Source organism: Rhodoferax sp. LS1R11, assembly GCF_056521395.1.
This window is the reverse complement of record NZ_JBWMAW010000011.1, coordinates 115,002-159,514: the sequence shown is the minus strand read 5'-3', so window position 1 is coordinate 159,514 and position 44,513 is coordinate 115,002. Positions and strand designations below refer to the sequence as shown.

At 60.1% G+C, this 44,513-nt stretch carries 52 protein-coding genes (1 of these 52 only partly in view); 21 read left to right on the top strand and 31 right to left on the bottom strand.

Going from position 1 to position 44,513, the window contains the following annotated elements:
- Positions 1–305: 305 nt before the first annotated feature.
- The 5 genes from AC097N_RS14435 to AC097N_RS14415 form a co-directional block, all read right to left on the bottom strand.
- On the bottom strand, positions 306–785 hold the full coding sequence (locus tag AC097N_RS14435; protein ID WP_479582038.1) for a hypothetical protein: 480 nt from the start codon (positions 783–785) through the stop codon (positions 306–308).
- 164 nt (positions 786–949) lie between these two features.
- Entirely contained in the window at positions 950–1,834 is an 885-nt protein-coding gene (locus AC097N_RS14430) for an alpha/beta fold hydrolase (RefSeq protein WP_479582036.1), read from the bottom strand.
- Positions 1,835–1,874: 40 nt separating this feature from the next.
- Positions 1,875–2,513 (bottom strand): 3-isopropylmalate dehydratase small subunit, encoded by a 639-nt coding sequence (leuD, locus tag AC097N_RS14425; RefSeq protein WP_479582034.1) that lies wholly within the window; start codon positions 2,511–2,513, stop codon positions 1,875–1,877.
- Position 2,514: 1 nt separating this feature from the next.
- Positions 2,515–3,942, bottom strand: coding sequence for a 3-isopropylmalate dehydratase large subunit (gene leuC, locus AC097N_RS14420; RefSeq protein WP_479582032.1), 1,428 nt, complete (start codon positions 3,940–3,942; stop codon positions 2,515–2,517).
- On the bottom strand, positions 3,939–4,139 hold the full coding sequence (locus tag AC097N_RS14415; protein WP_479582030.1) for a hypothetical protein: 201 nt from the start codon (positions 4,137–4,139) through the stop codon (positions 3,939–3,941). The genes leuC and AC097N_RS14415 overlap by 4 nt, the downstream gene beginning before the upstream one ends.
- Positions 4,140–4,231: 92 nt before the next feature.
- On the opposite strand from AC097N_RS14415, the gene AC097N_RS14410 reads away from it, so the two are divergent.
- Complete coding sequence (locus tag AC097N_RS14410; protein ID WP_479582029.1) at positions 4,232–5,155, top strand: LysR family transcriptional regulator; 924 nt, start codon at positions 4,232–4,234, stop codon at positions 5,153–5,155.
- Here AC097N_RS14410 and AC097N_RS14405 read toward each other — a convergent pair whose 3' ends face one another.
- Both AC097N_RS14405 and ctlX read right to left on the bottom strand, forming a co-directional pair.
- Entirely contained in the window at positions 5,156–6,376 is a 1,221-nt protein-coding gene (locus AC097N_RS14405; protein ID WP_479582027.1) for a 6-phosphofructokinase, read from the bottom strand.
- Positions 6,377–6,436: 60 nt separating this feature from the next.
- Entirely contained in the window at positions 6,437–7,369 is a 933-nt protein-coding gene (gene ctlX / locus AC097N_RS14400; RefSeq protein ID WP_479582026.1) for a citrulline utilization hydrolase CtlX, read from the bottom strand.
- Positions 7,370–7,530: 161 nt separating this feature from the next.
- On the opposite strand from ctlX, the gene AC097N_RS14395 reads away from it, so the two are divergent.
- The 4 genes from AC097N_RS14395 to AC097N_RS14380 all read left to right on the top strand — a co-directional run bounded on the left by AC097N_RS14395 (position 7,531) and on the right by AC097N_RS14380 (position 10,392).
- Complete coding sequence (locus tag AC097N_RS14395) at positions 7,531–7,953, top strand: Lrp/AsnC family transcriptional regulator (RefSeq protein ID WP_479582024.1); 423 nt, start codon at positions 7,531–7,533, stop codon at positions 7,951–7,953.
- Positions 7,954–8,059: 106 nt separating this feature from the next.
- A complete protein-coding gene (locus AC097N_RS14390) occupies positions 8,060–8,314 on the top strand; it encodes a hypothetical protein (protein WP_479582023.1) in 255 nt (84 codons plus the stop codon).
- A 67-nt stretch (positions 8,315–8,381) separates the two neighbouring features.
- A complete protein-coding gene (locus tag AC097N_RS14385; protein ID WP_479582021.1) occupies positions 8,382–9,506 on the top strand; it encodes an ATP-binding protein in 1,125 nt (374 codons plus the stop codon).
- Positions 9,507–9,612: 106 nt separating this feature from the next.
- The gene (locus AC097N_RS14380; RefSeq protein WP_479582019.1) at positions 9,613–10,392 is read left to right on the top strand and encodes a C40 family peptidase; all 780 of its coding nucleotides are present in this window, start codon (positions 9,613–9,615) and stop codon (positions 10,390–10,392) included.
- A gap of 86 nt (positions 10,393–10,478) precedes the next feature.
- On the opposite strand, the gene AC097N_RS14375 is transcribed toward AC097N_RS14380, so the two are convergent.
- The 3 genes from AC097N_RS14375 to AC097N_RS14365 all read right to left on the bottom strand — a co-directional run bounded on the left by AC097N_RS14375 (position 10,479) and on the right by AC097N_RS14365 (position 13,321).
- The gene (locus tag AC097N_RS14375; protein ID WP_479582018.1) at positions 10,479–10,961 is read right to left on the bottom strand and encodes a hypothetical protein; all 483 of its coding nucleotides are present in this window, start codon (positions 10,959–10,961) and stop codon (positions 10,479–10,481) included.
- Positions 10,962–11,108: 147 nt separating this feature from the next.
- Positions 11,109–13,031 (bottom strand): MFS transporter, encoded by a 1,923-nt coding sequence (locus AC097N_RS14370; protein ID WP_479582016.1) that lies wholly within the window; start codon positions 13,029–13,031, stop codon positions 11,109–11,111.
- A 5-nt stretch (positions 13,032–13,036) separates the two neighbouring features.
- A complete protein-coding gene (locus AC097N_RS14365) occupies positions 13,037–13,321 on the bottom strand; it encodes a hypothetical protein (RefSeq protein WP_479582014.1) in 285 nt (94 codons plus the stop codon).
- Between AC097N_RS14365 and AC097N_RS14360 the strand changes: the two genes are divergently transcribed.
- Complete coding sequence (locus tag AC097N_RS14360; protein WP_479582012.1) at positions 13,320–14,051, top strand: helix-turn-helix domain-containing protein; 732 nt, start codon at positions 13,320–13,322, stop codon at positions 14,049–14,051. The two genes, AC097N_RS14365 and AC097N_RS14360, sit on opposite strands and share 2 nt — an antisense overlap.
- Positions 14,052–14,068: 17 nt before the next feature.
- Here the strand turns inward: AC097N_RS14360 and fghA are convergent, their stop codons facing one another.
- Genes fghA through AC097N_RS14345 form a run of 3 tightly spaced genes read right to left on the bottom strand, consistent with a single transcriptional unit; the run spans position 14,069 to position 17,062 of the window.
- Complete coding sequence (gene fghA, locus AC097N_RS14355; RefSeq protein WP_479582010.1) at positions 14,069–14,917, bottom strand: S-formylglutathione hydrolase; 849 nt, start codon at positions 14,915–14,917, stop codon at positions 14,069–14,071.
- Entirely contained in the window at positions 14,917–16,023 is a 1,107-nt protein-coding gene (locus tag AC097N_RS14350) for an S-(hydroxymethyl)glutathione dehydrogenase/class III alcohol dehydrogenase (RefSeq protein WP_479582008.1), read from the bottom strand. The genes fghA and AC097N_RS14350 overlap by 1 nt, the downstream gene beginning before the upstream one ends.
- 37 nt (positions 16,024–16,060) lie before the next feature.
- Positions 16,061–17,062, bottom strand: a complete 1,002-nt coding sequence (locus AC097N_RS14345) for a tRNA dihydrouridine synthase (RefSeq protein ID WP_479582006.1) — start codon at positions 17,060–17,062, stop codon at positions 16,061–16,063.
- Between the two features lie 117 nt (positions 17,063–17,179).
- Here AC097N_RS14345 and AC097N_RS14340 point away from each other — a divergent pair, with 117 nt between their 5' ends.
- The 3 genes from AC097N_RS14340 to AC097N_RS14330 are packed head-to-tail and all read left to right on the top strand — an operon-like array spanning position 17,180 to position 18,659.
- On the top strand, positions 17,180–17,572 hold the full coding sequence (locus tag AC097N_RS14340) for a translational machinery protein (protein WP_479582004.1): 393 nt from the start codon (positions 17,180–17,182) through the stop codon (positions 17,570–17,572).
- A 52-nt stretch (positions 17,573–17,624) separates the two neighbouring features.
- Positions 17,625–18,146, top strand: a complete 522-nt coding sequence (locus tag AC097N_RS14335) for a 3'-5' exonuclease (protein ID WP_479582002.1) — start codon at positions 17,625–17,627, stop codon at positions 18,144–18,146.
- A gap of 42 nt (positions 18,147–18,188) precedes the next feature.
- The gene (locus AC097N_RS14330) at positions 18,189–18,659 is read left to right on the top strand and encodes an SRPBCC family protein (protein ID WP_479582001.1); all 471 of its coding nucleotides are present in this window, start codon (positions 18,189–18,191) and stop codon (positions 18,657–18,659) included.
- A gap of 34 nt (positions 18,660–18,693) precedes the next feature.
- Here AC097N_RS14330 and AC097N_RS14325 read toward each other — a convergent pair whose 3' ends face one another.
- Both AC097N_RS14325 and AC097N_RS14320 read right to left on the bottom strand, forming a co-directional pair.
- Complete coding sequence (locus AC097N_RS14325; protein ID WP_479581999.1) at positions 18,694–19,845, bottom strand: HD-GYP domain-containing protein; 1,152 nt, start codon at positions 19,843–19,845, stop codon at positions 18,694–18,696.
- Between the two features lie 148 nt (positions 19,846–19,993).
- On the bottom strand, positions 19,994–20,917 hold the full coding sequence (locus AC097N_RS14320) for a DUF808 domain-containing protein (protein ID WP_479581997.1): 924 nt from the start codon (positions 20,915–20,917) through the stop codon (positions 19,994–19,996).
- A 149-nt stretch (positions 20,918–21,066) separates the two neighbouring features.
- Between AC097N_RS14320 and AC097N_RS14315 the strand changes: the two genes are divergently transcribed.
- On the top strand, positions 21,067–22,185 hold the full coding sequence (locus tag AC097N_RS14315) for a beta-ketoacyl-ACP synthase III (RefSeq protein ID WP_479581995.1): 1,119 nt from the start codon (positions 21,067–21,069) through the stop codon (positions 22,183–22,185).
- Positions 22,186–22,200: 15 nt separating this feature from the next.
- Here the strand turns inward: AC097N_RS14315 and AC097N_RS14310 are convergent, their stop codons facing one another.
- Entirely contained in the window at positions 22,201–22,728 is a 528-nt protein-coding gene (locus AC097N_RS14310; RefSeq protein WP_479581993.1) for an N-acetyltransferase family protein, read from the bottom strand.
- A gap of 88 nt (positions 22,729–22,816) precedes the next feature.
- Between AC097N_RS14310 and AC097N_RS14305 the strand changes: the two genes are divergently transcribed.
- Entirely contained in the window at positions 22,817–23,110 is a 294-nt protein-coding gene (locus AC097N_RS14305) for a 2Fe-2S iron-sulfur cluster-binding protein (protein ID WP_479581991.1), read from the top strand.
- A gap of 35 nt (positions 23,111–23,145) precedes the next feature.
- On the opposite strand, the gene ylqF is transcribed toward AC097N_RS14305, so the two are convergent.
- Complete coding sequence (gene ylqF, locus AC097N_RS14300; RefSeq protein ID WP_479581989.1) at positions 23,146–24,105, bottom strand: ribosome biogenesis GTPase YlqF; 960 nt, start codon at positions 24,103–24,105, stop codon at positions 23,146–23,148.
- 180 nt (positions 24,106–24,285) lie between these two features.
- Between ylqF and ypfH the strand changes: the two genes are divergently transcribed.
- Complete coding sequence (gene ypfH / locus AC097N_RS14295; protein WP_479581987.1) at positions 24,286–24,960, top strand: esterase; 675 nt, start codon at positions 24,286–24,288, stop codon at positions 24,958–24,960.
- Between the two features lie 17 nt (positions 24,961–24,977).
- Here the strand turns inward: ypfH and AC097N_RS14290 are convergent, their stop codons facing one another.
- The 12 genes from AC097N_RS14290 to AC097N_RS14235 form a co-directional block, all read right to left on the bottom strand.
- Positions 24,978–25,568 carry an NAD(P)H-dependent oxidoreductase gene (locus tag AC097N_RS14290; protein WP_479581985.1) on the bottom strand — a complete coding sequence of 197 codons (591 nt, stop codon included), beginning with the start codon at positions 25,566–25,568 and terminating at the stop codon, positions 24,978–24,980.
- Between the two features lie 84 nt (positions 25,569–25,652).
- Complete coding sequence (gene arfB, locus AC097N_RS14285) at positions 25,653–26,072, bottom strand: alternative ribosome rescue aminoacyl-tRNA hydrolase ArfB (protein WP_479581983.1); 420 nt, start codon at positions 26,070–26,072, stop codon at positions 25,653–25,655.
- A 29-nt stretch (positions 26,073–26,101) separates the two neighbouring features.
- Positions 26,102–26,944, bottom strand: a complete 843-nt coding sequence (locus tag AC097N_RS14280; RefSeq protein ID WP_479581981.1) for a shikimate dehydrogenase — start codon at positions 26,942–26,944, stop codon at positions 26,102–26,104.
- Between the two features lie 84 nt (positions 26,945–27,028).
- Positions 27,029–28,234: a 3-carboxy-cis,cis-muconate cycloisomerase gene (gene pcaB / locus AC097N_RS14275; RefSeq protein ID WP_479581979.1), complete on the bottom strand. Its 1,206-nt coding sequence runs from the start codon at positions 28,232–28,234 to the stop codon at positions 27,029–27,031.
- Between the two features lie 15 nt (positions 28,235–28,249).
- Positions 28,250–29,155: a sugar phosphate isomerase/epimerase family protein gene (locus tag AC097N_RS14270; protein WP_479581978.1), complete on the bottom strand. Its 906-nt coding sequence runs from the start codon at positions 29,153–29,155 to the stop codon at positions 28,250–28,252.
- Positions 29,156–29,160: 5 nt separating this feature from the next.
- Entirely contained in the window at positions 29,161–30,054 is an 894-nt protein-coding gene (locus AC097N_RS14265; RefSeq protein WP_479581976.1) for a 4-hydroxyphenylpyruvate dioxygenase, read from the bottom strand.
- 29 nt (positions 30,055–30,083) lie between these two features.
- On the bottom strand, positions 30,084–30,842 hold the full coding sequence (locus AC097N_RS14260) for an ABC transporter ATP-binding protein (protein ID WP_479581973.1): 759 nt from the start codon (positions 30,840–30,842) through the stop codon (positions 30,084–30,086).
- Between the two features lie 3 nt (positions 30,843–30,845).
- A complete protein-coding gene (locus AC097N_RS14255) occupies positions 30,846–31,604 on the bottom strand; it encodes an ABC transporter ATP-binding protein (protein ID WP_479581972.1) in 759 nt (252 codons plus the stop codon).
- On the bottom strand, positions 31,601–32,596 hold the full coding sequence (locus tag AC097N_RS14250) for a branched-chain amino acid ABC transporter permease (protein WP_479581970.1): 996 nt from the start codon (positions 32,594–32,596) through the stop codon (positions 31,601–31,603). Before AC097N_RS14250 ends, AC097N_RS14255 begins: the two co-directional genes overlap by 4 nt.
- 1 nt (position 32,597) lies before the next feature.
- On the bottom strand, positions 32,598–33,473 hold the full coding sequence (locus tag AC097N_RS14245) for a branched-chain amino acid ABC transporter permease (RefSeq protein ID WP_479581967.1): 876 nt from the start codon (positions 33,471–33,473) through the stop codon (positions 32,598–32,600).
- 39 nt (positions 33,474–33,512) lie between these two features.
- On the bottom strand, positions 33,513–34,682 hold the full coding sequence (locus AC097N_RS14240) for an ABC transporter substrate-binding protein (RefSeq protein ID WP_479581965.1): 1,170 nt from the start codon (positions 34,680–34,682) through the stop codon (positions 33,513–33,515).
- Positions 34,683–34,708: 26 nt separating this feature from the next.
- Positions 34,709–35,689, bottom strand: coding sequence for a shikimate dehydrogenase family protein (locus AC097N_RS14235; RefSeq protein WP_479581963.1), 981 nt, complete (start codon positions 35,687–35,689; stop codon positions 34,709–34,711).
- Between the two features lie 158 nt (positions 35,690–35,847).
- Here AC097N_RS14235 and AC097N_RS14230 point away from each other — a divergent pair, with 158 nt between their 5' ends.
- Positions 35,848–36,660 (top strand): IclR family transcriptional regulator domain-containing protein, encoded by an 813-nt coding sequence (locus AC097N_RS14230; RefSeq protein WP_479581962.1) that lies wholly within the window; start codon positions 35,848–35,850, stop codon positions 36,658–36,660.
- Positions 36,661–36,995: 335 nt separating this feature from the next.
- Here AC097N_RS14230 and AC097N_RS14225 read toward each other — a convergent pair whose 3' ends face one another.
- Complete coding sequence (locus AC097N_RS14225) at positions 36,996–37,934, bottom strand: ice-binding family protein (RefSeq protein ID WP_479581960.1); 939 nt, start codon at positions 37,932–37,934, stop codon at positions 36,996–36,998.
- A 153-nt stretch (positions 37,935–38,087) separates the two neighbouring features.
- Between AC097N_RS14225 and AC097N_RS14220 the strand changes: the two genes are divergently transcribed.
- The 8 genes from AC097N_RS14220 (at position 38,088) to AC097N_RS14185 (ending at position 43,979) form a co-directional block, all read left to right on the top strand.
- A complete protein-coding gene (locus tag AC097N_RS14220; protein WP_479581958.1) occupies positions 38,088–38,366 on the top strand; it encodes a hypothetical protein in 279 nt (92 codons plus the stop codon).
- A gap of 720 nt (positions 38,367–39,086) precedes the next feature.
- Positions 39,087–39,266 carry a hypothetical protein gene (locus AC097N_RS14215; protein WP_479581957.1) on the top strand — a complete coding sequence of 60 codons (180 nt, stop codon included), beginning with the start codon at positions 39,087–39,089 and terminating at the stop codon, positions 39,264–39,266.
- A 19-nt stretch (positions 39,267–39,285) separates the two neighbouring features.
- A complete protein-coding gene (locus AC097N_RS14210) occupies positions 39,286–39,507 on the top strand; it encodes an AbrB/MazE/SpoVT family DNA-binding domain-containing protein (protein ID WP_479581954.1) in 222 nt (73 codons plus the stop codon).
- Positions 39,508–39,634: 127 nt separating this feature from the next.
- Positions 39,635–40,003 carry a helix-turn-helix domain-containing protein gene (locus AC097N_RS14205; RefSeq protein WP_479581952.1) on the top strand — a complete coding sequence of 123 codons (369 nt, stop codon included), beginning with the start codon at positions 39,635–39,637 and terminating at the stop codon, positions 40,001–40,003.
- Positions 40,000–41,370, top strand: a complete 1,371-nt coding sequence (locus AC097N_RS14200; protein WP_479581951.1) for a HipA domain-containing protein — start codon at positions 40,000–40,002, stop codon at positions 41,368–41,370. The genes AC097N_RS14205 and AC097N_RS14200 overlap by 4 nt, the downstream gene beginning before the upstream one ends.
- A gap of 101 nt (positions 41,371–41,471) precedes the next feature.
- Positions 41,472–41,741 (top strand): MoaD/ThiS family protein, encoded by a 270-nt coding sequence (locus AC097N_RS14195; RefSeq protein ID WP_479582051.1) that lies wholly within the window; start codon positions 41,472–41,474, stop codon positions 41,739–41,741.
- Positions 41,742–41,781: 40 nt separating this feature from the next.
- Positions 41,782–42,882 carry a WD40/YVTN/BNR-like repeat-containing protein gene (locus tag AC097N_RS14190; RefSeq protein ID WP_479582049.1) on the top strand — a complete coding sequence of 367 codons (1,101 nt, stop codon included), beginning with the start codon at positions 41,782–41,784 and terminating at the stop codon, positions 42,880–42,882.
- A gap of 506 nt (positions 42,883–43,388) precedes the next feature.
- Positions 43,389–43,979: a hypothetical protein gene (locus tag AC097N_RS14185; RefSeq protein ID WP_479581949.1), complete on the top strand. Its 591-nt coding sequence runs from the start codon at positions 43,389–43,391 to the stop codon at positions 43,977–43,979.
- Positions 43,980–44,138: 159 nt separating this feature from the next.
- Here the strand turns inward: AC097N_RS14185 and AC097N_RS14180 are convergent, their stop codons facing one another.
- Positions 44,139–44,513 carry the end of a two-component system response regulator gene (locus tag AC097N_RS14180; protein WP_479581946.1) on the bottom strand. It continues 1,755 nt past the right edge of the window, so 375 of the gene's 2,130 nt are visible here — the last part of the coding sequence; its start codon lies beyond the right edge, outside the window; its stop codon occupies positions 44,139–44,141.

The following is a 44,513-nucleotide window of genomic DNA, read 5'->3' as shown; positions in this document are numbered from 1 at the left end:
TGAGTCGAATAGGTCGCAATGTTTAATTCTTTGAGCATGGTGTGCACGATTGGTTACGTGCACACGATCTTGCGATATGTGAGAAGTCAGTTCAAGGCGAGTTCACCGCGTGCTTACGCCCGTTTTTCGGGGCCATTCAGTGCGCCAGATACTCTGTCCGGCAGCGCAGCGACTTGCCTCCGGATATCACCTTTGATAGAACTGAGAAATCAGAGGCAATGCCACATTGGTGGTGCTAAGTGACAGCTGCCCGAGTCTATCGGTCAGGCCGCTTTGTCGTTGGCCGTAGCGATTTGTTGTATTTCTTATTCGTCGTCATCAGGCAATTCGTCGCGCAAGCAATCCTTCAGCTCTTTGAGTGCCTCACTCAATCCGGTGGCAGATGCCAAGCTGCCCAAGAAATTGTTAATGATATCTATCCATTTCTTGAACGGCTTGTTCCACAGTTGGCGAACTCCCCCGGTTAGGCGCTCGCGCAAGGTGGCATTCGCTCTCGAGACCTGGCGCTCTTTGACACTCAGTTGGGCGCCATAAAACCCGGCTCGCTGGAAGTTCTGTCGCGGCGTCTGGTAGATCAACGTCTCGGGATGCGTCTCTCCTGAAGCCCCTGTATTGCGCAGAAAATCGTTGAGGTACTCGTTGATTGCGGCTCGCACGTCCGGTGTTCTATCACCATAGATGGCCTCCGCGTTCCTCTCGATTATTTCGAACGTAGCAATTGTGTCCATGAACATCCGGAGCACGCGATTCTGGACGTCCCGAAGATCATTGTCTGATAGCGGCATGGTTACTTCCCTTATGAAATACAAATCTGATATGTCCCACAAAACTGCGGAATCACATGGCGATTTGCTGGACGAAAGTGCACTCCATAGCAACCGATTAAATTCAGTAATAAAAGACTACGAATTGAGAAAACGCAAAGACCGACCGAATGAACGCCTCACCTTTATTTCAAAAAAACACTGACATGTTGAAGCAATAAGTCAGGCGCTTCCTCTGCAATGTAGTGCCCGCATGGCAGTGGTTCACCTGAGACGGCGTCTGCTATTTTTTTCCACTCATATAGCGGTTTGAAGCATTTGTGGACCACGCCTTGTTCACCCCACAACACCAACAGGGGCTGTGTCAGACGAAGCCCGGCGTTTAAATCGATACGGTCATGGTCCAAGTCGATACTTGCAGACGCGCGATAGTCCTCGCATATGCCATGCGCTGTACCGGGTAGTTCGAGGCAACGAACGTATTCTGCCAAAGCACGTGAATCAAACGGGGCCAATCCAGCGCTACGGCGTCCCATGACATCACGCACATAAGCAGCTGGATCGGACTCAATCAAACGCTCTGGCAGTGGCGCCGCCTGAATTAGAAAAAACCAGTGCCAATAGGCGCGCGCAAAAGCATCGGTCGTTTGTGCATACATCGCCAACGTCGGCGCTATATCCAGCAAAACCAGACGTTGAACTGCTTTTGTGTGATCCATCGCCAAGCGATGGGCTACTCGCGCACCGCGGTCATGCGCCAGGACGTCAAACTGCTCAAAACCAAAATGACGCATAACTTCCACCTGGTCCAAAGCCATCGTGCGTTTGGAGTAATTGCTGTGATCAGCCATACCCTTCGGCTTGGATGAGTCGCCATAGCCCCGCAAGTCCGTCATCACCACGGTGTGTGACTCTGCAAGTCGTGGCGCTACACGATGCCAAATAGCGTGGGTTTGCGGATGACCATGCAACAAGAGCATGGGAGGGCCTGAGCCACCAATGCGGGCCATGATTTGTACACCATTGACCTCGATGAGATGGGGTTCGAATTGGGGAAACAAGCTGTTCATGGCGGAGCGAATCGGTGGGGGTTTATTTTTCGTGTTGAGTTTAAACACGGGCTTTCATGCGAGCAGCAACATCCTTGAGCCATGGCTGCTGATTCCAATGCGTTTTTGCAAATGCATTGATCTCGTCCATGTAGCTCAAAGACATACCAACAACGTCAACGCCCTGAAGGAACATCTCTTGATGTCGCTTTGAAATCTCGAAGTTCATCGCGCGAAGACCCTCACATTTGACGTCAAGGTTTTCCACATCAATGACGATTTCAGGCGAGTCAGGCTTTTCTGCCAACTGCATCAGACCCTCAACGTGATCGGCGGGAAGGCTCACCAACAGCAATTGGTTGCCCATTGCATTCGAGTAGAAAATTTCGGCAAAACTCGGAGCGATGATGGCTTTGATGCCAAATTGAAGGAGTCCCCACACCGCATGTTCACGGCTTGAGCCGCAACCGAAATTCGAGCCCGCCAGGAGCACGCTGGATTTCGCGTATTGGGCCTGGTTCAGGACGAAGTCGGGTTTGATGCGGCCCTGGCTGTCGTAACGCAGGTCATACAGCAAGCCCTCCACCAGCCCGGATTTGTCGATACCCCGCAAAAACTGCTTGGGCATGATTTGGTCGGTATCGAGGTTGTCGATGCGGACTGGCGCAGCGTGTCCCCGGATGGTTTGAATGGTTGGCATATCAGCTCCCAAGGCGACGAACGTCGGTGATCTTTCCGGTCACAGCCGCCGCAGCAGCCATGGCAGGACTCATGAGGTGGGTGATGGCTCCGCGCCCCTGTCGGCCTTCAAAGTTTCGGTTGGTGGTGGAGGCGCAGCGCGTGCCTTCCGTCAACACGTCGTCATTCATGGCGAGGCACATGGAGCAACCGGGCTTGCGCCATTCAAATCCGGCAGAGATGAAGATTTGATCCAGGCCTTCTTTTTCGGCTTGTTGTTTCACAGCACCGGACCCCGGCACCACCATCGCCCGAACACCTGGGGCCACTCGCTGCCCGGAAACAACTTGCGCAGCCGCCCTGAGGTCTTCAATACGCGCATTGGTGCACGAACCAATGAAGACGTGTTGAATCGGCGTTCCTTCAATGGGCGCACCGGCTTGCAGCTTGGTATAGGCCAGCGCTTGTTCGGTACTGCGCTTGTTTTCCGGTGCTACCTCATTCGGCGCCGGGATGCGTCCAGAAATAGCCAGCACTTGGTCCGGACTGGTGCCCCAGGTGACATGCGGCTCAACATGCGTCGCATCGAATGTGTATTCGACTTCAAACCTGGCGTCCTTGTCGCTGTAAAGGTGCGTCCACTGCGCTAGCGCCTGCTCGCGGGTTTCACCCACGATGTCGGGGCACTTGGCCAACACGTAGTCAATTGAAACCGCATCCGGGGCAATCAGCGCACCACGGGCACCCGCTTCAACCGTCATGTTGCAAAGGGTGAAGCGGGCTTCAACGGACAAGGCCTGAATTGCCGATCCGCTGTACTCCACGACGAATCCGCGTGCGCCTTGGGCGCCGATCTGGCCAATGATCATCAAGATCAAATCTTTACTCGTTGTGCCGTGGGGTAGTAATCCATCCACGCGAATTCGCATGTTTTTAGCGGTCCGATACACCAGGGTCTGGGTCGCCAGAACATGCTCGACTTCGGAGGTACCGATGCCAAAACCCAGCGCCCCCAAGGCGCCATAGGTGGTGGTGTGGCTGTCGCCGCAAATCACCACCATGCCAGGGCGAATCATCCCGTGCTCGGGAGCCACCACGTGTTCGATACCCTGCATGGCATCGTTGGTGTCAAACAGGGGAATGCCATGCGTGGTGCAGTTTTTCGCGAGGTTCGTGGCTTGACGTGCTGACGCTGTGTCATGAATCACACGAATTGCCACCGAATGGGTTGGAATGATGTGACTGACAATAGCCACGTTTTGTCCTGGCATCGGCACGTTGCAATTGCGCTCATCCAGCCCCGTGAAGGCCTGCGGGCTGGTGTATTCATTCATCAAATGCAGGTCACAAAACAGAAGGATATTCTGCTCATCAATGACCCGTACCGTGTGGGCGTCAACCAGCTTTTGATAAAGCGTTTTAGCTTCGTTTTTATGGTTCAGTGCGCTCATTCTGAGGTGATCCCGCGTTCTTTCACGAGTTTTTTCCATACTGGCAATTCTTTTTCCAAACCGGCTGCAATATCGACGCTGCCACCCGGTGCATAGGGCACAACCAGCTTGATGGGTTTTTCAGGGTATTTGTTTTGAGCGAGCAGCGAGCCAGAGGCGATTAACAGGCTTGAAGCTAAAAAAATGTGTCGTTTCATCAGTGTCTCCTTTGCAGGTAGATTGATGCTAACAATAAACCCCTGTTTAATAATTTAATTAAAATCCATTCTTTATTTCTTAAAAATAAATAATGGATGCTTTTTCAGACATCGCGCTGTTTGCCCTCATCGTCAAGCTCGGCAACATGGCCGCTGCCGCCCAGGAGCTGGGAGTGACTCCGCCTGTGGTTACGCGCCGCTTGGCAAATCTTGAGAAGCGGTTGGGGGTTCGATTGATGAACCGAACGACACGCAAGATCAGTCTGACGCCAGAAGGCGAGGAATACTTGATGGAAGGGGTTCGGATTCTTGAAGAAATGAATGCACTCGAAGGCCGGGTTGGCGGAGGTAGCAAACAACCTCAAGGCACGGTTCGAATAGCGGCAACCTTGGGATTTGGGAGAACCCACATAGCGCCAGCGCTGTCGAAATTTATTAAACAGTACCCTCAGATTGATGTCCAGCTGCACCTGAGTGATCGTCCGGTCAATCTGGTCGATCAAGGATTTGATTTGATGATCAGGTTTGGCGACCTCACGGACAGCCGATTAACCGCACGTCTGCTGGCGAAAAACAGTCGCATACTTTGCGCGGCCCCGTCCTACCTGGCGGACAAAGGGGTGCCCTCTCATCCCAGAGATTTGGGCAAGCACAGCTGCATATTCATTCGGGAAGGTGACGAGACTTTTGGCACTTGGCACCTGCGCAACGGGTCTGAAATTGAGTCGATCAAAGTGCGTTCAAATCTCAGCACAAATGATGGAACCTCAGCGCTAGGCTGGGCGCTGGACGGACACGGAATCCTGATCCGCTCGCAGTGGGAGATAGCTAAAAGTCTGCGAGCCTTACAACTTGTTCCTGTGCTCCCCGAATGGAGCCACCCCTCGGCTGATATTTCTCTGATTTTCCAAGCTACCAAACAAACTCCAGCAAAGGTGAGAGTGCTGGTGGACTGGCTGCTCGATGAGTTCAAAATTCACAGAACGCCATCCAGAAATTTGTACGGAACCTGGTAGTCACCGCCCCCGATTCAACACCTTCGCCACCGGGTGATGCCGCAGCCTGAACGCATCGGGCATGCCTGAGCCCAGCAGGGGGCGCAGGTACATGCGAAAGGCATCGGTCACGTCGGTGCCGTTGAGGGTGATGAATTCGTCTTCCATCGTGCGGGTTTTGCCGGCCACGGCGTCCAGCGGCAGCAGTTCGTAGTCCACCGAATAGAAGCCGGTGCGCTTGATGGCCACCGAGCCATCGCGCGAGCCCCACATGGCGAACTGCACCGCCTTCTCGCCCACCTCACGCGCCTCGCGCTGGTCCACGTCCGACACGCAGCCAATGAAGGAGCGCTGCAGGTAGCCGAAGGTGTCGCCGCGCACGCGTTTGATGTTGAGTTTGGACTTGATCTCTTCACACAGCAAATCAGCCAGCGCGCCGTTGCCTGAGAGTTGCACGTTGCCGTGCGCGTCGTGCTCCAGGTCTTTGGCCAACAGCGCGGCAATGGGCGCACCGGATGCGTCGTGAATGCCTTCGGACACGGCAATCACACAGCGGCCATAACGCTCGTAGGTGGCTTTCACATCGGCCAAAAACTTCTCCAGCACAAAGGTGCGCTCGGGCAGGTAAATGAGGTGCGGGCCGTCATCGGGAAACTTCTTGCCCAGGGCGGATGCAGCGGTCAAAAAGCCGGCATGCCGCCCCATGACCACGCCCACGTACACGCCGGGCAAGGCCGCGTTGTCCAGGTTCGCCCCGGCAAAGGCCTGCGCCACAAAGCGTGCGGCGGACGGAAAGCCCGGCGTGTGGTCGTTGCCCACCAGGTCGTTGTCAATCGTTTTGGGAATGTGAATGCAGCGCAGCGGGTAGCCCGCCTTTTGCGCCTCCAGGCTGACGATGCGCACGGTGTCGGATGAGTCGTTGCCGCCGATGTAGAAAAAGTGCCCGATCTCGTGCGCCTGCAGCACCTTGAAGATTTCCTGGCAGTAGGCCACGTCGGGCTTGTCACGCGTGGAGCCGAGCGCGCTCGACGGTGTGTTGGCCACGGCCTCCAGGTTGTGGCTGGTCTCCTGCGTGAGGTCCACAAAGTCTTCATTCACGATGCCGCGCACGCCGTGGCGCGCGCCGTAGATGTGTTCTACCTGCGTGAAGCGCCGCGCCTCCAACGCCACGCCCACCAGCGACTGGTTGATGACGGCGGTCGGGCCGCCGCCCTGGGCGACAAGAATTTTTCCGGAAGACATGCATGGACTCCTTGGCTGTGAATGGCTGGTTGAATCGTCGCCGCCATTGTGCCCAGGTTGTCAGCGCCTGGCGAGGTGAATACCTGCCAGCATGCAGCGCACGGAGCCGCCTGCGAGTTCAATGATCGGCACCGCCAGTTCAAGCACGCGGGCGCTGCGCTCGATCACGGCCACCTGCGCCGGGGTCAGGCTGGCCCGGGCGCGCGAGGACATGGCCAACAGGCGACCGTCGCGGCCCGTCAGCTCCAGCGCGTTGCCTGCAAACTCGGCAATCTGCGCATTGCTGAGCGCGATGACGTCGCGCCCCGAGGCTGTGAGCCGGGCATGGATTTCAGCGCGACGCGCGGGGTCTTGCATCAGCTCAATCCCCACCATCGCAAAGTCGGTGGCCACACACATGAGCACATTGGTGTGGTAGACCGCCTGGCCTGCTTCGTTGGCGGCGTCAAACACCATGGGCTCAAAATTGAAGTGCGTGGCAAACCGCTCCAGCGCCACCGCGTGCGCCCGGTTGGAGCGCGAGGTGTAGGCAATGCGCTCCACGTGGTCCAGCACCATGGCGCCCGTGCCTTCCAAAAACAGGCCATCCGCCTCCAGACCGGAATAGTCGATGACGTCCTGCACCCGGTAGTCGGCCTTGAGCATCTCGATGACATCGTGGCGGCGCTCACGGCGCCGGTTGGCCGAGTACATCGGGTACAGCGCCACATGGCCACCGGCGTGGGTACTGAACCAATTGTTGGGGAATACCGAGTCGGGTGTGTCGCGCTCGCCAGTGTCCTCAAACAGGTGGACGCGAACACCATGGTGCTCCAGCATGGCTGCGGCGGTGGTGACCTCGTCATGGGCCAGCGCCGCCAGCGCGGGCGCCTCGCCCTGCGGGTGGGCGCGCTGAAAACTGTTGTCGGCCGCGGTCTGCGGGTTGGGGGTGAAGGCGTGCGGGCGAATCATGACCACGGCGGACGGGGCCTGAACAGAACGGATGGAGGGCATGGGGTTTTCCAGTGTGGGATTGAACAGCCCCGGGTGGGTTCGGGGTGGTTTCAATTTTTCTTCAAGGTGATGCCAAACAAAAGAGCAGCTATTGACACTTGTTGCCCATTTTTTATTCACAATGCAACATCCGAGATAGCAATTTGAAAGACCTGAACCCCATGGATGACACCGACCGTGAACTCATTGGCCTGCTGCGCGACAACGCCCGCACCCCCGTGGTGTCGCTGGCCCAGAAGCTGCGCGTGGCCCGCGCCACCGTGCAAAACCGGCTGGCGCGCCTGGAGAAAGACGGCACGATTCTGGGCTACACCCTGCGGCTCAAGCCCGCTGCCGAGGGACCGCGCGTGCGCGCCCTGATGACCGTGGCGGTGGAGGGCAACCGCGCGGCGGAGGTGATCCAGACGCTGCGGGGGCACCCCAATGTCAGCGCGCTGCACACCACCAATGGGCGCTGGGACATCGTGGCCGAGTTGCGGACCGACACGCTGGAGGAGTTTGACCGCGTGCTCAACGCGATTCGCCGCATCAGCGGCATCGCCACCACCGAGACCAGCATTCTGCTGTCAACCCACAAGGTGTAACACCGGGCTTGCGAAGGTGGCGCCGTCAAAAAAACGTGCATTTTTGCAAGCGCACATCGGGCTGATTGGTTAACCTATCCTCCAGTCCACTTGAACCGGAGCGGTCATGAAAACCAAAGACTTGATACTGGCAGCCCATGTGCGCGATCTGGCCGCCGAGTTGCGCCAGCAGCACGCGTACAGCACCAAAAAAGAGATGGATGCCCGCTTGCCCGTCGACCAGCACGAGACGCTTGAAGACTTTCTGGAGAAGTACCGGGCCGCCCACCCGATCACCAAGTTTGTGCCCGAAGCCATGCAGAAGCTGGAGAAGGTGTCTGAGGTCATCAAAGCCTACCGACATACGCACCCCAAGGGGTAAGGCCCGTCCAACCGACAACTTTCGACAGGCTATTGTCAATTGACAAAAGTTTGTCAAAATCGGTCACATGAGCGATTTGACAGACCCCTGGCACTTTTCCCGGCCCGACCTGGCGCAGGCCTACCTGCAGGGCTTTGACCTCGGGCTGACCTCGGCACGCGGGCTGTTTGCGCGGCGGCGCATGGGCAAGAGCGAGTTTTTGAAACACGACCTGCTGCCCGCCGCCTTGCATGCGGGTTACCTGGCAGCCTACGTCAACCTGTGGGACGACACCGAACACCCCGGCCAAGCGCTGGCCACCGCCATTCTGCTGGCGACCCAGCCCACCGGTCTGGGCAAGTTCTGGGAAGACCTGAACACCCCCATTCGCAAACTCAAAGGCGGCGGCAAACTGCCGCTGGGCATTGAGGGCTCGCTGGAACTGGACCTGGCGGACAAAGAAAAAGCGGCGGTGCCCGCCATCCAGGCCGCGCTGCAGGCGGCCGACAAAGCCAAGAAACGCCTGCTGCTGGTCATTGACGAGGCCCAGGTGCTGGCTGCGCCCGAACACAAGGCCGTGGCCCACTCGCTGCGTGCGGGGCTGGACATCCGCAAGGCGGGGATCAAGGTGCTGTTTGCGGGCTCGTCCGAGGCGGCCTTGCGCGAGATGTTTTCCCGCTCAGCGGCGCCGTTTTACAACTGGGCGCCACTGGAGCCCTTTCCCCTGCTGGGATGCGAGTTTGTGCAGGCCATGGTGCGCCAGCTCAGCCTGGTGGCCAAAAATCCCCTGGGCCTGGAAGACGCCCTGCACGCTTTTAACGCGCTGAAGGAAAACCCCGAATTTTTCCGCTGGTACATCGAGCGCTACCTGATGTACCAGCAGCACGGGCCGGAACAGGCACTGCAGTACACGCTGGCACGGGTGCATGACGACACGGGCTACGCCAGGGTGTGGAAGGAACTCAGCCGCGCCGACCGCGCCGTGCTGCTGCTGGCCGCACGCGGTGTGCAAGACCTGTACAGCGCACAGGCACTCAAGCAACTACAGGACCTGCTGGAACTGCCCGATGTCACCACCAGCGCGCCCCGCACCTCCATTCGGCGGCTCACCGGCATCAAGCTGCAATTGATGGCGCGCGTGGACCACGGGGCCTACCGCTTTGAAGACCCCGAGTTCCAGACTTGGGTCACTGCGCGGCGAACGATTGACTGAACCGGTCATCCATATTGCTATATTATTGATAGCTACTATCGCACGATACACCTGGGCTACAGCCCGATTTCTTATAAATTTTCTGTTTTTTGATCCGAACCGACCCATGAAGCACACACGACACCTCGGCGCCCTCCTCCTGACGCTGCTGCTGGGCGCTTGCGCCACCGCCATCAAGACCAGCGAGACCACCGGTGAGCAGTCGCTGGCGTTTCAAAGCATGGCCTTGCACCCGGCCAACGGCGGGCAACTGGTCAACCTGGACGCGCTGCAGCCCGGGGACATCATCCTCACGGCCGACAACGGTTTGAACTCGGCGGGCATCCGTCTGGTCACGCTCTCGCCGGTCAGCCATGCGGCCGTTTACCTGGCCAATGGGCAGGTGGCCGAGGCCGTGGGCTCGGGCATTCGCATGCGCTCCATGCGCGAACTGGTGTCTGATGAAGTGACGGTCGTGGCGTTTCGGCATCCGGGCATCACGGCCACGCATGTGGACCGCATGGACACCTTTGTGGCACAGCATGTGGGGCAAAAATACAACTACGTCGGGGTCATGCTGCAGGCGCCTTTTGCCCTGGAACGGCGGGCCTGCGAGTTGCCCCTGGTGCCCGCGCTGGTGCGCGACTTTTGCATTCGGGGCGTGGCGGCCGTGCAGTTGGGCTTGGGCCGCAACGACCAGTTCTTTTGCTCCCAGTTCATTCTGGAGGCCTACCGCAGCGCCGGTTTGCCGCTGACCGATGCCGACCCGCGCCTGATCAACCCCGGGGACCTGCTGCACATGCGCGAGGGCGATGTGCCCTCGGTCCGCATCCACCAAGCGCTGCAGTATGTGGGGCACCTGAAATCGCCGCCCCCCATCTTCGCTTTGAACCAAACAGGCCTGTAGCCCAGGTGGTCCGTGCGGGAGTAGCTATTAATAATATAGCAACTGGGTTGGACATAACCTGCTGACCAACCCGGTCGGCAACTCCGTTAATTACCGAGATGCATGGTGAACTTCGCCCCATTGGACAACTGGCACTGCCCGGTGCCTAGCGTGGCCGAGTTCATCTGGTAGCGGCAGTTGATAAAACTGCCCCGGTTACCCGCCCCGTTGGCCAGACCGTCGCGTGACGAACCGGCCACCCGGGTCGCTTCACCCGTGAAGTTTTCACCGTTGATGGCCGTGCTGAAAGTGCCCCGCCCATTGAGGTCATTGGTGACCACCGCGCTTACCATGCCGTAGGCCGACGCCATCTCATTGGCCGGGTACAGCCGCGCGGCGAAGGTCATGGGTGCCGGTGGCGCCATGGGCACGTAAACCACGGGTGCGGCAGCTTGCGTGGGGTGAATCGGCACCACGTAGCAGCCGGTTAACAAGGCGACCACCGAGGCCATGGCACCGATCACAGTGGCACCACGAACCAGGCGTAACACGCGGGGAGCGCGGGGGCTGGCGTTGATCAAAGACTTCATATATTTCCAGGTGACCCAAGCACATGCTTGTAGGTGCACTTTGCGCGAGGGGCGCTGAAAAGTCTCTTAATTCAACGCAAGTATATTGACCAACGACTTAACGTATCAAAATTCAATACCATCAGACGACTGACGCGGTGGAGAAATTCAACGGTTCAACAATTCAGCCACGCGCAGGCGCAGGGTCTCGGTTTGTACGTCGCCAGCACGGATGGGCGTGCCCACGTTCAGCCCCACACGGCTGAACGCGCCGCGACGAAACGGCCGCACCATCGCGCCACCCTGTTCGATGCGGCTGAAGAAAGACCCCCAGAGATTGGTCAGCGCCATCGGGATCACGGGCACCGATTGGCGTTCCAGAATCTTCATGATGCCGAGCCGAAACTCCTGCAGCGTGCCATCCTTGGTGATGCCGCCTTCGGGAAAGATCGCGAGCAGATCACCATCTTTCAGCATCTGGGCTGCAGCTTCAAACGCCGCCTCGTAGGCTACCGGGTCTTCAGCACGCGGTGCAATCGGAATGGCCTTGGCCAGGCGGAACAACCAGCCCAGCACCGGCACCCGAAAAATGCGGTGGTCCATCAGAAAGTAAATCGGGCGCGGGCTGGCCGCCATCAACAACACGGCGTCGATAAAACTCACGTGGTTGCAGGCCAGAATGGCCGCGCCCTGGGTCGGAATGTTCTCATCGCCCGTCACCTTGAAGCGGTAGATAAAGTGCGACAGCACCCAGGCCACGAAGCGCAGCAAATACTCGGGCACCAGCATGAAGATGTAGAACGCCACCACCGCATTGGCCAGGCCGGTGAACAAGAATATTTGCGGAATGGTGAAGCCGCTTTTGAGCAACATGCCAGCTATCAGCGAGCTGGCAATCATGAACAAGGCATTCAGAATATTGTTGGCCGCGATGATGCGGGCCCGGTGCGTGGGCTGGCTGCGCAGCTGGATGAGTGCATACATGGGCACGCTGTACAAACCGGCAAACAGGCTGAGCAAGGCCAGGTCAGCCATCACGCGCCAGTGGGCGGGCTGGGCCAGAAAGGCACCCAGGCTCATCACGTCCGAGGGCGGCAGCCCGCGCGCGGCAAAGTACAAATCCACCGCGAACACACTCATGCCGATGGCTCCCAGCGGCACCAGGCCAATCTCCACATGGCGGCGGCTGAACACCTCGCACAACAAAGAGCCGGTGCCAATGCCGATGGAGAAAACCACCAGCAAGAGTGAGGCGACCTGCTCGTTGCCATGCAGCACTTCTTTGGCAAAACTGGGGAACTGGCTCAAAAACACAGCGCCAAAAAACCACATCCAGCTGATGCCCAGCAGCGAGCGAAACACCACCGGGTTGCCATGCGCCAACTGGAGGTTGCGCCAGGTCTCGGTGACCGGGTTCCAGTTGATTTTGAGCCCCGGGTCGGTGGCCGGTGCGGCGGGAATGTAGCCCGCCACCCAGCGCCCCAGCAGGGCCAGTACCACGCAGCCGATCGCCACGTCACGGTGGCCGGTGCCCGGAATGGCGACCAGCAGGCCGCCCGCAATGTTGCCCAGCAGAATGGCCACAAAGGTGCCCATCTCCACCATGCCGTTGCCCCCCGTGAGTTCCCGCTCGGACAGCACTTGCGGCAGGTAGGCAAACTTCACCGGGCCAAACAGGGTGGAGTGCAAGCCCATCAAAAAGGTGCAGCCCAGCAGAATGAACACGTTGTCCGTCATGAAGCCCCACGCGGCCAACAGCATGATGGCGACCTCCAGGTTTTTGACAAAGCGGATCATGGACGTCTTGTCGTACTTGTCGGTGAGCTGGCCGCTGGTGGCGCTGAACAACAAAAACGGCAGGATGAACAAGGCACCAATCACCAGACCCGCCATGGCAGGCGGCAACCAGCCCACGCTGAGCTGGTAGGTCACCATCACCGTGAAGGCGAACTTGAACAGGTTGTCGTTGGCCGCGCCGGAGAACTGTGTCCAGAAAAACGGTGCGAAGCGGCGTTGGCCAAGCAGCGTGAACTGGTTGGGGTGGGCGTGGGTTTCAGAGGTCACAAAATCTCCCGTTTCGTTGTTATTCATGGGGGTCACACCTGCACGCCAGAGGGGAGTGATGGCAAAGACCGCGCGCTATTGTGCACGGCGTCAATGACGGACAAATTGAAAGCCGCAAAGGCGCGATGCAAGAGATGCCAGGCCGATGGAATTGCAGTCAGCAGCAAGCGGGTCTCCAAACGGGTCAGCGGATTGATCACAACGGTGTCCTTGAAAAATGGGTTGATCGCAGTGTGTTTCTGCAGGCGCCTGAAAAGGACCGGATTCAGAGCAAGAATTTTAAAATTAGACAAAAGGTATCGATAATCGATACCCATGAGCACCACCGCCGACCTCGTCATCGCCCTCAAGAAGGAACTCAAAGCGGCGCAGATGACCTATGCCGACCTGGCCCAGGCCTTGGGCATGGCGGAGTCCAGCGTGAAGCGCATGTTGAGTCAGGGCGACATGTCGCTGTCGCGCATCGACGCCATCTGCCGTGCGCTGAAACTCGACTTTGCCGACCTGGCGCGCCGTGTTGCCGACGCCCAGCCCCTGTTGGCCGAGTTGACCCAGGAGCAGGAACGCGCCGTGGTGGCCGACAAAAAACTGTTGCTGGTGGCCATTTGCGTGCTGAGCCAGTGGACGCTGGAGCAAATGGTGACCAGCTACCGGCTCAGCGAGGCCGAGGGCATCAAGTACCTGGCGCAGCTGGACCGTATCAACATCATTGAATTGCGTCCCATGAACCGTTACCGGCTCAAGCTGGCCAAGGCCTTTCGCTGGCGGCCGCAGGGGCCGGTCATGAACTACTTTCGCGAGAACGCCCTGCTCGACTATTTTTCTGGCGGCTTTGACGGCGCCGGTGAAGGCCTGCTGCTGGTTCACGGTTCGGTCAGCCGCAGCCTGGCACCCTCGTTCATGGAGCGGCTGCAGCGTGTGGCCCAGGATTTCTCGCAGCAGCACCTGGCAGACCAGAAGCTGGCCGAGAAGGACCGCCAGGGTTACACCTTGCTGTTGGGCATGCGCAGCTGGGAGCTGGAAGCGTTTGCCCAGCTGCGCCGCTGAGCTGCACGGGTTGGGGGCTACAGAACCCGGGCGTGATGCAACAAATGGTCCGCCATGAAGGTGGCGATGAAGTAGTACCCATGGTCATACCCCGCATGGCGACGCAGCGTCAGGGACTGCCCGGCCTTCGCACAGGCGGCTTCAAACAAATGCGGGTGCAATTGCGTGGGCAAAAACTTGTCCGCCAGCCCCTGGTCGATCAGGATGCCGCCCGGAAACGGCGCCGAACTGCGCGCGCTCATCAAGGCACTGGCATCGTGCGCCGCCCAGCTTGCGACGTCAGCCCCCAGGTAACCCGCCAACGCTTTCTCGCCCCACGGACACTGCGCAGGCGCGCAAATGGGCGCAAAGGCCGAGACCGACTTGAACAGCGCCGGGTGCTTCAAGGCCAATGTCAGGGCCCCATGCCCGCCCATGGAGTGGCCAAAAATGCCCACGCGTCCGCCATCGACTGGCAGCGCCTGCGTCACCAGCGGCAGCAGCTCGGCGGTGATGTAGCTTTCCATGCGGTAGTGCTGTGACCACGGCGCCTGGGTGGCGTCCAGGTAAAACCCGGCGCCCACGCCAAAGTCCCAGCTGTCGGCCTCGCCGGGCACACCCGCGCCGCGCGGACTGGTGTCCGGGCAAATGAGGGCCAGCCCCAGTTCGGCCGCCATGCGCTGGGCACCGGCTTTGACCATGAAGGTTTCTTCCGTGCAGGTGAGCCCGGCCAGGTAGACCAGCGCAGGCACCTTGGCATGCGCTGCCTGGGGCGGCAGGTACACCGAGAAGCGCATGGACAAGCCAATCTCCCGTGAGGCGTGCTGGTAAAAGCGCTGCACACCGCCAAAGCAGGCGTGCTCGCTGACCAACTCCAGGGCCGCCATCAGAACAGCACCACGCCGCGAATCGACTCACCACTCTTCATCAACTCAAAGCCTTTGTTGATGTCTTCCAGCGGCATGGTGTGGGTAATCAGGTCGTCAATGTTGATCTTGCCTTCCATGTACCAGTCCACGATCTTGGGCACGTCGGTGCGGCCACGGGCGCCGCCAAAGGCTGAGCCTTCCCACTTGCGGCCCGTGACCAACTGGAACGGCCGGGTACTGATTTCAGCCCCCGCTTCAGCCACGCCGATGATGATGCTGCGGCCCCAGCCCTTGTGCGTGCATTCCAGCGCCTGACGCATCACCTGGGTGTTGCCGATGCACTCAAAGCTGTAGTCGGCCCCGCCGTCAGTCAACTGAACAATGGCATCCACCACGTTGTCGACTTCCTTGGGATTGATAAAATGCGTCATGCCGAACTTGCGCGCCATCTCCTGGCGCGCCGGGTTGATGTCGACGCCGATGATCTTGTCGGCGCCCACCATCTTCGCGCCCTGGATCACATTCAGACCAATGCCACCCAGGCCGAACACGACCACGTTGGCGCCCGCCTCCACCTTGGCAGTGAACAGCACCGCACCAATGCCGGTGGTGACGCCGCAGCCGATATAGCAGACCTTGTCAAACGGCGCGTCTTCACGAATCTTGGCCAGCGAGATCTCGGGCGCCACGGTGTAGTTGCTGAAAGTGCTGGTGCCCATGTAATGAAAGATGGGTTCGCCGTTCAGGCTGAAGCGGCTGGTGGCATCGGGCATCAGGCCCTTGCCCTGCGTGCCGCGAATGAGCTGGCACAGGTTGGTCTTGCGCGAGAGGCAGAACTTGCACTGGCGGCACTCGGGGGTGTAGAGCGGAATGACGTGGTCCCCCTTCTTGAGGGTGGTGACACCGGGGCCGACATCCACCACAATGCCCGCGCCTTCATGGCCCAGGATGGCCGGAAAGATGCCTTCGGGGTCGGCACCGGAGAGCGTGTAGTAGTCGGTGTGGCAAATGCCGGTGGCTTTGATCTCAACCAGCACTTCACCAAACTTGGGGCCTTGCAGGTCCACGGTTTCGATGGTCAGGGGTTGGCCTGCTTTCCAGGCAACGGCGGCTTTCGTTTTCATGGGAATGGTTCTCTTGGTGGGTTAAGCAAATGGGACGTCAATCAACGTGGGCCAGCAATTCGGCGTGCATCACGGGGTAATCATGGGCGGTGAGCCACTGGGTGACCTGGGCCGGGTCGTGCATGGTACGCAAAGCCATATAGGCCAGTTCAGCCTCGGGGAATCGGCGTCGCATAAAGTTAAGCCACTGCTTGAGCCGCCCGGCTTGCTGGCGAACTTCCAGGCGGCTGCACACCAGGTACCAAAATTCGGCAATCAGGGGAATGAGTGATCCCCAAGCCACCGTTGCAGGCCCCGGCGTGTCGCTGGCGTCCGTGGCCCCATGAGCCCGAATGGCCAGGGCCAGCCCGGGGTCGGTGACGATGCCGCGGCCCAGCATCAGCATGTCGCAGCCGGACAACTCGCGACACCGCAGGGCATCCTGAACATTCCATATTTCTCCATTGGCCACCACCGGCAGGTGCACGGCAGCCCGTATGTCGGCAATGCGTTCCCAGTAGGCGGGGGGACGGTAGGCATCGGCCTTGGTGCGGGCGTGGACCACCAGCTCGCTGGCGCCACCCGCCTGGATAGCCAGCGCACACTCTTCGGCCCGTGAGTCGTCATTGAAACCCAGGCGCATCTTGGCCGAAACCGGCAGGTGGGCAGGCACAGCGCGCCGGACGGCGGAGACGATACGCATCAGCAACTCGGGATCCTCCAGCAGCGCCGCGCCGCCGCCGTGGCGGTTCACCACCTTGGCCGGGCAGCCAAAATTCAGGTCAATGCCATGCGGGCCGAGAGACGCCAGACTGGCCGCGTTTTCTGCCAGGCAAACGGGATCTGAGCCCAGCAACTGCGCCCGCACCGGCACGCCCGCCAAAGTCCGGCCGCCATGGAGCAGTTCGGGAACAACCCGAATGAAAACGCGCTCTGGCAACAAGGTGTTGGTGACCCGGATGAACTCCGACACGCAACGGTCCACCCCGCCGACACGGGTCAGGATATCGCGAAGCACAAAGTCGAGCAGGCCCTCCATGGGGGCAAGGAGAATGGTCATGGGAGGTCAGTGACGCAGGACGGCAACGCAATAAGGGTCATGCTTGACCTTGATCAATGTGGGCTGCATGCAAAGGCATAAGCTGAAGTCTTATCAAACAAGCAAAGAAGGAAATTCATGTCGCACTATCACGCCGTGGTCTGGCTCGATCATTCTGAAGCCCATGTCATGCACATCAGCCCCGACGACGTCGAAAAGTCAGTGGTTCACCCCAGCAAACCGCACCATCATTTGCACGCCAAAAGTGGCACCGTCGGGGCGGGGCGCGAGGCCGAAGACCACACCTATTATCACGCCATCGTCGAGGCGCTGAAGGGGGCCACGGAGATTCTGGTGGTGGGCCCGGCCCAGGCCAAGTTGCACCTCATCAAGCACATCCACACCCATGACCGCGACATGAGCGACAAGGTGCTGGGTGTTGAAACCGTGGACCACCCGAGTGATGGCCAGCTGGTCGCCTATGCCCGCAAATACTTTGTGGCCCGGGACCGGATGCTGACACAGCCCTGAACTGACACCGGCTCGTGGTCGGCGCGGGCAGGGGTCCGCATATGATGCGGAGATGAGTCATGCACAAAATAACAATGCCGATGTGCCCGCTATTCTGGACGTGGAGGCGTCCGGCTTTGGAGGTAAAAGTTACCCCATAGAAGTTGGGCTGGTCCTGCCCAATGGGCACTCGTTCTGCAGCCTGATCCTGCCTGAGCCCGAATGGACACACTGGGACGCCCAGGCAGAATCTGTTCACCACATTTCCCGCAGTCTGCTCCTTGAAAAAGGTCGCCCGGCCCTTGAAGTGGCCCGCATGCTGAACGACCATTTGAAGGGTCAAACGGTTTACTCGGACGGCTGGGTCAACGACTACAGCTGGATCGGGGCCTTGTTTGACGTGGCGGGTCTGTACCCCCGCTTCCGGCTGGAGAATCTGCGCGCCCTCCTGGACGAGGAAGAGGCCGATCACTGGCATGAAGTGAAGGCGGAAGTGGCCAGCGAACGCGGCGCCCAACGTCACCGCGCCAGCGCCGACGCCCGCCTGCTGCAATTGACGCTGCAGCGCATTCGGCTTCGGACCAGCCAGAATTGACACCCGTCACACCCCATTCGACTTACAACAAAGGAGCCTTTCATGACCATCCACGTGAACATCGATCTGGGTTACGAATTTGAAGTCAGGGCCAGCGCCAAGGACGTGTTTGACGTCCTGTCGGACGTGCCCACCTCGGCCAGCTTCTTTCCCAAAGTCGACAAGCTGGTTGATCTGGGGGATGGCGCTTACCGCTGGGAAATGGCCAAAATCGGCATTGGACAAGCCAATTTGCAAACCGTCTATGCGTCGAAGTACGTCTCCAACCGGGCCAAAGGTTCGGTGGTGTGGACACCGGTCAAGGATGAAGGCAATGCCTTGGTGTCGGGCCACTGGAAAATCACCGACAAGAAAAAATCCACCCATCTCCTGCTCCAGATCAATGGCGACCTGACGCTGCCCTTGCCGGGTCTCATGAAAATGGTGGTGGCCCCGGTCGTTGAGGGCGAGTTCGAGAAACTGGTGGAGCAGTACATCGACAACCTGACCAAAAAATTCGGCGGCGAGGCCTGACAGGCCCACTCCGCTGGCAGGCACCAGAGTCCGCTCAGGGTGCTTTGACCACCGGTGGCGCCACGGAAAAACCGTAAAGACGCTCAGGCGGCAAGCGCATGAGCATCGTCTTGTCCGTGACATTGGCCACAATCGCAAAGCCTGCCTGCCCCGTGTCATGGCGCGGCGAGCGCGCAATCGGTCGACCGGCGGTGTCCGTGATGCAGGCCACGATCGGCGCACGGACGTTGCCCGTCCGCTGAACCACGATGCCCAGTTCGCCCGAGGCCAGTTTGACAAAGTCACCGGGAGGATAAATACCGAATTCCTTGATGATGGCCGTCGAAATGGGACCGCCCTTGTCTTCGCGGTAAAGCTGCCGGGCCGCGTCCTGCGATGACAAGGCGGCCCGCATGGCGCGCGGGCTGATCTTGGCCATGTAGACGTCGGCCACACGCAACGCAACCGCCATTTCGCAAACGTCTTCCTGACCCAGCGGATACCCGCTGCCATCAGGCCGCTCGTGGTGCTGGGCCACGGCCGCCAGCCAGTCGGGGTCGGTCACACCGGCTTTGCCAAGAAGGTCCACGCACTGAGCTGGGTGAGCGTGAATGGCAGCGCGCTGCTTGTCCTTCATGGGCACATCCTGCGCGGCCATTTCTCCCTGCAAATCCAGAATCGTCATGTTCATGGTGAGCGCGGCCTTGACCAGACTCATCATCCGCCCCTGGGGCCATTTAAGGTGGCGCGACATCAGGATACACAGCAGCGCCGTGTGCACTGAATGGCTGTAGCCATAATAAAAATCGTGGGACTGGTCCTGTCGGATGCAGCGGTAAATGCCGATGTCTGCATTGATATCGACCAGTTCCACAATATGAAGCGCAAAGGCGTCGACGCGCCCGGGAAAGTCAGGCTCCAGCCCGGGTTGGATGAGCAGCTTTTTCAAGCCCTCGGCGGTCAGGTCCCACAGGCTGAACAGATTGGGCGGCGCCACGGCGGCCTTGACCTGCTCAGGCTCGGCCGCCCGATCCACCGCCCGCACCTCCTCGACATCCACAAAGGCGCCTCGCTCCAATATCTGGTCCAGCTGATGCTCGCTAGCCACCACGTGCCCTCGGGACAGCAACAGTTGGCCCTGCTCATCACGCACATTCCAAGGCAAGGGAGCGCCGATCTGGACTTTGGCTCGCGGCAGTCTCAACATTTTCACAATCAATCTACCTCAGGTTGGTTTCGTTTGTACCTATGAGTCTTCAAAAATGCAAGCTAGGTACGGATCGCAGTCTTGATACGAATGCTATATTTTTAGTAGCTACTTGCGCACATTCTGCCTGGGCTAGAGCCCCAAAAGGCTAAAACCATCGCCTGAGCCGGCCCATCGTGTTGACACCTGCCAACACCAGGGCACCGGCCAGCACACCGGCGACCCCATCCACAAGCAGCGAAAGCAAGCCCTGAACGGCGGGCCCCGCCCCACCCATGAGGTGTTCGATCCAGCCATGTGCGCCGGGTATTCCGTGGGTCAAAATGCCACCCCCCACCAGAAACATCGCCGCCGTCCCCACCACCGACAAGGCCTTCATGAGGTAGGGCGCGGTCTTCAGGACAGCCAGTCCAATCCGGCGCCCCAAGCGCACGCCAACGCCCTCGCCCCTGCGCTGACTCAGATACAGCCCGGCGTCGTCCAGCTTGACAATGCAGGCCACCAAACCGTACACACCAACCGTCATGACCACGGCAATGCCACTGAGCACGGCCACCTGCGTCACCAGTGGACTGGCCTGCACGGTCCCCAGGGTGATGGCAATGATCTCGGCTGACAGGATGAAGTCTGTCCGGACAGCCCCCTTGATTTTGTCTTTCTCCAGCGCCACCAGGTCCACAGAGGGGTCCCCCAGCGCCTTCAGCAGGACGGCGCGGCTCGCGGCATCGTCAGCCTCGCTGTGCAGGTACTTGTGGGCCAGCTTCTCGAACCCCTCAAAACACAAAAAGGCGCCGCCCACCATCAGGAGCGGCGTCACGGCCCAGGGCACAAAAGCACTGATGGCAATGGCTGCAGGCACCAGAATGGCCTTGTTGACAAACGAGCCCTTGCACACGGCCCAGACCACCGGCAGCTCGCGGTCGGCCTTGACACCCGCCACCTGCTGCGCATTCAGGGCCAAATCGTCGCCCAACACACCCGCAGTTTTTTTGGCCGCGACCTGGGTCAACACCGACACATCATCCAGAACGCTGGCAATATCGTCAATCAATGCAAGCAGACTGCTGGCCATAGTGGTTCACTTTCAGAACGCCAGAGCAATCCGGCAAATGAGGCGATTGTCGCCGCAGCGCCAGGCGTGGCCTCACCAGCCCAGGTATCCCGACTGATAATCGCGCCTGTCGGACCTTTCCAAACAAGAACTTTTTCGGGACAAGCACCATGCATCGTGTCGCCATCAGCAGCACCGGACTCTACATTCCACCGCACGTCATTTCGAACCAGGAGTTGGTAACCGCCTTCAACAGCTTTGCCGAACTGGAAAACGCCAGGTACTCGACCGACATTGCGGCCGGCACACGCTCGCCCATCCCCCTGTCCAGCGTGGAGTTCATCGAAAAGGCATCCGGCATCAAGCAGCGCTATGTGATGGAGAAAACCGGCGTGCTGGACCCGCTACGTATGCGCCCGCGCCTGCAGGCCCGCCCCGATACCGAGATGTCGCTGATGGCAGAAATTGGTGTGGCCGCGGCCCGCGATGCCTTGGCACGCGCTGGCAAACAAGCACAGGACATTGATGGCGTCATCTGCGCCGCAGCCAACATGCAGCGCGCCTACCCCGCCATGGCGATCGAAATTCAGACCGCCCTGGGCATCAACGGCTTCGGGTTTGACATGAATGTGGCCTGTTCTTCGGCCACGTTTGCCATTGACATGGCCGTCAATGCCGTCAAAAGCGGCTCGGCACGCGCCATCCTGGTGGTGGACCCGGAGATCACCTCGCCCCACCTGGCCTGGAAAGACCGGGACTGTCACTTTATCTTTGGTGACGTCTGCACCGCCATCCTGGTTGAGCGGCTTGACACCGCCCCAGCTGGCGCGTTTGAGGTCATTGGCACGCGCCTGCTCACCACGTTTTCCAACAGCATCCGCAACAACGCCGGGTACATGTCACGCAGCGAGGACCGCAACCCGGAAGACCGGGACCAGCTCTTTTATCAGGAGGGACGCAAAGTCTTCAAAGAGGTGTGCCCGATGGCCGCAGAGCACATCACCAGGCACCTCGCGGAGCATGGTCTGGCGCCTGCCGGGGTGCGCCGTTTCTGGCTGCACCAGGCCAACCTGGCCATGAACCAGCTGATCAGCCGCAAACTGCTGGGGCGCGATGCCACGGCGGAAGATGCACCGGTGATCCTGGACGAATTTGCCAACACGGCCTCGGCCGGGTCAATCATCGCCTTTCACCGCCACCACGACGACATCAAGACCGGCGAAGTAGGGGTGATCTGCTCGTTTGGAGCGGGCTATTCCATTGGCAGCGTGGTGGTGCGCCGCACCTGAGCCGCCACAACCGGGTCAGCTCAGGTCGCGCTTCATCCGGATTTCCTCGACCTTGACCGAGCCCATGGGCACGGTCTTGATGGTGGTCATCTCGCGTTTGAAACCGGCCAGGTCGTGAAAACGCAGGGCGCGCTCGTTGCCCAGCGGTACCCAGATCGAGACCTTGGTGCACCCCTCTTCCACCAAGCCATCGCGCGCGGCGTCCCACAGGGCCAAACCAGCGCCTTGTCCCCAGTAAGAAGGGTCCAGGTAGATCGCCCAGATTTCACCCATGGTGTTGGGTGTTCCCTTGTCGCGTGAGCGGTCAAAGCCGACAAACCCGACCACTTTCTCTCCGTCAACCGCCACATACACCTGCGGCTCGGCAAATTCAATCGCATCGCGCCAATAAGCAAGCCCCTTGTCGGCAGAAACCACGGGCGCCTGTTCGCCTGGAAAAAGGGCTTTGAAGGCGGCCTGGCTGGAAGTGGCGTGAATTTCGGCAATCGCCTTGGCATCGCGCACGGTGGCGGGACGAACTTCAATGTTGGACGTACTGGACATGAAAGTAGCTTGGAGGACCAAACGAATAATAAAAATTGGAGTTGGATTGTCGCCGCAATTGGCTTTTGCAGCTCAATACAATCCCTGCATGCCCGTACCCGACACCCCTCTTTTTTACACTGCCATCGTTGAGCCTGACGCGCAACAAGTGGACGCCTGGACCCACCAGCCACTGCTCATGTCCCTGGAACAGGGCGGTGTTGACTGGCCCAGTTCATGCCGCAACGGCACCTGCCGCACCTGCATTGCGCAGCTGGTAGAGGGCGAAGTGCGTTACGAGATCGACTGGCCAGGGCTGAGCGCCGAGGAAAAGAACGAAGGCTACGCCCTGCCCTGCGTTGCCTTTCCATGTTCAGACCTGGTGCTGGTCAGCGGCGCCTGAACCTGAACCAAAACTTGCGGCCAGGCCCAAAGCGCTCAGTCGTCTGACCGCTTGTCGGGGCGTGGAATTTTCTTGAAACGGATCTTGCGATCCAGTTCGATCGCATCTTTCTTGACCTGGCGTTGCGCATCCAGGATCTGCCCGGCGGCCAGCCATTGCGCAAACTCTTCGGGCGTTTCCAGGGTGATGCGGCCCATCACCGCCGCCCGAAAATCATAAATGGCAATCTCGGCCGCTTTTTGCAGGTTGATCCGCTTGCCGCCCTGCAGGGCGCCGCGTTTGCGCCCGATGGCCTCCAGCAGCTCCTCGTCCGTCATCGCCGCCACGCCTTCCAGCTTGAAACGGGCCTCCACCAAGGGCGCGTAATGGGTTTTCAGATAGTCCAGCAGTTCCAGCGCCACTTCTTCTTCATTGAAGGCATTGCGGCCAATGGCGCCGCTGGCCGCCAGGTTGTAACCGCTTTTGGCCACGATGATGCGCGGCCACAGCACGCCCGGCGTGTCATACAGGTAGAAATCATCCGCCAGCGAAATACGCTGCTCCAGCTTGGTGATCCCCGCCTCGTCACCCGTTTTGGCGGCCCGTTTTCCCGTCAGCGTATTGATGAGGGTGGACTTGCCCACATTGGGAATGCCGCAAATCAGCACCCGCATGGGCTTGACCATGCCGCCGCGGGTCGGTGCGAGCGCAAAACAGGCCTGGGCCAGTGCCTTGGCCGGTGCCGTCACGCTGGCGTCAAGCCCCAGCGCGCGCGTGCCGGGCAAGGCGTTGTAATGCGCCAGCCACTGCACTGTGCGCGCCGGGTCAGCCAGGTCCTGCTTGTTCAGCACCTTGAGCGCCGGTTTGCCCGCCGTGAGTTCGGCCAGCATGGGGTTCGCGCTCGACCCTGGCAGGCGCGCGTCCAGCAACTCCACCACCACATCGATGTTCTTGATGCGGTCCTGAATGGCTTTTTTGGTCAAATGCATGTGACCCGGAAACCATTGAATAGCCATGTTGTGTGTGCTCCTGTTGCCGTCAATCTGTTGTTGACCAACCCGCTGCCCCCAGCTTGCCCCTGCAAACCTGACATTAAGTTGGTAACCTGCCCTATTGTCCCTCGCCATGGCGCGCGCCCAAGGCTGCGCCTTTCATAAAATGAGGTCAACTTGCTGCCCACACCACCGGAGACTTCAATGACTCAAAACGCCCACATCATCCAGCGCCCTGCCTACCCTGCCGCCCAACTCATCCTGCTTTTTCATGGCGTCGGCTCCAATGCCCAGTCCATGAAACCCCTGGGTGAGCGGCTGGCAGCCGAGTTTCCACAAGCCATGGTGGTCGCGGTCGCGGCCTACCAGCCGTCGGCCAACGGCACGGGTTTTCAGTGGTTTTCGGTCGCCGGCATCACGGAAGACAACCGCCTGCCGCGGATTGCAGAAGCCATGCCGGCGTTTGAAGCCTGCATCGCCCATTGGCAACACGAAGCGGGCGTGAAGGCCTCCGCCACTGCATTGATCGGATTTTCGCAAGGGGCCATCATGGCGCTCGAATCCACCAAACGACCGACGCCCATGGCCTCACGGGTGTTCTCCATCAGTGGCCGCTTCGCCACCTTGCCCGAGGCAGCCCCCGAAGAAATCACCATTCACTTCCTGCACGGCAAAACCGATGAAATCATTCCCTACGGTTACGCCGTCGAGGCCGCCCATCACCTGCTGGGCCTGGGGGCGGACATTACTGCCGAAGTGCTGCCCTTCATCGGCCATGAAATTCACACGGACTTTGCGGACCTGGTGGTGAGCAAGCTCAGCTCGCACCTGCCCAAACGGCTGTGGACCGAAGCACTCAAAGCCAATACACCCAGCTGACGCGGCCCTCGGTCGCCCTATTGGGCGTTCGCCCCCATTTTGCGCAGCTTGTCCTCCCACTTTTTGACGCCCTCATCGCCCAATTTGTCCACCATGCCAATCAGGGTCTCGTTAACCGGCGATATGCCGACGAAACCCAATATGTTGCGCTCCAGCGACTTGACACTGTGGGCGCGAAAATACCAGCGGTACAACAGTGCGGGCATGCCCATGGTCACCACCACCCGGGCCGATCGCCCCAGCAGCCCTTTTTGGCCAAAGGGGTTGCCCCCCTCCGGCTTGAAAGCAAAACCAGGCCGGGCCACCTGCTCCAGAAAACCTTTCAACAAGGCAGGCATGTCGCCCAGCCACAGCGGGAACAACAACACCATATGCTGGGCCCATTCAATGTCGGTCTGCGCCTGCACCAGAGTTTCGGGCAAACTGCCCTCTTCCCAGGCGTGCTGGCTGCGCAACAGGGGGAAGTCCAGCTTCGCCACATCGATCCGGCGTACCGCGTGACCCGCGGCTTGGGCCCCCTGGGCATACGCATCTTCCAGCGCATGCCCCAGATGGCGGGTGACGGCATCAGGATGCCCCTGAATGAGAACAATGCGTTGAAAAGACATGGCGGGCTCCTTGGGTCCACCTGAACCCTACCCAAACCACCGGCAAGTTGCTTTGACGCGGCTCAATGATCGCGTCAATTCGGCTCACTCATTCACCCGGCCCCGCAAAGCCTTGGTTTCTGAGCGCTGGCTTTTGGCCACCCGGAGTCTTTGCTTTGAACCATAGCTGGGCTTGGTGGCGCGGCGGGTCTTGGGCGGTGTCGCCACACTGTTAACCAGTTCGTGCAGGCGCACCAGCGCATCCAGCCGGTTCATCTCCTGCGTACGGTGTTGCTGCGCCTTGATGACCAGCACACCCGCCTTGGTGATGCGGCTGTCATGCAGCGCCAGCAGCCGCTCCTTGACATCGTCGGGCAACGAGGAGGCAGCGATGTCAAAGCGCAAATGAATCGCGCTGGAGACCTTGTTGACGTTTTGCCCGCCCGCCCCTTGCGCACGGATGGCCGTGATCTCGACCTCGTCCTCACTGATCGCCAGTGCAGGGAGTGTTGCAGACTCAGCCATCAGAATGCGCCGGGGCGGTCCGAATCAGCTCAGAACGTGGCTTCCACCACGCGCCGGAATTCAGGGGTGATGTCCGGCATCACGCCAAACCACGCCTTGAATGCGGGCCTGGCCTGGTTCAGCAACATGCCCAATCCATTGACTGTCGGATTGCCACGCTGGCGGGCAGCCACCAGCAAAGGTGTTTCCATCGGAACGTAAATCACGTCGGATACCAGCGCATGCAAAGGCAACTTATTCAGTGAAATATCGAGCGGACTTTGACCCGCCATGCCCTGGTTGGTGGTGTTGACGAGCAAGGCCACGTCGGCCAGCGCGTCATGCCGGTCTTCCCAGGGGACGGCCCGCACCGGTGCGCCAAACTCCAGGGCCAGACCTTGCGCTTTGTCAAAAGAACGATTGCAAACCCTGATTTCCTTCGCCCCTCGCTCCGCCAGGCTGACGATCACGGCACGCGCCGCGCCGCCAGCCCCCAGTACAGTGACCGGTCCGGCATCGGCGCGCCAATCGGGTTGAACGTCCAGCAGGCTCTGGATGTAGCCAAAACCGTCGGTATTGGTGCCGCTCAGCGACCCGTCTGCCTCGACCACGAGGGTGTTGATGGCACCGATGCGTCGCGCCACCGGATCAACCCGGTCAACCCACTGCATGGCCGCCACCTTGTGCGGAATGGTGAGGTTACAGCCGGCAAAACCCAGGGCACTCAGGCCCTTGAGTGCCGCGGGCAAATTGGCGGGATCTACCGGCAGCAAAACGTAGGCGCCAGTCAGCCCGTATTGCTTGATCCAGTGGTTGTGAATCGTGGGGGAACGGGAATGGGACACGGGCCAACCCATGACACCAGCGAGTCCAAATTTAGTGTGCTTGCTCATATTCTTGATGTGGAGGCAGCCAAGCGCTGCGTCTGATAAAACGGGCGTCCGGCCAGGTACCGGGCGGCATTGTTTATACCTTAGTCAGGCAGGGGCCGGCCGGTCGCCGTGCAAGGCCGCGAGTTGGAGCCGCGTCAGGCGTGCGGCATGCTGCGCCAGCTCAGGGTTGAACCATTCTTCTGCGGCGGCCTTGGACAGGCTGGCCCGCACGGCGTCCAGATTGCTGCGCATGCGGTGGGGGTTGACCTGCAGTCCCGGCACAGCCAGCGCCAGGGCGCGGGCACTGCCGTGGACCGACATCACCAACTGCGGCCACTCGGCCAACTCGGCCTGCCAGGCGCCCAGGGCGCGCTCATGCTCCTGGGGCATGGCCGCCAGCAAAGCCGCCACACGCTGGGGCGCGCGCAAGGCCGCCGCCAGCGCCACCATGGACCCCACCGGATTGTGTTTGTGGGGCATGCCCGACGGGCTGCCGCGCCCCGGGCCGGCAGGCTCCGCAAGCTCCCCCACCTCAAACTGGCTCATCAACATGATGTCTTTGGCCAGCTTGCCCAGACTGCCCGCCAACAAACCCAGCTCGCACCCCAACGCCACCCACTCGTCACGCTGGGTATGCCAGCTCATGATGGGCAACCTCAGCGACAAATCCTGTGTCATGCGCCGGGCGATCTCAGCGCCCTTGCCCTGCATTTTCTCCAGCGTGCCAACGGCCCCGCCGAACTGCAATTGCAGCGCATCGCCCGCCACGCGGTCCAGCCGCTGGCGGCTGCGCACCAGAGGCGCGGCCCAACCTGCGCACTTGAAACCAAAGCTGCTCACACTGGCAGGCTGCATCAGAGTGCGCGCCAACATGGGGGTGTCGGCATGCTGCCCGGCCAGGCCAAGCAAGGCGGTCACAACCAGATCGACATCGGTGCGAATCAACGCCAGGGCGTCGCGGGTGACCAGCACCATGGCCGTGTCGATCACGTCCTGGCTGGTACTGCCAAAGTTCACAAACGGCGCTGCATCGGGGTTGAACAGGCTGACGGTTTCCCGCAGCACCTTGAGCAGCGGAATCGCGACGCTGCCAGCATGTGCGCTCTCACGCACAATTTTGGCCACATCAAACAACTCCACCTTGCAGGTGCCAATGATGGACTGGGCGGCGCCCTCTGGTATCAGCCCAGCCGCAGCCTGGGCACGGACCAAAGACGCCTCAAATTTGAGCATGGCCGCCAGAAAGTTGCGCTCGCTGAACACCTCGGCAACTTCCGGAGTGGACAAAAACCCCTCAAACAGACCGCTCATGAAAGCGCCATCCCGTCAGGCCGCAGACTGCTTTTTGAGGCGAATCTGGTTGGGCAGGGGCACGGAGCGACGCAGCACGTCCTCCCCCAGCCACATGGCCGCGCGGCGCGCCCGCTGTGCCACGGTCGCCAGCGGCATTTGCTGGTAGTCGTCGTTGAAGACTTCAAAACTGTAGTCGCCGCGGTAGCCCAACTGGTGCAGTTTGAGCACCAGGGCAGCCAGGGCCTCGCTGTGCACGCCTTCACCGGGAAAGACCCGAAATGTGCGCGCCGTGCTGATGCGCTCTTCAATGGTCTTGATTTCGTTCCACATGAAGTCGGCCAGTTGCACCAGGAATATCTTGTCCGGGTCCAGCATCTCCAGCTCATCGAGCGGCGTTTTGGAGGCAAACATGTGAAACGAGTCAAACCCCAGGCCGAGGTTGGGCATGTCGGCCTGCGAGATGATGTCCCACGCCTGCGGAAACTCATTGACCGCGCGCCCCCAGGACAGGGCCTCGTAAGCGATCTTGATGTTCATCGGAATCGCCAGCATCGCCAGCTTGCGCAGGTCGCGGACCAGGGCCGAGGTTTCACCCGAGGCATGGCTGGAGGTTGATGAGCACGCCAGCATGACACCACAACCCAGCGCGTGACACATCTCCAGCATCGACTTGGCAATGTCAATCTTGTACTCGTGCAAATGGCCCGACAGGCCCTCAAAGTCACGCAACACCTGGAAACCGGTCACCCGCAGGCCACTGTCCTTGACCTCCTGCACGGCCGCCTGCCATCCGTCGGGGTGACCCACCAGATCGCGCGCCAACAGCATGACCTGCGAGAAACCGGCCGCACGAATGGCGTCCAGCTTGGCCTTGAGCGGTCCGGCCAGCGAGATGGTGTCCATCCCGAAGTCGTCCATATTGCCTTCAAAGTGACTCATGATGATCAGCTCCGCTCGTCGTGCACAAGCTCAAACATCACGCTGCCCATGACCGTGCGCGTCAAAGCGCCCCGGCTCTCCAGCTGAACACCTTTGGAGGCCACAAACTCCACACCGCGCTGGCGCAACTGCGCCACCGTGGCCTGAACGTCCGGCGTGCCCAACCCGATGCGGTGCAGGCATTCGTCGTCTTCCACGTTCAGCACACCCGGCTCGGGCTCGATCAGTTGCAGGTAAAAACTGCCGCACGGGCTGCGCAGAATACGGCCCTTGGGCAGAATGCCAAAACGCTCGTCAGGCGACAACGCGGAGAACCCAAACAGGGCCGAATAAAACTCGGTCCAGTCCTCGGTGCGGTAATTGCCAATGTACTGAACGACGCCAAAGAAATGCAGGCCTGCAATGGCCGGTGGACGCTGGTCCACGGTCGGAATCGGCGTGAAATCCACGTCGTAAATCGAGAACTCTTTGTACCGGTCCACAAAATAGATGCGGCTGGTGCCCACCCCGTGGATGGCGGGAATGTTCAACTCCATCACCTCCACCCGGGCCGGCACCGCCCAGGCACCACGCTCCAGCGCCCGGCGGTACGCCGCGGCGGCATCGCGCACACGCAAGGCCATGGCCGTGATGACCGGTTTCTCGGTCAGCACCATGCCGTTGTCATGGGCGTTGACGATGATGTTGATGTCACCCTGCCGGTACAACAAGACCTCACGCGAGCGATGGCGTGCCACCGGCCTGAAGCCCATGGTTTCCAGCACCTGCCCCAGCGCCTGGGGTTTGGAGGTGGCGTACTCAATGAACTCCACTCCCTCCAGGCCCAGCGGGTTGGGGCCTTCGACAATCTCTTCGCGGTCTGCACCGCTGGCACGGGCCGTATGGTCAGCTGTCAACATTGTTTTTTCTCCCGGAAACATCGTCTTGATTATGCCGACTCCACGCTGCCTGGCGCGGGCGCGGCATGCGCCCCGCCCAGGAAAAGCCGCTCGATATGCGGGTCCGCCAGCAACTCGGAGGCCGGCTTTTGCAGCACCAGCCGACCCGACTCCAGCGCGATGGCTTCGTCAGAAATTTTCAGCGCACTTTTCACGTTTTGCTCCACCATCAGCACCGTGGTGCCCTGGTCCGCCAGTTTGCGCAGGAGCTTGAACACGTCCTGCACCACCAGGGGCGACAGGCCAATGGACGGCTCATCAATCAGGATCACCTTGGGACGCAGCAACAAGGCGCGGCCAATCTCCAGCTGCTTTTGCTCGCCGCCCGACAAGGCCGACGCTGGCGAATTCATGCGCTGCTTGACGCGGGGAAAGAACTCCAGCACTTCAGGTATGCGCTCGTGTGTGGTCTTCATGCCCAGCGTGATGCCACCAAGCTCCAGGTTTTCAAACACGGTGAGCTGACCAAACAGGTTGCGCCCCTGCGGCACAAAGGCGATGCCTTTGGCCAGCAATTCCTTTTGGCTGATACCGCTGATGTCCTGCCCATCGAGCAGGATCTTGCCCTGGCGTGGCTTGAGCAAACCAAACAGCGTCTTGAGCACGGTGGACTTGCCCGCGCCATTGGGCCCGAGCAACAACGTGATGGTGCCGCGCTTGGCCTTGAACGACAGGTTGTTCAGGATCATGAAATCCTTGTAGCCGGCCACCACGTCCACGAATTCAATGCAGGTGTCTTGTGTCGTCATGGCTTAGCTCCCCAGATAGGCGTCCAGCACCTGTTTATTGGCCCGAATTTCGGCGGGTGTCCCGATCGCCATCACCTGGCCCTCCACCATCACCATGATGCGGTGGCACAGGTCCATCACAAAGTCCATGTTGTGCTCGATCACCACGAACGAACTCTTCTTGCCGATCTTCGGATTGCGGTTGAGTTCTTTCAGCAAGGTGGAGATACCACCCACCAGGCTGGGGTTGACCCCGGCGCAGGGTTCGTCCAGCAGCACCAGGTCGGGCTCACTCATGAAGGCCATGGCAATGTCCACCAGCTTCTGCTGGCCGTAACTGAGTTCACCGGCCTTTTTGTCCGCCACATGGCGAATGCGGAACTGGTCGATCAGCGCATCGGCCTTGGCACCCAAACCAGAGTCGCCAGGCGCAAACATGCGGCTGAACATGGTGCCCTGGTGCTCTTGCGCTGCGACGATCAGGTTGTCGCGCACCGTCATCTTGCCAAACACCTGCAGCGTCTGGAAGGTGCGGCCCACGCCGCGGCGGTTGAGCTCCAGCGGCCCCAGCGTCGTGACGTCCTGCCCGTTGAGCTCGATCTTGCCCTCATCGGGCGTGATCTGGCCCAACATGCTGTTGAACAGCGTGGTCTTGCCGGAGCCGTTGGGGCCAATGACGCCAAAGATCTCACCCGGCATGACTTCGAAGGACACCCCGCCCACCGCCTGAATGGCGCCGTAGGCTTTCTTGAGGCCGGTAACTTTTAACAATGCGTTGCTCATGACTTGGCTCCCAGGCTGCTGGCGGAGGCGGCGCGCGCCGCACTGGCCTCGCGTGCCAGGCGTTTGGCTTTGATGCGGTCCGGCAGGCTCAGCAAGCCATCAGGCAGCCAGATCATCAACAGAACCACGGCGGCGCCAAAAATCGGCAAATACCAGTCGGCCACCTTGGGCACATCGCGCAGCCACTCGGGCATGATCACGCCCACCGCCGCACCCAGCACCGGGCCGAGAAAGTAACCCGGCCCGCCCACCACCACCATGAGGTACATCATGATGGAGGTGCCCACCGTGAACTGCGCGGGCTCGATGAACTGCACCTGGCTGGCCAGCAAGGCGCCGGCAATACCGGCATAGGCCGCACCAATGGCAAAACTCAGCAGCGTGTAGCTGCGGGTGTCCACCCCCAGGCTTTCAGCGCGGATCGCGTTGTCACGCAGGGCCGTGAAAGCCTTGCCCCATGGCGAACGCAGCAGGCCCAGCAACAAGATCGCCATCACCACCGTCACTACCAGGGTGAAGTAGTAATAGGCCAGGTTGCTCTCCAGCGAAACGCCGAACAGCGTGGGGCGGGCAATGTTGTTCAGGCCGAAGGTGCCGCCCGTGAGCCATTCCTCGTTGCGCATCACCAGCCAGATGGCGGTGTTGAAGCCCAGCGTGGCAAACGCCAGGTAAATGGTTTGCACCCGCAGCGCCGGAAAGCCCAGAATGATGCCGACCACGAAGCAGATCGCCGCCGCCGCAGGCAAACCAAGCCAGAAGCTGAACCCGGCTTTCATCAAAATCGCCACCGTGTAGGCGCCAATACCAAAGAAAGCGGCGTGACCCAGCGACTTTTGCCCGGCGTAGCCCACCGTGAGGTTCAGGCCCATGGTGGCAATGATGAAGATCAGCCAGTAGGTGAGCAGATAGATACCGTAGTTCTTCATGAACTGCGGCACCAGCAACAGCAGCAGTGCACTGAGCACCAGGAGGGGAAGTGTGAGCTTTTTCATATCAGACCTTGCGCTCTTCTTTTTTGCCCAGCAGCCCTTGCGGCTTGAACAGAATCACGATCATGAAGATCACCAGCGCCACGGCGTCCTTGTACGCGGGCGAGATGTAGGCCGCAGCCAGGTTCTCGCACACACCCACAATCAGCCCGCCCAGCAGCGCACCGCGTGAGTTGTTGAAGCCACCGATGATGGCGGCAAAGAAAGCCTTGTTGCCCAGCGACTCGCCCATGTCGAACTTGGCCAGATAGGTGGGCGTGACCAGCAGCGCAGCGGCAACCGCCAGCACGGCGTTGATGGCAAAGGCGTAAAAAATCATGCGCGGCACGTTGATGCCCAGCACCGAGGCACTCTCGGTGTTTTGCGCCACGGCCTGCATGGCCCGGCCGGTCACGGTTTTGGTCATGAACGCCTGGGTGGCCAGCACCAGCGCCAGCGCCAGCACAAAGGTGCCGATGTCAGACAGCGTGATGGTGACCCCGGCGATGTTGAACAGCTTGTCGGCAAACAGGCTGGGGAACGGATGGGCCTCCGCGCTGTAGCCTGCGCGAACGCCGTTGCGCATGGCAATCGACAAGCCGATGGTGGCCACCACGATGGGCATCATGCCGAACTTGAAGAGCGGATCCACAATGCCGCGCTTGAAAATCCAGCCCAGCACAATCACGGCCAGCACCACGCTGAACACAAAGCTCACCGCCAGCGGTGCGCCAAAGGACATGAAGGCCAGCATCATGAAGGCGGGCAACATGACGAACTCACCCTGGGCGAAGTTAATGGTGCCACTGGCTTGCCAAAGCAAGGTAAAACCCAGCGCAGCCAGCCCGTAAATGGCTCCTGTGGCCAGGCCACTGAAGAAGAGTTGGAGGAAGTCGGTCATGATGCCCAGCCTTTTTGGTTAATGCGAAGTCGCTGCCTGTTACTTCTTGGCAGCGGGTGCAGCGGCAGCACTCAGGGCTGGCACGGTCGACACCACCTCTTGCTTGCCGTTCTTGACCTCCACCATGAAGCTCTCGCGGTCCAGGTCGCCGTTGGCGTCAAAACTCACGTCCATCAGGATGCCCGGCTCTTTGGCGGTTGTGACTTTCAGGGTGTGCATGGCGGTGGCGACGGCCTTGCGGTCCAGCTTGCCCACCTTCTCGATGGCGGCCTTGAGCGTGTAGATGCCGGAGTAGCCCTTCATGCCGTTGTGGTCGGACACATATTTGTATTCCTTCTCAAACTTGGCCCGGAAAGCGCGAATGGCAGGCAGCGGCGCGTCCACGGTCAAACCGACGTGGGCCACGGCGCCGTTGGCGGCTTCACCGGCGAGGTCGATCACTTTTTGACCCGTCAAGGTGGTCTCGCCAATGATGGGCTTCGTCCAGCCCTGCTTGCGCAACTCGCGCAGCAGGCGTGCCGACTCTTCTTCATTGGAGTAGACAAACACGCCATCAGCACCGCTTTGCTTGGCTTTGAGCACCGCCGCGGAGAAGTCCACCTGGCCTGAATCCGTGGAAATCTCGGTCACCACCTTGGTGGACGACTTGTCGAGCGCCTTCTTGATCATGTCCAGGCCGCCCTTGCCAAAGTCGTTGTTCACGAAAATGATGGCAATGGTCTTCAGCTTGGCCTGGTCGCTGATGTAGCGCGCAACCTTGGGCATGGCCGTGGCCTGCGTGAAGCTGGTGCGGAAGATATAGGGGTTGCCCTGCATGGTGATGCTGGCTGCTTCACCGCCGGTGAAGTTGGGGATTTCAGCCTTGCGGCTCTCCGCCATGCTGACCATGATGGAGCCAGAGAACACGGGGCCAAAAATGGCAAATACGTTGTCATCCACCGCCTTTTGCGTCAGGCCCTTGGCCACGCCGGGATTGCTTTGGGTGTCCGAGGTGGTGGTCTGGATCTTTTTGCCCAGAATGCCGCCTGCTGCGTTGATTTCCTTCACCGCCAGTTCCACACCATTCTTGAAGTTGGTGCCCGCAGACGCGCCGCCGCCGGAGAGTTCAACAATGTTGGCAATCTTGATGGTTTCTTGACAAAAAGAGGCTGTAGCCCCCGTCAGTATTGCGCAAGCAGCTATCAATTTAAGAGCGAATCGTTTTTGCATGGAAGTGTCTCCTCGGGTGGTAAAAGTTAGTTGAAAGCCAGGGGTACGTTGACAAAAGAGGCGCTCATCCGCTCAGGGCGGCGAATTTCGTGTTGAAGCGCAGCAGGGTAAATCTGCTCGCGAAGAAAAGTGGCATCCAAGCGCACGCGGTGTGCGGCCTCGGCAAAACCAAAAAAATCCAGGTACAGGTGCGTCTGGTGAATCAGCATCTCAAAACCCGGCTGGGCATTGAGCCCGCGGGCCCGGGCGGCCAGCACCACGGGCGAGGGCTGGTTTTTCATCACGATGTCAATCAGCACCGCGTCCGCAGCCAGGCGGGACACATCGCAGGGCAGCGGGTCGGTGGTTTTCAGGCCCAGCGGCGAGGCGTTGACGACCAGGTCAAAACCCGCCGGGTCGTTGCTGGCCACGGCATGCACGTGGACCGGGGTGGCCGCCGCAATGCGGGCCGCCACCGCAGCCGCCTTGCCCGGCGTCGGGTCAAAAAAAGCAATTTCTGCCGCCGCGCCGCCGCTGCGGGGCAAGGCCAGCGAGGCGCCAATGGCCGCCGCCGCGCCCCCTGCGCCCACCATCAGCACGCGTTTGCCCACGTGACTGGTCTCAAAGCAGGCCAGCGACGCCACAAAACCCTCGCCATCAAACAAACCGCCCTCCAGCGACCCATCGGCATTGCGGCGAATCGCGTTGACCGCCCCGGCCATGCGCCCCAGCGCACTGCAATGGTCAAGCAGCGTGATGGCAGGCGACTTGTGCGGAATGGTGAGCCACATGCCCTTGATGTTGGAGGCCAGAAAGGCGCTTTTGACAAACGCATCCAGATGCTGCGGCGCCACCTGGGCCGGCACCAGCACGGCGTCGATACCGCTGGCGGCAAAGATCGGATTGAAGCTCTCGGGGGCCAGCACCTGCTCCACCGGGTCACCCAAAATCAGGTACACATCCGTGCTGCCGGTGACCCGCGCCAGATTGGACGCGGACTGTGGCTGATTTGATCGGTGATCGTTCATATTTTGCATTTCGAAGCGAACTTTAGCGACAAGCACGCACTTTTCAAAGTGCTATTTACATTAATTTGATCGATTAACGATCATCACTGATCGATGATCGATCATTTCAAGGGTTTCCACCGAGGCCAGGCGGGGTCGCTCAACGCCAGAATGAGCCCATGTCATCCCCCGCTACCGCAGCCACCCCACCCACACCACTCGTTCCCGGCAGCACGCCGCTGGACAAGCGCGACTGGATCGCCGGCCTTGAAAAAGGGCTGTCCATCATCGAGACCTTTGACGACGCCCACCCGCGCATGACCGCCAGCCAGGCCGGCGAGCGCTGTGGCCTGACCCGCACCGCCGCGCGGCGTTACCTGCTCACCTTGCAGCACATGGGCTATGTGGCCAGCGACGGCAAGTTGTTCTGGCTCACGCCGCGCGTGCTGCGCCTGGGCCAGTCGTACCTGGATTCGGCGCGGCTGCCGCGCATCGTGCAGCCGTTTTTGCAGCGCGTGACGGCGGGCACCTCCGAGACGGCCTACGTCAGCGTGATGGATGGTGACGAGATTGTGTACATCGCCCGCAACGGGCTCAACCGCTCGATGAACACCGGCTACGTGCTCGGCGCGCGGGTGCAGGCGCAGGTCACCGCCTCGGGCATGGTGCTGCTGGCGCTGCGCGAACCCGAGTGGGTGGAGAACTGGGTGGCCACCCACGAGCTCAAGGCCTACACCTCGCACACCATCGCCAGCAAAGAGCGATTGCGCATTGAACTGGCCCGCATTCGCCAACAGGGCTGGGGCCTGTCGGAGCAGCAACTGGAGTTGAACCACCGCGGCATTGCCGTGCCGCTGATGGACCACCGGGGCGGCCTGGTAGGCGCCCTGAATGTGACCATGCCGATGGGGCATGAAAGCAGCGAAGACGCGGTGGCCCGGGTGCTGCCGGTGCTGCAGGAAACGGCGCGGGCTATGCGGAATTTGATTTGAGAGTGTGGAGTTGCGGTGCGGCGTGGAGCGCTATTTATTTGATAGCTGCTTGCGCACGGTGTGCCTGGGCTACGGGTTTTTTATTAAAAATTTTGACCTGCAAGGCTTTGTTTGCTGGAATGCGAGGCAGCCGGGGTGGACGTTTGGGTTGAGATTTGCAGCAAGCTTTAGGCAGCGAACGCCTGCAATAGCAGCGTCAGGAGTCATTGGTGTTTTGGCAGCAAATGACTCTTTAGGGCTGTCAGGCGACATTCATTGGCAAGAATTCGCTGTCGTAAAGCGGTCCTTCAAAGTGAGAGTGCTCTTTACCCTGCCAGCCTTTAATCAGAGGCCGGTTAAGTTGTACGGCGGCGTGCCAACAATAGCCCGGCGAGCCCTAGGCCAACGAGCGACAGAGACATTGGTTCCGGCACTGTGCTAACTTGGATTGGAGCAAACGGAAGAAACGAAACCTCGGACGTGCCATTAGCTTGAGTTGTCATGTCCAGACCACCACTCAAGCCGCTGCTGCCACTTGTAAACCCGGAGCAGATACCAGACAGCTTGTTTTGATCCAGGGTCACTGCACCGGTCTCGGCAAGCGCCCGGCCGCACAGATCGGTAGCGGAAGTGTTGAAAGTGATACTGGCCAGTGCCAGGATATTGCCGACAAATGTGGTGTTGGTGTCAATCGTCGCGGAACTACCAACGTTCCAATAGACACCAGCACCGGCGCCGGTGTTGATAATATTCACCACCGAATTGGGCGATGTGATCAAGGTACTGGGCATTTGAAATACCCAGGCGGCGTTGGCATTACCCTGGCCATCAAGTGTCAACGCGCCCGACAAATTGGTGGTGCCAGCAGGCACGGTGTAGACGCCGGGAAACAAGGTCAGCCCCACCAGGTCGGCCAATGACAGTACCGTTCCCGCGCCCAGTAACCCAAGATTGTTGGCCGCTTGCGTCAGTTGGCTCTGCGACAGCATTGCATTCTCGGCGCCCGACGCCGTGCCCGCGTGCACCAGTCCGCCGGTCACTTGTAAATCGGCCACCGCTACGCCCGGCGACGACAAGAAACCGGTGATAGCATTGGCACCACCACTGGACCAGACGCCGACGCTACCGTGGATGGTGCTGGTCGGGACATTCGTCACCGTCGATGACCCCAATACCGTGAAACTGGCCAACGACGTCCCCAGCAAGGGTGTCGCCGACGCCGTGCCGGTACAAAGTGCGCCGATGGCCAGCGTCAGGGTTGAGAGAACTAGGTTTGTCCGGTAATCGGTTTTCAATTTGGTCTTTCTTAATCGAATTTAATCGAATGGGTTTTTACATACTTCCAAAGTTCCGCTCCAACCGCAACAGGCGATGGTTAAGCGGGTGCGCAGACCACGACAGGCTGCTTAAACTTGAATATGGACGCCCGTGGGCATGGCGTCTGTGCGATGGATAACATAAAAAGTGCCAGATTTCAGCCTACAACGCGGCCGGGACAGACGCTGTCGTATCGTTGGGATCGCTTTCAACAATCTGCTGGACTTCTTGTGGTACCTACGATGGGCTGGATTGAGTCTTTTGAAGTTAGTCAACTTGCTCGAATGCATATGCCGGGCAACCAAGCGAAGCTCATTAACTTCTGCATGGCAATGTTGTGGATTGCCAGGAAGCTGCCGTTGGTGAAAGATCACAATCGCGGCGTACTTGACGTACGAAATATTCCTTGAACGGCCGCAATGGGTCTTGGAGCGGTCGTTCACCAGGGAATCAGGAGTACCCAGTCTAGGTTTGGTCCAGACGTTGATGAATGACCGCTGGCAAGCGTCTCCATGGGTAAGCACCCGGTGAACCCATCTTGAATTGATCTTTCACGTCTCGCAATATCGTGCACACCATGCCCAACGGATACCGCTTTGGCGCGGGTCGTGGCCGTGTTTGGCGCCGCCCACCCCCATACGGCCTACCTGTTTTCCAACAAACTCGGCAACCGTTTGAAGGTGCACCACGGCGCAACAATGGATCAATCGGGTGGTTCGAAACGCGACGTTTGGCGGTGTCTATTTCGGCTCCGTTTTATTACCCTTCGTTGCCTGTGCCGCAACGCTGTGGACCGGAGAGCGCCGAGGAGCATGGGCATGGCAGCAGGCTCGGGATGCATGGAACGCAGCCAACCTCACGAGAACTATTGCAGCGGCGGCGTGCTTCATGCTGTCGGTGCTCTTGCTGGCATTGCCCAGGCGTTCGACCCGTGGTGGTTAGCCGCTCATCTATGGGTAAAATTGCTATCAAATAAGTAGCTTCTCCCGCACGTCCTACCTGGGCTACAGCCATTTTTCTTATAAATTTCTCCTGCAACGCTCTAACAGACGCAAAGACCGAGAATGAAGCGCGGTTTCTCGTATCAAGTCAGTCCGTTCGTCGCGCACGCACAGAAGAGGTGGCCATTTATGAAAGCTAAAAAGTTTGAGCAGCAGTTTGACGAGGGGGTCGACGTTACGGCTTCTTTGGATTTATCCAAAGCAAAGCGCGTTCTGCGGGAGCAGAAATGGGTACCGAGCAACGCAGAATCTCACGTTGAACGCAACCAAGAGCCTTGCCCTGAAATTCGTAAATCCTTACGCTATTGAAAAATGCAAGGAGTCCAACATGTCAGAAGCAACGCTCACCAGCAAGGGGCAAATCACCATTCCGGCCGACATCCGGCGAGCGATATCTTTAAGTCCCAAGGACCGTCTCACGTTCACCCCCATGCCCGACGGCACCGTGGTGATGCGGGCCAAGACGAAATCATTACTGAACCTCAAGGGCATGCTTAAGCCGGCACCAGACACGTCGGTCTCCATCGCGGAAATGGGCTTGGGCACCTGAACTTGAGTAATTTCGGAATTGCAGAAATAACATTGACACAGGTTGAAGTGAAGTACATAATTTCGGAAAAATAGAAATATTTACAACTCAATAGAGGTTTGACCTCCAATTTCTGAAAGTCCGAAATATGGAGTCATCTCCCCGCAAGGCAACGGCCACCGACCGCAAGTCTTCCCGCCATCGGGCGGCCGCGCGCCAGGCTGTATTGCTGGAAGTGCCAGCGGTTCAGGTCGTGAGTTCTGCCACCGTCATGGGCAACCAAGTCCGCGCGCATCGCAACAAGCAGGGTTTGCGCATTGATGACGCTGCGGCACTCAGCGGGGTGTCCGTGGACCTGATGTCCCGGCTCGAAAACGGCTCGGGCAGCGTCCGGCTGGACAAGCTGATGTCCGTCCTTGATGGACTGGGTTTGATCCTGCTCGTGGCCCCCAAGGGACACGCCTACTTGCGCCAGCTGCCTTCCGACCGCGTGCTGCCGCCAGGAGATGTGCTGTGACGGCGCATCGCCTGGCGTTGTGGCGCCAGGACCAGCATGTTGCCGACCTCAGTTATGACGCGCTGGCTGATGACTGGAGCCTGGCCTACTCGCCCGCCTGGTGTGAGAATCCGAAGGCCTTCGGGCTGTCACCGGCGCTGCCCCTGCACCGACCGGAGAGTGGCTACAACTCCAAGTCGGTGCGTCGCTTCATCGAAAACTTGTTGCCTGAAGGGCGGGCCCTGGACATCGCAGCGTCTGCCAAGGGTGTGGCCAAGACCAACATCTATGGGCTCATCCATGAGCTCGGGGCGGAGACAACGGGCGCTTTCAGGTTCTTGCCTGACGGGGGCGACGGCGCCATCGAGCAGCCGCTCAACGAACTTCGCCAAGTGAGCCTGGCTGAACTGGACAGTCGCATTGCGGACCGGGACAAAGAGCCTTTTGTCATTTGGGATGGCAAAGTGCGCATGTCGGTGGCCGGCTTCCAGGACAAGCTGCTCGTATACCTGGAAGGCGATGCGGCTGACGTCGCCCGGGGCGCGCCGATGTACCTGCCTGATTACCCGCTGGCCTCAACCCACATCCTCAAGCCTCAGCCCGTGGGCACGGACTTCCCCCACATGGTGGTCAACGAGCATTACTGCATGTCACTGGCCATGGCCATGGGGCTTCCCGTGGCCGAGGTGGCCATCCTGCGCACACCCCGCCCCGTGCTGGCCGTCAAGCGCTTTGATCGGCAAGTGCTCAGTAACTTGACAAGCGGCCATGCCGCGGTGAAGCGGCTGCATGTCATTGACCTGTGCCAGGCATGTGACGTTCCGGTGAGCTACAAGTACGAGCGAAATGTGGGCAGCACTGGCGCGGCGGCCCAGTACCGGGACGGCACCAGCTTTGTGTCGCTGTTTTCTCAGGTGGTCCATGTCCACCGCAAGGCGGCCGAAAAGCTGGCCATGCTGCGCTGGGCACTGTTTCAGCTGGTGATTGGCAACTGCGACGCGCATGGCAAGAATTACTCGTTTTTCGTCAACGAAGATGGTCTCTCAAGCGCACCGTGGTACGACCTCGTGAGCGTGGTGCAATACCCGCAGGTCTCCCACGAGTTGGCCATGGCTTTCGGGGATGTGTTCGACATCCACCAGGTCAAAAGCTTTGCCTTGGCTGATTTCGCGACCCGATGCGAAATCGACCGCAAGCTGCTTTACAGGGAAGCCAAGCGCTTGGCCGACGGTGTTCAAAAACATGCCGCGAGCCTGGCGGACACGGGCCCCTATGAGCTTGGGGAGCGGCTCTTTGCCCAGAAACTCCAGACCTACGTGACGCAGCGGTCAACCGCATTGGCGCTCGCCGCCCAAGAGGCGGTGCGCATCAAGGCAGAATTTCTGTAGCCCTGGCCTGATCAGCCACCTGGTAGCCATCCCACAGCAAAAAGCGTAGAGTGACGGCGATATAAATCGCACCGTGCCAACACCTGCCGAGCTTGAAAACCATGGTCACCGTTGAGTTTGCCGCCAGCCTGCGCCGCCATGTTGACTGCGCGCCCCAGTCGGTGGCGCCCGGCACCCTGCGTGACGTGCTGGAGGGCGCGCTGCACGCAGCGCCCGCGCTGGCGCATTACGTGTTTGACGACCAGCGCGCTGTGCGCAAACATGTGGCGGTGTTTGTCAACGGGCACATGGTGCCAGACCGCATCCACCTGACGCAGTGGCTTGGCGCGGGCGACCGGGTGCTGGTGGTCCAGGCCCTGACTGGTGGCTGAGCGTCGCTCCGTTCTTCTATTCCATTCATGAGAGGAGTTCATCATGTCTACATTGTTGGTGGCCACCCGCAAGGGTTTGTTTGTCATTCAGGGCGCGGGCGCGCATTGGAACATCGCGTCGCATCATTTTGCCGGTGAGCCGGTCACGCAGGTGCTGGCCGACCCGCGCGACGGCAGCTGGTATGCCGCGCTGCGCCTGGGCCATTTCGGCATCAAGCTGCACAAGAGCAGCGACCGGGGCGAAAGCTGGCAAGCCATAGCGGCGCCCGCCTTCCCGGCCAAGCCGTCCGAGGGGCCCTGGGCCGATGACACCACGCCCTGGAGCGTGGACCTGATCTGGTCGCTGGCGGCCGGCGGCGCCAATGAACGCGACACGCTGTGGGCGGGTTGCCTGCCGGCCGGATTATTCAAGTCAGACGATGGCGGCGCCAGCTGGGCCCTCAACCAGCCGCTATGGGAAGAACCCAGGCGCCGGGCGTGGTTAGGCGGGGGTTATGACCATGCCGGCATTCACTCCATCCTGGTCGATCCGCGTGATCCGCGCCATGTGACATTGGGAATTTCTTGCGGCGGCGTGTGGCAGACGCGAGACGGCGGCGAGTCTTGGGCGCTGACGGCCAACGGCATGAAAGCCGACTACCTGCCGCCCGAGAATGCCGATGACGGCAACACGCAGGACCCGCACTGTCTGGTGCAGTGCGCCGCCCAACCCGATGTGTTGTGGGTGCAGCACCATTGCGGCATTTACCGCTCCACCGATGGCGGCCAGGCCTGGCAGGCGATTGCGGCGCCCGCCCCGTCCGGCTTTGGTTTTGCCGTCGCTCCCGATCCCTGCAACCCGCAACGCGCCTGGTTTGTGCCGGCCCAGGCGGATGTCTGTCGTATTCCCGTGGATGGCCGGATGGTGGTGACACGCACCGACGATGGTGGCGCGTCTTTCCAGGTGTATTCGGAGGGTTTGCCGCAACACCATGCCTACCATCTGGTCTATCGCCATGGGCTGGATGTCACGGCCGACGGGCAAACCCTGGCGCTGGCCTCGACCACCGGCGGTCTGTGGCTCAGTGCCGACGCGGGCGTGGGCTGGCAATGCCTGTCACGCGATCTGCCCCCGGTGGCAGCGGTGCGTTTTGCCGACTGAGGTGTTGGCGCTGACACCCAAGTGGGTAGAGAGAACGAGAACTGTTGTGCGAGGCGTTCACCTGCGTACGGTGACGCACAGACCCCGCCGACTTAAGTCCCTACGATTTCTCCTATTGCGCAAGGCACGAGCCGTCGGTAGTCCCGGCGCTCGGCTCGCCCGCGCTGAATGGAGTTCTTATGGCCCTTTCCACCACAGCAGCTACTGAAGATCTCGGCCGCACCCGCGGCCTCACCGGCAACTTTGCCGACAACAGTAGGTCGCTTGCGAGTGCCGTCTCGTGGGGCGCCATAGTCGCAGGCGCCGCTGCAGCCGCTTCGCTTTCCCTGATCCTTCTGATCCTCGGTGTCGGGCTTGGGCTCTCCTCGGTGTCGCCGTGGGCCCGAGACGGTGTGAGTGCCGGGACCTTCGGGTGGTCTACGATCCTGTGGTTGACGCTCACCCAGTTGCTCGCGTCGGCCATGGGTGGCTATCTCGCCGGCCGCCTGCGCACCAAGTGGACCGAAGTGCATAGTGACGAGGTCTACTTCCGCGATACGGCCCATGGCTTCCTGGCGTGGGCTGTGGCTTCGCTGGCCACCGCTGCGTTGCTGACCTCTGTTATCGGATCGATCCTGGGCGGCGGCGTACAAGCTGGCGCCGTTGTGGTCAGCGGCGCTGCGGGTTCGTCACGCATGGCGCAGGGTACCGAGGGTGGGCCGATGGCCTATTTCGTCGACTCGCTCTTCCGGCCCGGTACATCTGCGATTGCCGAAACCGGTGACAGAACCTCCAGCACGGTTGCGGCCGAGGTGAGTCGCATCTTCATGAACGTCAGCAGGTCTGAACTGCTGCCGCCCGAAGACATCCGGTACGTGGGTCAGATCGTGGCCCAGCGCACGGGCCTCACGCAGCAGGACGCAGAGAAGAGGGTCGCCGACATTTACGCCAGGGCTCAGGCCAAGGTGCGCGACGCGGAGACGACGGCGCGTGACGCTGCCGACAAGGCGCGCAAGGCCTCGGCCTACAGCGCGCTGTGGCTCTTTGTGTCGCTGCTCATCGGTGCGTTCGTAGCCAGCCTGGCCGCCACATTCGGTGGCCGACTCCGCGACGCCTGAGCCTCGCCCCTGTCACTCACCAACGGAGCCCACCATGCGTTCACTTCTTCTTCTGTTTCTCGGCATTCCCATCCCCATCATCATTTTGATCGCGCTGTTCGTGCATTGATCTGACACCACATCGGTCCATGGGTCAGATTGGTGGTCGGCAACGGGCACTTATGAATAATCCTGCGAGTCAATGGCGCCGCTGGCATACGCGCTGGCATCAACGTTAATTAGCGGCTGTAAAAGTGCCTCAAATTCATCAATCGGAACGGGTTTACTAAACAAATAGCCTTGAAAATGGGCACATCCCTTGTCCATGAGGAAGCGCTGTTGTTCCGTCGTTTCGACCCCTTCCGCTATGACATCCAAGCCCAGGTTCTGTGCCATGGCGATGATGGTGTGTACGATCGCTTTGTCACTGTTATCGGTTGTAAGTTCGCGTACGAACGATTGGTCGATTTTGAGTTGATAGAGCGGCAGACGTTTGAGGTACTGCAGACATGAATAGCCAGTGCCAAAGTCATCCAATGAGAACTGGACACCGAA

What these genes read in the sequence shown, in the direction of transcription:
- AC097N_RS14380 (WP_479582019.1), top strand. Translation starts at nt 9,613, where the DNA reads ATGAAGCACACACGACACCTCGGCGCCCTCCTCCTGACGCTGCTGCTG.
- AC097N_RS14415 (WP_479582030.1), bottom strand. Translation starts at nt 4,139, where the DNA reads ATGAAACGACACATTTTTTTAGCTTCAAGCCTGTTAATCGCCTCTGGC.
- AC097N_RS14340 (WP_479582004.1), top strand. Translation starts at nt 17,180, where the DNA reads ATGTCGCACTATCACGCCGTGGTCTGGCTCGATCATTCTGAAGCCCAT.
- AC097N_RS14350 (WP_479582008.1), bottom strand. Translation starts at nt 16,023, where the DNA reads ATGAAAACGAAAGCCGCCGTTGCCTGGAAAGCAGGCCAACCCCTGACC.
- AC097N_RS14210 (WP_479581954.1), top strand. Translation starts at nt 39,286, where the DNA reads ATGTCAGAAGCAACGCTCACCAGCAAGGGGCAAATCACCATTCCGGCC.
- AC097N_RS14335 (WP_479582002.1), top strand. Translation starts at nt 17,625, where the DNA reads ATGAGTCATGCACAAAATAACAATGCCGATGTGCCCGCTATTCTGGAC.
- AC097N_RS14255 (WP_479581972.1), bottom strand. Translation starts at nt 31,604, where the DNA reads ATGAGCAACGCATTGTTAAAAGTTACCGGCCTCAAGAAAGCCTACGGC.
- AC097N_RS14435 (WP_479582038.1), bottom strand. Translation starts at nt 785, where the DNA reads ATGCCGCTATCAGACAATGATCTTCGGGACGTCCAGAATCGCGTGCTC.
- AC097N_RS14265 (WP_479581976.1), bottom strand. Translation starts at nt 30,054, where the DNA reads ATGTTGACAGCTGACCATACGGCCCGTGCCAGCGGTGCAGACCGCGAA.
- AC097N_RS14395 (WP_479582024.1), top strand. Translation starts at nt 7,531, where the DNA reads ATGGATGACACCGACCGTGAACTCATTGGCCTGCTGCGCGACAACGCC.
- ctlX (WP_479582026.1), bottom strand. Translation starts at nt 7,369, where the DNA reads ATGCCCTCCATCCGTTCTGTTCAGGCCCCGTCCGCCGTGGTCATGATT.
- AC097N_RS14330 (WP_479582001.1), top strand. Translation starts at nt 18,189, where the DNA reads ATGACCATCCACGTGAACATCGATCTGGGTTACGAATTTGAAGTCAGG.
- AC097N_RS14310 (WP_479581993.1), bottom strand. Translation starts at nt 22,728, where the DNA reads ATGTCCAGTACGTCCAACATTGAAGTTCGTCCCGCCACCGTGCGCGAT.
- pcaB (WP_479581979.1), bottom strand. Translation starts at nt 28,234, where the DNA reads ATGAGCGGTCTGTTTGAGGGGTTTTTGTCCACTCCGGAAGTTGCCGAG.
- AC097N_RS14220 (WP_479581958.1), top strand. Translation starts at nt 38,088, where the DNA reads ATGGATAACATAAAAAGTGCCAGATTTCAGCCTACAACGCGGCCGGGA.
- AC097N_RS14345 (WP_479582006.1), bottom strand. Translation starts at nt 17,062, where the DNA reads ATGACCATTCTCCTTGCCCCCATGGAGGGCCTGCTCGACTTTGTGCTT.
- AC097N_RS14305 (WP_479581991.1), top strand. Translation starts at nt 22,817, where the DNA reads ATGCCCGTACCCGACACCCCTCTTTTTTACACTGCCATCGTTGAGCCT.
- AC097N_RS14390 (WP_479582023.1), top strand. Translation starts at nt 8,060, where the DNA reads ATGAAAACCAAAGACTTGATACTGGCAGCCCATGTGCGCGATCTGGCC.
- AC097N_RS14280 (WP_479581981.1), bottom strand. Translation starts at nt 26,944, where the DNA reads ATGAGCAAGCACACTAAATTTGGACTCGCTGGTGTCATGGGTTGGCCC.
- fghA (WP_479582010.1), bottom strand. Translation starts at nt 14,917, where the DNA reads ATGGCGGCCCTGGAGTTGGTCAGCGAGCACGCCTGCTTTGGCGGTGTG.
- AC097N_RS14195 (WP_479582051.1), top strand. Translation starts at nt 41,472, where the DNA reads ATGGTCACCGTTGAGTTTGCCGCCAGCCTGCGCCGCCATGTTGACTGC.
- AC097N_RS14250 (WP_479581970.1), bottom strand. Translation starts at nt 32,596, where the DNA reads ATGAAAAAGCTCACACTTCCCCTCCTGGTGCTCAGTGCACTGCTGCTG.
- ylqF (WP_479581989.1), bottom strand. Translation starts at nt 24,105, where the DNA reads ATGGCTATTCAATGGTTTCCGGGTCACATGCATTTGACCAAAAAAGCC.
- AC097N_RS14205 (WP_479581952.1), top strand. Translation starts at nt 39,635, where the DNA reads ATGGAGTCATCTCCCCGCAAGGCAACGGCCACCGACCGCAAGTCTTCC.
- AC097N_RS14290 (WP_479581985.1), bottom strand. Translation starts at nt 25,568, where the DNA reads ATGTCTTTTCAACGCATTGTTCTCATTCAGGGGCATCCTGATGCCGTC.
- AC097N_RS14385 (WP_479582021.1), top strand. Translation starts at nt 8,382, where the DNA reads ATGAGCGATTTGACAGACCCCTGGCACTTTTCCCGGCCCGACCTGGCG.
- AC097N_RS14410 (WP_479582029.1), top strand. Translation starts at nt 4,232, where the DNA reads ATGGATGCTTTTTCAGACATCGCGCTGTTTGCCCTCATCGTCAAGCTC.
- AC097N_RS14430 (WP_479582036.1), bottom strand. Translation starts at nt 1,834, where the DNA reads ATGAACAGCTTGTTTCCCCAATTCGAACCCCATCTCATCGAGGTCAAT.
- AC097N_RS14245 (WP_479581967.1), bottom strand. Translation starts at nt 33,473, where the DNA reads ATGACCGACTTCCTCCAACTCTTCTTCAGTGGCCTGGCCACAGGAGCC.
- AC097N_RS14320 (WP_479581997.1), bottom strand. Translation starts at nt 20,917, where the DNA reads ATGGCCAGCAGTCTGCTTGCATTGATTGACGATATTGCCAGCGTTCTG.
- AC097N_RS14360 (WP_479582012.1), top strand. Translation starts at nt 13,320, where the DNA reads ATGAGCACCACCGCCGACCTCGTCATCGCCCTCAAGAAGGAACTCAAA.
- arfB (WP_479581983.1), bottom strand. Translation starts at nt 26,072, where the DNA reads ATGGCTGAGTCTGCAACACTCCCTGCACTGGCGATCAGTGAGGACGAG.
- AC097N_RS14325 (WP_479581999.1), bottom strand. Translation starts at nt 19,845, where the DNA reads ATGTTGAGACTGCCGCGAGCCAAAGTCCAGATCGGCGCTCCCTTGCCT.
- ypfH (WP_479581987.1), top strand. Translation starts at nt 24,286, where the DNA reads ATGACTCAAAACGCCCACATCATCCAGCGCCCTGCCTACCCTGCCGCC.
- AC097N_RS14235 (WP_479581963.1), bottom strand. Translation starts at nt 35,689, where the DNA reads ATGAACGATCACCGATCAAATCAGCCACAGTCCGCGTCCAATCTGGCG.
- AC097N_RS14270 (WP_479581978.1), bottom strand. Translation starts at nt 29,155, where the DNA reads ATGAGTCACTTTGAAGGCAATATGGACGACTTCGGGATGGACACCATC.
- AC097N_RS14230 (WP_479581962.1), top strand. Translation starts at nt 35,848, where the DNA reads ATGTCATCCCCCGCTACCGCAGCCACCCCACCCACACCACTCGTTCCC.
- leuC (WP_479582032.1), bottom strand. Translation starts at nt 3,942, where the DNA reads ATGAGCGCACTGAACCATAAAAACGAAGCTAAAACGCTTTATCAAAAG.
- AC097N_RS14215 (WP_479581957.1), top strand. Translation starts at nt 39,087, where the DNA reads ATGAAAGCTAAAAAGTTTGAGCAGCAGTTTGACGAGGGGGTCGACGTT.
- AC097N_RS14315 (WP_479581995.1), top strand. Translation starts at nt 21,067, where the DNA reads ATGCATCGTGTCGCCATCAGCAGCACCGGACTCTACATTCCACCGCAC.
- leuD (WP_479582034.1), bottom strand. Translation starts at nt 2,513, where the DNA reads ATGCCAACCATTCAAACCATCCGGGGACACGCTGCGCCAGTCCGCATC.
- AC097N_RS14240 (WP_479581965.1), bottom strand. Translation starts at nt 34,682, where the DNA reads ATGCAAAAACGATTCGCTCTTAAATTGATAGCTGCTTGCGCAATACTG.
- AC097N_RS14370 (WP_479582016.1), bottom strand. Translation starts at nt 13,031, where the DNA reads ATGAATAACAACGAAACGGGAGATTTTGTGACCTCTGAAACCCACGCC.
- AC097N_RS14375 (WP_479582018.1), bottom strand. Translation starts at nt 10,961, where the DNA reads ATGAAGTCTTTGATCAACGCCAGCCCCCGCGCTCCCCGCGTGTTACGC.
- AC097N_RS14260 (WP_479581973.1), bottom strand. Translation starts at nt 30,842, where the DNA reads ATGACGACACAAGACACCTGCATTGAATTCGTGGACGTGGTGGCCGGC.
- AC097N_RS14405 (WP_479582027.1), bottom strand. Translation starts at nt 6,376, where the DNA reads ATGTCTTCCGGAAAAATTCTTGTCGCCCAGGGCGGCGGCCCGACCGCC.
- AC097N_RS14365 (WP_479582014.1), bottom strand. Translation starts at nt 13,321, where the DNA reads ATGGGTATCGATTATCGATACCTTTTGTCTAATTTTAAAATTCTTGCT.